Origin of the sequence: Pantoea dispersa (assembly GCF_019890955.1) — a bacterium.
Lineage (GTDB): Bacteria > Pseudomonadota > Gammaproteobacteria > Enterobacterales > Enterobacteriaceae > Pantoea > Pantoea dispersa.
Map to the genome: position 1 here is coordinate 170,407 of NZ_CP082347.1, position 57,671 is coordinate 228,077.

Annotated in this window: 48 protein-coding genes (2 of these 48 only partly in view); 28 read left to right on the top strand and 20 right to left on the bottom strand. The window is 59.6% G+C overall.

The features are described from left to right. The 3 genes in view from K7H94_RS19550 to K7H94_RS19560 are tightly spaced (at most 11 nt apart) and all read left to right on the top strand, a layout consistent with a single transcriptional unit that may run on beyond the window. Window positions 1-245 carry the 3' portion of a DUF1641 domain-containing protein gene (locus K7H94_RS19550; protein ID WP_222952311.1) on the top strand. The gene continues 241 nt to the left of window position 1, outside the view, so 245 of the gene's 486 nt are visible here — the last part of the coding sequence; the start codon falls outside the window, past its left edge; it ends in the stop codon at window positions 243-245. Beyond that, a complete protein-coding gene (locus K7H94_RS19555) occupies window positions 238-1,608 on the top strand; it encodes a cytochrome ubiquinol oxidase subunit I (protein ID WP_222952312.1) in 1,371 nt (456 codons plus the stop codon). Before K7H94_RS19550 ends, K7H94_RS19555 begins: the two co-directional genes overlap by 8 nt. 11 nt (window positions 1,609-1,619) lie before the next feature. Next, window positions 1,620-2,579, top strand: coding sequence for a cytochrome d ubiquinol oxidase subunit II (locus K7H94_RS19560; RefSeq protein ID WP_222952313.1), 960 nt, complete (start codon window positions 1,620-1,622; stop codon window positions 2,577-2,579). Window positions 2,580-2,781: 202 nt separating this feature from the next. Here K7H94_RS19560 and K7H94_RS19565 read toward each other — a convergent pair whose 3' ends face one another. Together K7H94_RS19565 and K7H94_RS19570 are read right to left on the bottom strand one after the other, a co-directional pair. Beyond that, window positions 2,782-3,921, bottom strand: coding sequence for an ABC transporter substrate-binding protein (locus K7H94_RS19565; protein ID WP_411829757.1), 1,140 nt, complete (start codon window positions 3,919-3,921; stop codon window positions 2,782-2,784). Then, window positions 3,911-6,043, bottom strand: a complete 2,133-nt coding sequence (locus K7H94_RS19570; RefSeq protein ID WP_150360209.1) for a TonB-dependent siderophore receptor — start codon at window positions 6,041-6,043, stop codon at window positions 3,911-3,913. Before K7H94_RS19570 ends, K7H94_RS19565 begins: the two co-directional genes overlap by 11 nt. 407 nt (window positions 6,044-6,450) lie before the next feature. On the opposite strand from K7H94_RS19570, the gene K7H94_RS19575 reads away from it, so the two are divergent. The 4 genes from K7H94_RS19575 (at window position 6,451) to K7H94_RS19590 (ending at window position 10,717) form a co-directional block, all read left to right on the top strand. Continuing rightward, window positions 6,451-7,344: a MurR/RpiR family transcriptional regulator gene (locus tag K7H94_RS19575; RefSeq protein ID WP_058770525.1), complete on the top strand. Its 894-nt coding sequence runs from the start codon at window positions 6,451-6,453 to the stop codon at window positions 7,342-7,344. Between the two features lie 208 nt (window positions 7,345-7,552). Continuing rightward, on the top strand, window positions 7,553-8,467 hold the full coding sequence (locus K7H94_RS19580; RefSeq protein ID WP_222952314.1) for an alpha/beta fold hydrolase: 915 nt from the start codon (window positions 7,553-7,555) through the stop codon (window positions 8,465-8,467). A 132-nt stretch (window positions 8,468-8,599) separates the two neighbouring features. Next, window positions 8,600-9,196 (top strand): TetR/AcrR family transcriptional regulator, encoded by a 597-nt coding sequence (locus K7H94_RS19585; RefSeq protein WP_088517674.1) that lies wholly within the window; start codon window positions 8,600-8,602, stop codon window positions 9,194-9,196. 48 nt (window positions 9,197-9,244) lie between these two features. Further along, window positions 9,245-10,717, top strand: coding sequence for an MFS transporter (locus K7H94_RS19590; protein ID WP_245001433.1), 1,473 nt, complete (start codon window positions 9,245-9,247; stop codon window positions 10,715-10,717). Between the two features lie 55 nt (window positions 10,718-10,772). Here the strand turns inward: K7H94_RS19590 and K7H94_RS19595 are convergent, their stop codons facing one another. Beyond that, window positions 10,773-12,953, bottom strand: coding sequence for a TonB-dependent siderophore receptor (locus K7H94_RS19595; protein ID WP_222952315.1), 2,181 nt, complete (start codon window positions 12,951-12,953; stop codon window positions 10,773-10,775). 492 nt (window positions 12,954-13,445) lie between these two features. Between K7H94_RS19595 and K7H94_RS19600 the strand changes: the two genes are divergently transcribed. Genes K7H94_RS19600 through K7H94_RS19615 form a run of 4 tightly spaced genes read left to right on the top strand, consistent with a single transcriptional unit; the run spans window position 13,446 to window position 18,363 of the window. Continuing rightward, a complete protein-coding gene (locus K7H94_RS19600; protein ID WP_021509534.1) occupies window positions 13,446-14,342 on the top strand; it encodes an ABC transporter substrate-binding protein in 897 nt (298 codons plus the stop codon). Beyond that, window positions 14,339-15,262: an amino acid ABC transporter permease gene (locus K7H94_RS19605; RefSeq protein WP_021509533.1), complete on the top strand. Its 924-nt coding sequence runs from the start codon at window positions 14,339-14,341 to the stop codon at window positions 15,260-15,262. The genes K7H94_RS19600 and K7H94_RS19605 overlap by 4 nt, the downstream gene beginning before the upstream one ends. Continuing rightward, on the top strand, window positions 15,255-16,016 hold the full coding sequence (locus K7H94_RS19610) for an amino acid ABC transporter ATP-binding protein (protein WP_058758829.1): 762 nt from the start codon (window positions 15,255-15,257) through the stop codon (window positions 16,014-16,016). Before K7H94_RS19605 ends, K7H94_RS19610 begins: the two co-directional genes overlap by 8 nt. A 34-nt stretch (window positions 16,017-16,050) precedes the next feature. Further along, window positions 16,051-18,363 (top strand): molybdopterin-dependent oxidoreductase, encoded by a 2,313-nt coding sequence (locus tag K7H94_RS19615; protein WP_222952386.1) that lies wholly within the window; start codon window positions 16,051-16,053, stop codon window positions 18,361-18,363. Here K7H94_RS19615 and aptA read toward each other — a convergent pair. Continuing rightward, window positions 18,356-19,687 carry an omega-aminotransferase AptA gene (gene aptA / locus K7H94_RS19620; protein ID WP_150059074.1) on the bottom strand — a complete coding sequence of 444 codons (1,332 nt, stop codon included), beginning with the start codon at window positions 19,685-19,687 and terminating at the stop codon, window positions 18,356-18,358. The genes K7H94_RS19615 and aptA overlap by 8 nt on opposite strands. A 99-nt stretch (window positions 19,688-19,786) precedes the next feature. On the opposite strand from aptA, the gene K7H94_RS19625 reads away from it, so the two are divergent. Then, window positions 19,787-20,704 carry a LysR family transcriptional regulator gene (locus tag K7H94_RS19625; protein ID WP_222952316.1) on the top strand — a complete coding sequence of 306 codons (918 nt, stop codon included), beginning with the start codon at window positions 19,787-19,789 and terminating at the stop codon, window positions 20,702-20,704. 173 nt (window positions 20,705-20,877) lie between these two features. Here the strand turns inward: K7H94_RS19625 and betA are convergent, their stop codons facing one another. Genes betA through betI form a run of 3 tightly spaced genes read right to left on the bottom strand, consistent with a single transcriptional unit; the run spans window position 20,878 to window position 24,665 of the window. After that, window positions 20,878-22,557 (bottom strand): choline dehydrogenase, encoded by a 1,680-nt coding sequence (betA, locus tag K7H94_RS19630; protein ID WP_021509528.1) that lies wholly within the window; start codon window positions 22,555-22,557, stop codon window positions 20,878-20,880. 25 nt (window positions 22,558-22,582) lie between these two features. Then, window positions 22,583-24,055 carry a betaine-aldehyde dehydrogenase gene (gene betB / locus K7H94_RS19635; protein ID WP_127834840.1) on the bottom strand — a complete coding sequence of 491 codons (1,473 nt, stop codon included), beginning with the start codon at window positions 24,053-24,055 and terminating at the stop codon, window positions 22,583-22,585. Between the two features lie 13 nt (window positions 24,056-24,068). Beyond that, window positions 24,069-24,665 carry a transcriptional regulator BetI gene (gene betI, locus K7H94_RS19640; RefSeq protein ID WP_058758824.1) on the bottom strand — a complete coding sequence of 199 codons (597 nt, stop codon included), beginning with the start codon at window positions 24,663-24,665 and terminating at the stop codon, window positions 24,069-24,071. 241 nt (window positions 24,666-24,906) lie between these two features. On the opposite strand from betI, the gene K7H94_RS19645 reads away from it, so the two are divergent. Further along, on the top strand, window positions 24,907-26,937 hold the full coding sequence (locus K7H94_RS19645; protein ID WP_021509525.1) for a choline transporter: 2,031 nt from the start codon (window positions 24,907-24,909) through the stop codon (window positions 26,935-26,937). 105 nt (window positions 26,938-27,042) lie between these two features. Then, entirely contained in the window at window positions 27,043-27,999 is a 957-nt protein-coding gene (locus K7H94_RS19650; protein WP_222952317.1) for an apurinic/apyrimidinic endonuclease family protein, read from the top strand. Between the two features lie 8 nt (window positions 28,000-28,007). Here K7H94_RS19650 and yfiB read toward each other — a convergent pair whose 3' ends face one another. The 5 genes from yfiB to ascF all read right to left on the bottom strand — a co-directional run bounded on the left by yfiB (window position 28,008) and on the right by ascF (window position 33,482). Continuing rightward, window positions 28,008-28,481 (bottom strand): outer membrane lipoprotein YfiB, encoded by a 474-nt coding sequence (gene yfiB / locus K7H94_RS19655; RefSeq protein WP_059011298.1) that lies wholly within the window; start codon window positions 28,479-28,481, stop codon window positions 28,008-28,010. Next, window positions 28,478-29,692: a diguanylate cyclase DgcN/YfiN gene (gene dgcN, locus K7H94_RS19660; RefSeq protein WP_222952318.1), complete on the bottom strand. Its 1,215-nt coding sequence runs from the start codon at window positions 29,690-29,692 to the stop codon at window positions 28,478-28,480. Before dgcN ends, yfiB begins: the two co-directional genes overlap by 4 nt. Before the next feature lies 1 nt (window position 29,693). Continuing rightward, the gene (yfiR, locus tag K7H94_RS19665; protein ID WP_215800949.1) at window positions 29,694-30,257 is read right to left on the bottom strand and encodes a regulatory sequestration protein YfiR; all 564 of its coding nucleotides are present in this window, start codon (window positions 30,255-30,257) and stop codon (window positions 29,694-29,696) included. Between the two features lie 326 nt (window positions 30,258-30,583). Beyond that, window positions 30,584-32,017 (bottom strand): 6-phospho-beta-glucosidase, encoded by a 1,434-nt coding sequence (locus K7H94_RS19670; protein WP_222952319.1) that lies wholly within the window; start codon window positions 32,015-32,017, stop codon window positions 30,584-30,586. A gap of 25 nt (window positions 32,018-32,042) precedes the next feature. Then, on the bottom strand, window positions 32,043-33,482 hold the full coding sequence (gene ascF / locus K7H94_RS19675; protein WP_222952320.1) for a PTS cellobiose/arbutin/salicin transporter subunit IIBC: 1,440 nt from the start codon (window positions 33,480-33,482) through the stop codon (window positions 32,043-32,045). Window positions 33,483-33,745: 263 nt separating this feature from the next. Here ascF and K7H94_RS19680 point away from each other — a divergent pair, with 263 nt between their 5' ends. Next, the gene (locus tag K7H94_RS19680) at window positions 33,746-34,765 is read left to right on the top strand and encodes a LacI family DNA-binding transcriptional regulator (RefSeq protein WP_021509518.1); all 1,020 of its coding nucleotides are present in this window, start codon (window positions 33,746-33,748) and stop codon (window positions 34,763-34,765) included. Between the two features lie 2 nt (window positions 34,766-34,767). Here K7H94_RS19680 and K7H94_RS19685 read toward each other — a convergent pair whose 3' ends face one another. Then, window positions 34,768-35,442, bottom strand: a complete 675-nt coding sequence (locus tag K7H94_RS19685) for a GntR family transcriptional regulator (RefSeq protein ID WP_058770544.1) — start codon at window positions 35,440-35,442, stop codon at window positions 34,768-34,770. A gap of 114 nt (window positions 35,443-35,556) precedes the next feature. Here K7H94_RS19685 and K7H94_RS19690 point away from each other — a divergent pair, with 114 nt between their 5' ends. Genes K7H94_RS19690 through K7H94_RS19705 form a run of 4 tightly spaced genes read left to right on the top strand, consistent with a single transcriptional unit; the run spans window position 35,557 to window position 39,535 of the window. Continuing rightward, on the top strand, window positions 35,557-36,237 hold the full coding sequence (locus K7H94_RS19690; protein ID WP_222952321.1) for a DUF2848 domain-containing protein: 681 nt from the start codon (window positions 35,557-35,559) through the stop codon (window positions 36,235-36,237). 10 nt (window positions 36,238-36,247) lie between these two features. Further along, window positions 36,248-37,591: an amidase gene (locus K7H94_RS19695; protein ID WP_222952322.1), complete on the top strand. Its 1,344-nt coding sequence runs from the start codon at window positions 36,248-36,250 to the stop codon at window positions 37,589-37,591. Between the two features lie 2 nt (window positions 37,592-37,593). Next, on the top strand, window positions 37,594-38,235 hold the full coding sequence (locus tag K7H94_RS19700; RefSeq protein ID WP_222952323.1) for a DUF4286 family protein: 642 nt from the start codon (window positions 37,594-37,596) through the stop codon (window positions 38,233-38,235). Further along, window positions 38,222-39,535: an MFS transporter gene (locus K7H94_RS19705; protein WP_132463711.1), complete on the top strand. Its 1,314-nt coding sequence runs from the start codon at window positions 38,222-38,224 to the stop codon at window positions 39,533-39,535. Before K7H94_RS19700 ends, K7H94_RS19705 begins: the two co-directional genes overlap by 14 nt. A gap of 30 nt (window positions 39,536-39,565) precedes the next feature. Here the strand turns inward: K7H94_RS19705 and K7H94_RS19710 are convergent, their stop codons facing one another. Next, a complete protein-coding gene (locus tag K7H94_RS19710) occupies window positions 39,566-42,160 on the bottom strand; it encodes a bifunctional diguanylate cyclase/phosphodiesterase (RefSeq protein ID WP_276523029.1) in 2,595 nt (864 codons plus the stop codon). A gap of 450 nt (window positions 42,161-42,610) precedes the next feature. On the opposite strand from K7H94_RS19710, the gene K7H94_RS19715 reads away from it, so the two are divergent. After that, window positions 42,611-43,678, top strand: coding sequence for an acyltransferase family protein (locus K7H94_RS19715; RefSeq protein ID WP_150360223.1), 1,068 nt, complete (start codon window positions 42,611-42,613; stop codon window positions 43,676-43,678). Between the two features lie 32 nt (window positions 43,679-43,710). Here the strand turns inward: K7H94_RS19715 and K7H94_RS23155 are convergent, their stop codons facing one another. Further along, a complete protein-coding gene (locus K7H94_RS23155; RefSeq protein ID WP_021509510.1) occupies window positions 43,711-44,997 on the bottom strand; it encodes a methyl-accepting chemotaxis protein in 1,287 nt (428 codons plus the stop codon). Window positions 44,998-45,406: 409 nt separating this feature from the next. Here K7H94_RS23155 and K7H94_RS19725 point away from each other — a divergent pair, with 409 nt between their 5' ends. Further along, window positions 45,407-46,465, top strand: a complete 1,059-nt coding sequence (locus K7H94_RS19725; protein ID WP_222952388.1) for an NAD(P)H-dependent flavin oxidoreductase — start codon at window positions 45,407-45,409, stop codon at window positions 46,463-46,465. 30 nt (window positions 46,466-46,495) lie between these two features. On the opposite strand, the gene K7H94_RS19730 is transcribed toward K7H94_RS19725, so the two are convergent. After that, on the bottom strand, window positions 46,496-46,882 hold the full coding sequence (locus K7H94_RS19730; protein ID WP_021509508.1) for an acyl-CoA thioesterase: 387 nt from the start codon (window positions 46,880-46,882) through the stop codon (window positions 46,496-46,498). A gap of 335 nt (window positions 46,883-47,217) precedes the next feature. On the opposite strand from K7H94_RS19730, the gene K7H94_RS19735 reads away from it, so the two are divergent. Next, the gene (locus K7H94_RS19735; protein ID WP_222952324.1) at window positions 47,218-48,558 is read left to right on the top strand and encodes an MFS transporter; all 1,341 of its coding nucleotides are present in this window, start codon (window positions 47,218-47,220) and stop codon (window positions 48,556-48,558) included. Between the two features lie 123 nt (window positions 48,559-48,681). On the opposite strand, the gene K7H94_RS19740 is transcribed toward K7H94_RS19735, so the two are convergent. Genes K7H94_RS19740 through K7H94_RS19755 form a run of 4 tightly spaced genes read right to left on the bottom strand, consistent with a single transcriptional unit; the run spans window position 48,682 to window position 52,647 of the window. Then, window positions 48,682-50,049: an MFS transporter gene (locus K7H94_RS19740; protein WP_222952325.1), complete on the bottom strand. Its 1,368-nt coding sequence runs from the start codon at window positions 50,047-50,049 to the stop codon at window positions 48,682-48,684. Between the two features lie 38 nt (window positions 50,050-50,087). Continuing rightward, a complete protein-coding gene (locus tag K7H94_RS19745; protein WP_222952326.1) occupies window positions 50,088-51,020 on the bottom strand; it encodes an SMP-30/gluconolactonase/LRE family protein in 933 nt (310 codons plus the stop codon). Further along, window positions 51,017-51,955, bottom strand: coding sequence for a hydroxyacid dehydrogenase (locus K7H94_RS19750; RefSeq protein ID WP_104187238.1), 939 nt, complete (start codon window positions 51,953-51,955; stop codon window positions 51,017-51,019). Before K7H94_RS19750 ends, K7H94_RS19745 begins: the two co-directional genes overlap by 4 nt. Continuing rightward, the gene (locus tag K7H94_RS19755; RefSeq protein ID WP_222952327.1) at window positions 51,955-52,647 is read right to left on the bottom strand and encodes an RraA family protein; all 693 of its coding nucleotides are present in this window, start codon (window positions 52,645-52,647) and stop codon (window positions 51,955-51,957) included. Before K7H94_RS19755 ends, K7H94_RS19750 begins: the two co-directional genes overlap by 1 nt. 170 nt (window positions 52,648-52,817) lie before the next feature. Here K7H94_RS19755 and K7H94_RS19760 point away from each other — a divergent pair, with 170 nt between their 5' ends. The 6 genes from K7H94_RS19760 to K7H94_RS19785 form a co-directional block, all read left to right on the top strand. Beyond that, window positions 52,818-53,531, top strand: a complete 714-nt coding sequence (locus K7H94_RS19760; RefSeq protein WP_021509502.1) for an IclR family transcriptional regulator — start codon at window positions 52,818-52,820, stop codon at window positions 53,529-53,531. A gap of 147 nt (window positions 53,532-53,678) precedes the next feature. Next, the gene (locus K7H94_RS19765) at window positions 53,679-54,104 is read left to right on the top strand and encodes a RidA family protein (protein WP_021509501.1); all 426 of its coding nucleotides are present in this window, start codon (window positions 53,679-53,681) and stop codon (window positions 54,102-54,104) included. A gap of 13 nt (window positions 54,105-54,117) precedes the next feature. Then, a complete protein-coding gene (locus K7H94_RS19770; protein ID WP_222952328.1) occupies window positions 54,118-54,792 on the top strand; it encodes a DUF1028 domain-containing protein in 675 nt (224 codons plus the stop codon). Window positions 54,793-54,807: 15 nt separating this feature from the next. Continuing rightward, complete coding sequence (gene argE, locus K7H94_RS19775; protein WP_222952329.1) at window positions 54,808-55,959, top strand: acetylornithine deacetylase; 1,152 nt, start codon at window positions 54,808-54,810, stop codon at window positions 55,957-55,959. A 38-nt stretch (window positions 55,960-55,997) separates the two neighbouring features. Next, window positions 55,998-57,140, top strand: coding sequence for an ABC transporter ATP-binding protein (locus K7H94_RS19780; RefSeq protein ID WP_021509498.1), 1,143 nt, complete (start codon window positions 55,998-56,000; stop codon window positions 57,138-57,140). Between the two features lie 3 nt (window positions 57,141-57,143). After that, a protein-coding gene (locus K7H94_RS19785; RefSeq protein ID WP_058758802.1) for an NAD(P)H-quinone oxidoreductase crosses the window boundary here: on the top strand, window positions 57,144-57,671 show its 5' portion. It continues 480 nt past the right edge of the window; 528 of the gene's 1,008 nt are visible here — the first part of the coding sequence; the start codon lies at window positions 57,144-57,146; its stop codon lies beyond the right edge, outside the window.

A 57,671-nucleotide genomic window follows, 5' to 3' on the forward strand; every position in this document is an offset into this window, starting at 1 on the left:
AGCGTTTCAACCATTTGCTGCTGGCGCTGCGCGATGCCCTGCTGGCGATGAAGCCGGCCAGCGACACGGCGCAGCAGGAGAAAAGCGCGCCGGGCGTCAGTGGCGTGCTCAAACTGCTGAATGATGAGGCGCTGTGGCAGGGCATCCGGCCACTGCTGGCGGCGCTGGAAACCTTCGCGCGCGCCATGCAGGGTGACGAGGAGAAGCCGATAACCCGCTACAGCGGTAAGCCGAGCCGTGAGTAGCCAGGAGTGGGTGCTGCTGATCGCGCGCGGTCAGTTTGCCCTGACGATGGGCATGCACATTACCCTGGCAGCGCTGACGCTGGGGCTGGCCCCGTTTCTGGTGTGGTTTGAAGCGCGCTGGCTGTGGGGCAGGCGGCCGGAAGCGCATCAGGCGCTGCACTTCTGGATCAAGGTATTCGCGCTCACCGTGGCGATTGGCACGGTTTCCGGCGTGATCATGGAGTTTCAGTTCGGCACCCACTGGTCGGTGTTTGCCAGCAAAGCGGGCGGCATTATCGGTCCGCTGATGCTGTATGAAGTGCTGATCGCTTTTTTCCTTGAGTCGGCGCTGACCGGCGTGATGCTGTTTGGCATTGATCGGGTGAAACCCGGCGTGCATTTCGCCATTACCTGTCTGGTGGCGCTCGGCGCGGTTTTTAGCGCTTTCTGGATCCTCGCCGCTAACTCATGGATGCAAACGCCGCGCGGCTTTACGCTGAATGATGCCGGCCAGTTCACGCCGGATAGCGCCTGGAGTTTGATTTCCGCGCCCTCATTTGGCTGGCGGCTGGCGCACATGCTGCTGGCCTCGTGGATCAGCGTGGCGTTTTTGCTGGGTGGTGTCGCAGCGTGGCGCCTGCTGCGTAATGCTGGCGAGGCCGCCAGCCGGCTGATGCTGCGCAGCGCGCTGACGGTGTCGCTGTGCATCCTGCCGCTGCAGATGGTGGTGGGTGATCTGCATGGCGAAAATACCCGTGATTATCAGCCCGCCAAACTGGCGGCGATCGAGGGCAGCTGGCAGCCGCCTGCGCCAGGGGAGGGCGAGCCGCTGCGGCTGTTTGCGCTGCCCGATCAGGCGCAGCAGCGGAACCACGCCGAGCTGGCAATCCCGGCTATCGGCTCGCTCTACCTGCGCCATAACCTCAGCGGCCACATCAAAAGCCTGGGTGAATTCCCGCGCGACAGCCTGCCGCCGGTGCTGCCGGTGTTTTTTGCCTTTCGCCTGATGGTGGGCCTGGCGCTACTGATGCTGCTGAGCAGCCTGGCGGGCAATGTGCAGCGCTGGCGCGGTCGTCTTGATCAGTCGCGGCGCGTGCTGCGTCTGCTGGCGCTGATGTCACCGGCTGGCTTCATTGCGCTGCTGGCGGGCTGGGTGGTGACGGAGGTCGGCCGGCAGCCGTGGACGGTATACGGCATGCTACGTACCGCCGACAGCCTGGCGCCAATGTCCCTCGGCAGCAGCGTCGCCATTTTCTTGTCGGTGGTGGTGATTTACGCACTGAGTTTTGCCTTTGGTCTGGGTTATCTGCTGCGCCACCTGGCGGCACCGCTGCCGGATCCCCAGGCGACGGCGGTAGCAGAAACCATACAGACGCCAGCCTGAGGAGGGTGAAGATGTTGGTCGAACTTTCTGCGGTGCTCCTGCTGTTTGCCCTGCTGATGTATCTGGCGCTGGATGGCACGGATAGCGGCGTGGGGATGCTGCTGTACAGTTTCGACCAGCCACAAGAACGGCAGTGGATGGTGCACAGCCTGCTGCCTCTGTGGGATGCCAATGAAACCTGGCTGGTGTTGCTGGCAGGCGGCATGCTGGCGCTGTTTCCGCCGCTGTACAGTCTGCTGTTACAAACGCTGAAGGTGCCGCTGTTTCTCTTCCTGCTGGCGCTGTTTTTGCGCGGGCTGGCGCTGGCGTATCGCGGTCAGCCTGGCGAGACCGGGCGACGCTGGCTGGACCGGCTGCTGATGGTCAGCTCGCTGCTGGCAGCGTTTCTGCCAGGCTGGATGAGCGGGTTGATGCTGGTGTCGCGTCCGCCCAGCGGGATTGTGATTGATTTTTCGCTGGTGCCGCTGCTGTGCGGTCTCGGGCTGGTGGCGGTTGATTTGCTGCTGGGCTGCTGCTGGCTGTGCTGGCGCATTGGCGAGCCGGTGGCGGAGCGGGCGCGGGCGCTGGCGATGCTGTGGTGGGTGGTGACGCTGGCCTGCTTTATTGCCGTGCTGCTGCTGGAGCCGGCGCTGTGGCAGCAGAGCTGGCAGCGCTGGCCGGGAAAAGTGTTGCTGAGCCTGTTGCCTGCGCTGTGGCTGCTGCAGCTGCTCACGCTGTGGCGGGAAGCGATGGTGGCGTTATTGATGATCACGTTGGTGCAGACGGGCGTGGTGGTCGCGGCGCTGGCGTGCGGACTTTATCCGTGGTTGCTGCCGTGGCAGCTGGAGATGCACCAGCAGGCCTCCTCGCCGGTGACGCAGGGGTTCGTGGTGACGGGTTTGCTGATTGTGTTGCCGCTGACGCTGCTGTACCACAGTTGGGCGTTCTGGGTGTTTAAGCGCCAGCCGCAGGCAGCACAGCGGTCGCCATAAATGGCGCCCCTACAGGACATAGCTCAATTGCGTATTAGTTTCAGGTATTTCACGGATCCGCCGGTCGCCATAAATGGCGACCCTACAGGGGCCATTCCCGGGGGCCTCAATGCATACCGGCATCGGGTCTGAGGTCATCTGTAGGGGGCGCATTCATGCGCACCGGAATGGCTGCACAGAAATATCAGTGTGAACAGCACGGTTAATCCACCGCCGGAATGCGCATAAACAGCGTGCCGCGATAGGGGATCGGCAGGAAATCACGGAACAGGGTTTCCAGCGTCTGCTGCGGATCGATGTCGGCGAACAGCTGCGGATACAGCGTTTTTGCCATGAACTCGGTCACCGCAATATGCCACGGGCTGAGATAAAAATTCATCCAGATTGCCGCTGCATGGCCGTTGCGAATCGCCTTCAGCTCACGCAATCCATTCTGCTGCGCGGTGAGCTGGCGGAAACTGCTTAGCACCGCGTCGGGCGTGACGTCCGGCCCGAGGCGCAGCAGGCCTGCGCTGGCGTTATCGCCAAAGCCGGTGGCAAAGTAATACTCAGGCTGGGCTGCGATCACCTGCTCCTCACTCAAACGGCCAAACACGCCGTGCTGGGTTTTGCCAGCAATATTGTCGCCGCCGGCGGCGTTGAGCAGCTCGCCCAGACTGCCGTTAATCGCCGTCACGCAGCACTCGTTGCGCCGTCCCAGATGCAACTGCAATAGCACCGTGGGTTTCGGCCCGTGGTAGCGCGCCAGCCGTTCCTTAATCACCTGCAGATGGGCGCTGTAAAAGCGGTTGAACGCCGCCGCGCGCGCCTGCTGATTCAGCACCTCACCAAAAATCTCTACGCTGCGCCGGGTGTTCTTTAACAGATGTACGCGCAGATCGATCTTTACTACCGGAATATGCGCAGCATTTAGAATGCTGACCAGCCTCAGATCGGCATCATCGTAGCGCGCCAGACTGGGCAGAATGACCACATCCGGCCGCAGGGCGAGAATCTGCTCCGGATTGATCGCCTGAGGGCCGCCCGATCCGAGCGTCGGGATGTTCAGCATCTGCGGAAACCGCTGCGCAAAACTGTTCCACGTCTGGCTGTCATACTTTTGCAGATCGCGCGGCCAGCCGACGATGTGGCGGAACGGGTCATCCGGCGCCAGCAGCGCCAGCGCATACAGCATGCGGCTCTCACCCAGTACGATGCGCTGCGGACTATCGGGAATCTCTACCCGATTGCCGTCAATATCGGTGATCACCCTGGCCAGCGCGCTGGTGCTGAACACCAGCAGCAGGAGGGCAGCCAGCCAGGCACGCCACGTCAGCGGCTTTTTCGCTCGATCAGAATTCAACGCTGGCCTCGACCATCAGGTTACGGGTTTCCCCTTCGCGCACGCGCAGGTTGCCGCCGCTGGAGGTGTAGTAGTGCTTATTGAACAGGTTATTCAGGTTAAGCTTCAGCTGGGTTTTCTCGCCAAACAGCTGATTATTCCAGGCGATAAAGCTGTCGGCGACCACATAATCCGGCAGCGTAAAGCTGTTCTCCGGATCGCCGGCGCGTGAGCCAACGTAGCGCGCACCGCCGCCGACGCGGAAGTCACCGGGAATGCCGTTCAGCGTCAGATTATGGCTCAGGTAAAGTGCCCCGGCGTGACGCGGTGCATTCTGCAGGCGGTTGCCCTTGTTCGCCGGATTGACGCCATCGTCGACGATTTCAGCCTTATCGTAGCTGTAGTTGGCGCTCAGATCCCAGCCCGGTAGCACTTCACCATTGAGCTCAAATTCAGCGCCGCTCGAACGCGCTTTATTGATGGCGCGCGTGGTGCCGTTGATATTAAGGGACATATCGCGTTCGTCGATGCGGTACAGCGCTACGCTGGCAAACAGCCGGGGCGAAATCTGCCACTTGCTGCCCACTTCCCATGTGGTGCCCTGTTCCGGCTTGCCAACGTTGCCGTCATCGTCGACGTCAGTCGACGGCGTAAAGGATTTGCTCACGCTGCTGTACAGTGAGACATCCGGCGTCAGTTTGTAAATCAGCCCGGCCTGCGGCAGGAACTTGTTGCCCTCGCTGTCCAGCGTTTGCACCACCGGATCGAAGCCCTTTGACGCGCGCTGTTCATAGTGCTGATAGCGTCCGCCCAGCACCGCAATCCAGTCGTCGGTGAGCGAAATGCTGTCTTTGGCGTATACCGAGCGACTGTGCAGGCGGTTAAGCAGGTTGGCGTTGGCGCTATTTTCACTGCTGCTGTTGGTGATCGGTGCCAGCATATCGTATTGCGGATCGTACAGGTTGAAGCCGGTGTTCGCTTTACCCTGATACTGGTGCGCACGGTAAGTCTGGTTCATTTCATAATCGGTGCCGAACACCACATCGTGCGTCATGCCAAACAGCTGCGGGGAACCGATCACATCCCACGCCACGTATTTGGTTTTATGGTTGAAGCCACGGTTGGCGTCGGCGCGGCGCGTCACCACGCCGGTGGTGGGGTTAATCGCCGTGACCCGCACTTCGTTGTTGTCGTACTGACGCTGGTTCCAGCCAAAAGTCAGGCGCGTGCTCCACGCCTCATTGAACTGCCAGTCGTAGTGCGCGTTCAGGGTTTTATTGTGGCCCCACGCATGGTTAGCTTTATCGTCCAGGCGATCTTTATAGCCAATCGCTACCGGCTTACCGTTAACAAACGCCGTGCCGCGATCGTAGGGAATATCGTACTGATAATCTTCGTAGCTGATGAGGAAGCTGGCCTGCTCGCCATACCACTGTAGCGAGGGGGCAATTAAGGTGTGTTTATCGCTGCCGAAATTGCGCCAGTAATCCTGATTCTGCTTTTCGGCAATCAGGCGGAAAGCAAAACCGTTGCCGAGCGGGCCGGTGACGTCCAGCGTGCCGGCGCCGCCGCCCTCGCTGGCTGCGCGACCGCTGACTTTGGTGTGCCAGGTGTATTGCGGCTTTTTGCTCACAATATTGATCACGCCACCGGGATTCTGGATACCGTACAGCAGCGAAGCCGAGCCCTTCAGTACCTCGACACGTTCGGTGGTGGCGTCGAAATTCAACCCCTGGCTGCTGCGCACGCCATCACGATAGATGGAACCATCCGAGTTGCTGCCAAAGCCGCGGCGTACAAAGCCATCTTCGGTACCTGCCAGCGTATTGCCTTCGCTTACGCCGCTGACAAAGCGCAGCGCGTCGGCGAGGCTGGCGGCCTGATAATCCTCCAGCTGCTGTTGCGTCACCACGCTCACCGATTGGGCTTCATTGAGGCGCGACACCGGCGTTTTACTGGCGACCGAACTGCTGGTGGCGCTATAGCCGTCGTCACTGTTTTGCTGCTGCGCCGTCACGGTGAGGGTGCTGTTTTGTTCAGCGGCAAGGCTGTCAGTACTGCTGAGTGCCGTTACGCCGTAAATAGCGGCAAGGATAGCCGGATGGCACAGTAATTTAACCGCCCGCGGTGAGTTGTTCTGCATCGAATATAAACCTGGTGTAATTGCGGGATTATTTATTCCGCGCAACGAAGCTATCAGTAAAATGCTGCCGGTGACGAACAGGACATTCGCGGCCCGGCATTGTTATGCCATCAGTCAGCAGAAAAAGGCGGCTGAGATGTAATTGAGAATCATTCAAACATGAAAAAATGTAGTAGTAAACGTAAATGATGGTGTGGATACTACAGCAGAACGCGGCAGAAACTTTTGAACCGGGATTATCATTAAACTTATTTTAAATCAGCTTATTATTTATTTTATAGCATTTGAAGCTGGCCGGGTTAAGCCAGGCGAGAAGGGAGTGGACAGCGGTAGCGGCGCAAATTTTCACTACAAGCCGGCCTGCCGACGCGGTTCACAACGATGCGATATTACTAACAGGCAACATAATGGCGGCTAATAACATTAAAAATCGGGTGGATGTATTCGGTGAACGCTACCGTGCGCGCGTCACGACATTATCGGCCAGCCTGCAAACGGTGGCGCGATATATCCACGAACATCGTGAGGCTATATTAGACGCGACTGCATTGGATATCGCCCAGGCCACCCAAACTTCTGACGCCACCGTGGTACGCACCGTGCAGGCGCTGGGCTTTGCCGGTTTGCGCGATCTGAAAACCACGCTGGCCGCGTGGTTTGGCCCGGCGCAAAACTCGGAAGAGAAGATGAGCGCGACCATCAGCGAACTGTCGTGTGACATCAACTCCGGCATCGATTTTGTGCTGGGCGGCCATCAGCGCGCCTGCGAAGTACTGGCAGAACCGGTTAACCGTCAGGCGGTGGCGGCTGCGGTGACACTGTTGCTGGAAGCGCGTCAGGTGGCGCTGTTTGGCATCAACGCTTCCGGCATTCTGGCGGAGTACAGCGCGCGACTGTTCCGGCGCATCGGCCTGCCGGCGGTGACGCTTAACCGTGCCGGGATTGCGCTGGCAGAACAGCTGATTACGCTACAGCGCGGCGATGTACTGATCATGATGGCGCAGAAATCGGCGCACCGTGAGGGCATGACGACGCTGAAAGAGGCGCAGCGGCTGGGTATGCCGGTGATTCTGCTGACCCACGCGCTGGATTCGGCGTTTGCGCAGCAGGCGGATGTAGTAATTAACGTGCCGCGCGGCGGTGAAAATGGTCGCATGCCGCTGCACGGTACGGTGCTGGTGTGCCTCGAAATGCTGATTCTGGCGGTGGCCTCTGCCAGTTCGGCACGCACGGTTAAAACCATGAAACGCATTCAGGATCTCAATCGATCGCTGAAACCCACGTCGAAGAAGGCGGGATAACCGCACATCACTCAGGCGCGGCGGCGGGGCTATTCACTCCGCCGTTCGCTTCCGGATCTATTTCACAGACTCGCTTGCAAGGCGCGCGTGGCTGTCGTTAATATTAAGGAAATAAACATTTCCTTAATGAGTCCGCGTTAACGGCGCGGTAGCGCAGGATCGCATCCAATAAGGAAATAATCTTTACCAAAATAACCGGAGAACGCTTATGTCACTGCCTGCCCTGAACGCCGCGCCGCGCTGGTCACAGCCCGTCGATCACCTGCCGCAGTTTAACCATGCTTACGCCACGGTCGCGGGCGTGCGGCTGCACTACGTCAGCGGCGGCAATGTGCAGGGACCAGTGCTGGTACTGCTGGCGGGCTTTCCGCAGAGCTGGTTTGCCTGGCGTAAGGTGATGGCGCAGCTGGCGGCAGACTACTTTATCATTGCGCCGGATCTGCCCGGCCAGGGCGATTCCGACAAGCCTGCCAGCGGTTATGACACCACCTCGCTGGCGCACAGCGTGCAGGGATTGTTGCAGCAGTTAGGGGTTGAGCGTTACTACCTGGCCGCGCATGACGTGGGTGCCTGGGTTGCCTGGCCGCTGGCGATGCTGCACGGTGATGCCATCAGCAAACTGGCGCTGCTGGATGCCGGCATTCCCGGCGTGACGCTGCCGGATGCGCTGCCTGCGACGCCGGACAAAGCCTGGAAAACCTGGCACTTTGCTTTTCACCTGTTGCCGGATCTGCCGGAAGCGCTGATCGCCGGTCGTGAAGCGCTCTATCTGCAGTGGTTTTTGCAGCGCAAAGCAGCCAGCCCGATGGTGTTTGGTGACGAAGAGATGGCGGAATATGTGCGGCTGCTGCAGCAAAACGGCGCGCTGCGCGCCGGCATGGCGGCGTATCGTGAGGTCAGCACCTCGGCGGAGCAGAATCGTCAGTTGTTGCAAACCCGGGGAAAACTGGCGATCCCGCTGCTGGCGGTGAGCGCCGATCAGGGTTCGATTGCCGATATGGCCCAGCCGCTGCGCACTTTTGCGGCCGACGTCAGCGGGATTCGCCTCGCGCACTGTGGTCACTTTATCCCGGATGAGCAACCGCAGGCGCTGGCCGACGGGTTACGTCAGTTCTTTGTGTGACGCATCACTTAACCCTGATTATCCATGTGTAAGCGGCCGAGCCGTGAAGGGGGGGGCGGCTGACTTGCAATAGCCACTGCATTGCGGCTAAGATAGGAACCAGTTGGTTTATAATTAAAGGGGAGGGCAGTGATGAAGAACCTGACCGTCATCGGTCGCCCGCGCGAGTTTGAGCTGGAAGAGGCCGCCCGCAGCGCCATGCACGTTTTCTGGGATCGCGGCTATGAAGCGGCGTCGCTACCGGATTTGATCGCCGGGACCGGTTTATCGCGCGGCAGTCTCTACAAGGCGTTCGGCGATAAAAAAGGACTGCTGCTGGCCGCGCTGGATATCTACATGACCGAAGGCCTGAAAGCCACCTCGGATATTCTGGCGCAGCCCGGCGCGGTTAAAACGGCGATTCGCGCCTCGCTGCTGCGTTATGCCGCGCTCTCCAGCGGTGAGAAAGGGCGGCGCGGTTGTCTGGTGGTGTCACTCACCACCGAGATGGCCGCGCATGATGAACAGATTGCCGAACGCACGGGGCGCATGTTCCGGCGTTTGCAGCAGCTGTATGCGGCAACACTGGTGCGCGGTCAGCTGAGCGGAGAACTGCCCGAGCGTGATGAGCAGGTGCTGGCCCGCTTACTGGTTTGCCAGATTGAAGGGATGCGCATCCTCGGTAAAACCGGGGCAACGGAAGCAGAAATGAACGCCGTAGTGGACTGCACGATGCGTCTGCTCGACTAATTTTTTTATCCATATTGGAACCAATCGGTTCCTTAGTGAGGTGTTGTGATGTCCGATCCGCACGCGTTAAATCCCGAGCCACGCCGCTGGGCGATGTTTATCGTCCTGCTGACAGGCGCATTTTTACCCCCGCTGGACTTCTTTATTGTCAATGTGGCGCTGCCGTCGATTCAGAGCGACTTGGCCACGTCCGGCTCGGCGGAGCAATTTGTCATCTCGTCCTATGCCGGGTTTTATGCCGTCACGCTGATCACCGGCGGTCGCCTCGGCGATCTGTTTGGCCGCGGGCGCATGTTCTTCGCTGGCCTGACCGGTTTTGCGGCGGCTTCTGCGCTGTGTGGCTTTGCCTGGTCACCGGGTGCGCTGATCGCTGGCCGCGTGCTGCAGGGCATCACTGCAGCGATTATGGCACCGCAGGCGCTGGCCTCGATTCAGGCGATTTTCCCGGAGGCGGAGAAATCGCGCGCGCTGAGCCTGTACGGCGCGGTATTTGGTCTGGCCTCGGTGATCGGTCAGGCGCTGGGCGGCATCCTGATCTCACTCAACCTGTTCAATAGCGGCTGGCGCGCCATTTTCCTGGTCAATCTGCCGGTGGCGCTGCTGGTGGTGTTGTTTGGCATCCCGTTGATTAAAGAGACGCGAGCTCAGCACGCGCGCAAGCTGGATTTTGGCGGAATGGGACTGTCGATGATGACGCTGGGTCTGCTGATCGTGCCGCTGATTGAAGGACGGGAAGCGGGCTGGCCGCTGTGGGCCTGGCTATCGCTGCTGCTGGTGCCGGTGCTGGGCACTCTGTTCTGGCGCTATGAAAGCCGGCTGGCAAAGCAGGGCGGCGATCCGCTGATCGACCCGGCGATTTTCAGCGTGCCGGGGCTGGGGCTGTCCCTGCTGCTGGCGCTGCTGTTCTACTCGATTGGCGTATTCTTCCTGCTGTTCTCGATCTATTTACAGGGCGCGCTGCATCAGGGCGTACTGAGCGCCGGGCTGATCTTTCTGCCCTTTGGTGCGGGTTTTCTGCTGGGACCGTTATCCACGCCCTCTGCGCGACGGCTGATTGGGCCTTACGTTAACGCCACTGGGATGGTGCTGGAAGTGGTCGGCCTGCTGGGCCTGGCGTGGCTGATGGCCAGCACGCCGGTTGGGATGTCACCAGCGGCGCTGCCGCTGGCTCTGGGACTGTTTGTGGTGGGGTTTGGCCAGGGGCTGGCGCTGCCGACGCTGATGCACATCGTCACCGGACGCGTGGCACCCGCCTGGGCCGGGATGATTGCCGGTATCGCCAGCTCCACCTTGCAACTGAGCACGGCGCTGAGCGTGGCCATTATCGGCGGGATCTTTTATGCCGTGCTGGGCACGGGCAAGGGGCCAGGAGAGATTACCCATGCCTTCATCGTGGCGATAGTGTGTATGTCGATTTGTCTGGCGGCCGGCGCGCTGCTGAGCATCCGGCTAGCGCGCAGGCCTGCCGCACAGACGGCGGTGCTTAAAACACGCGGGAGTTCCAACGCGTTGCGGGACTGATGGCTGAAGACTGGGGGTGATCACCCCCAGCACCTTACCTGATGGCGTCCATTCCTCAGAACGACATCGTGACACCGGCGTACCAGGCGCGGCCCGGTTCGTTATAGGTCGATGCCCCGGCATTTTCGCGATAAACGCGCTTGTCAAACAGGTTGTTGATACCGGCGTTGGCGCTCAGGTTTTTAGTGATGTCGTAGTTGAGGTTCAGTCCGACAATGGAATACGGGCTGATTTCACGCTGCGACAGTCCACGGCTGGCCTCGAGGCTGGTTTCCGCATACTGACGTGGCTTCTGCCGCCCGTATTGCGTCCAGTTGATGTTGGCGCTGAGCGCCTCGGTCGCCTGCCATTCCAGCTGCGAATTGATGGTGAATTCCGGAATTACCGTCAGCGGGTTGCCGGTTTTTTTGCTCTCCGAGCGGAACATATAGGTGGCATTGGTGCGCCACTCCAGCGTGTCGGCGATCAGCGGGATGCTCAGATTGCCTTCCAGCCCTTCGACGATCGCTTTGCCGCCGTTTTCCCAGCGCAGCAGGTTATACGAGCCGGTTGAAGCCACCGGCGTGGTGCCGGAGATGATTTTGTTTTTGTAATCATTGCGGAACCAGGTGATGCCCGCGACATAGCCCTGATTACTGAACTCAATGCCCACTTCTTTATTCACACTGATCTCGGGATCAAGGTCTTTGCTGCCCAGCAGGTAACAGCGTGACAGGCCAATCGGACAACCGTTGCCGCGCGTCGACAGAATATAGCCCTCAGTGGACTGATACAGGTTTGGCGCTTTAAAGGCGCGCGCAATACCGGCTTTCAGCGTGAAGTAATCACCGAGGCCCTGCGACAGGTTGAGGCTCGGGCTCCAGTTAGCGCCAAACTGATTGTGATAGTCAAAGCGCAGGCCGGGAATCACTTCGGTGGAGTCGGTGGCGGCGATGTTGTCTTCGAAATAGAGCGAGCTGATGGTGGCGCTGTTTTTACTGTCACGCTGCGAACCGTCGCTGGAAACGCCGCCGAAATCGACGCCCGGTGCGCTGGTAGCCTGTACCGAGGCCGGATCGTTAAGCTCATCGCGATTCCACTCAGCACCCAGCGTAACCGTTTGATCGACCAGCAGCTGCAGCGGGAAATTGATCTCGCCGCCGGCGCGATAGCTCTCCAGCCGGCTGGTAGCGTACGTATCGCTGTTGATCATCCCTTCGGTGCTGCCGCCGGAGCCTTCTTTCAGGCGGGTGTTGTTGGTTTTCTCATAGCTAAAGTTAAGCTTAGAGGTGCCCCAGTCCCAGATGCCGTTGTGCACCACTCCGTAGTTCTGGCGATACAGGCGGTTGGTTTCGCTGCCGTACAGCGCTTCAACCAGTCCGCTGGCGCTGGCATTGCTGTTGCTGTTTTGCGTGTCGCCGGCATAAATATTGCCCTGGCGACTGTAGCCATAGCTGAAATCGACAATCTGCGTCGGGGTGATTTTCCACGACAGCACGCCGTTGATGTCTTTGTTACGCACCCCTTCGCGTCCGGCGGCATAAGCGCCATTTTGCGCGGTATTGATGTCGAAGGCGTCGGCATCCGTTTTGTTCAGGTTGCCGTACAGCCGCATGGTGAGCGCCTCTCCGGCCAGCGGACCGCTGAGGTTGAAGTTCGCGCGGCGGGTGGCGCCTTCCTTGTCATCTTCTGGCTGGTTAGTGAACAGCGACAGCGAACCGTGCCAGTCATTGGTCGGGCGTTTGGTAATAATGTTGACCACACCGCCGGCGGCACCGGAGCCATAACGGGCAGCGGCCGGACCGCGTATCACCTCAATGCGTTCCACCATTTCCGGCGGTACCCAGTTGGTATCCCCGCGTGAGTCGCGCTCACCGCGCCAGCTGTAACGCACCGAGTTACGGGAGGTGACCGGCACGCCATCGATCAGCACCAAAGTGTTTTCCGGGCCCATGCCGCGAATGTCGATCTGACGGTTGTTACCGCGGCTGCCGCTGGCGCCGTTACCGGTGAGGTTAACGCCGGGCATTTTGCGGATGATGTCCGCGAGGTCGTTAACGGGCGGACTTTTTTTGATGTCTTCAGCGGTAATGGTGGAGACTCCCGGCTGCTGCTTCAGCTCCTGCTCTGCCGTCACAATCATCGACTCATCGTCGGCCAGCTTCTCCGTGGGTTCAGCGGCAAACACCGGTGAGGTTAACAGGCCCGCCAGGCACAGTGCGACCGGACGCTTTTTGCCACATACAGTTACATTCACTTATATCATCTCCCTGATGCGTTAACATTTGTAAGCAAATGCGCATGATAATGAGAATGGTTTGCATTGTATATTGGTGTGCAACTTCTTTACATTCCTGCGTAAATCGCCTCACCGTGCCGTTTTTTTGTCAGTTTTTGTCAAGAGGGCAACATAGTGGCTTAGACAGGAACGTTATGGCTAATAAGCAAATCATCCAGCGTGGCAGGATAAGCAGGTGCCTGATTTGCGGTAACAATCTGATTTTTGCGCGACTACAGGGCCGCGTTCAGGCCAGCAAAGAACCCTATTGCCGGATTTCGGCAATAGATATCTGTTTTTCGCATTTGTGATCGCTGCCTATCTTCCAGAGAATGGCTACGGGACGTTTAGAGGATGACAATCCTTTGCGCCGCGCGGCTTTACGCGACATGGGCAAAGGGAAAAATACATCGCTACCTCGACGCCTTTTCCCTGCCGGGAAACATTTTAAATATCAGGAGAAAGGTTCCAGTGAAATTCGCAAAAGGTATCACCCTTTTCGCACTCGCTCTCAGTGCGCACACCGCGTTTGCCGCCGAACAATCCGTCCCAACCGACAGCTCACTGCATGTTCAGGCTGATGCCGCGCTGAAAAGCCTGGTGCCCGCCGACGTGGCGAAGCGCGGCTATATTGTGGCAGGAACCAACCCCAACACGCCGCCCACCACCTTCTATAAAGAAGACAATAAAACGCTGGCCGGCCGTGAAATTGACATCATGAACGCGGTCGGTGAGCGTCTCGGCATTCAGGTGCAGTGGCGTGACACCGGCGGCTTCGACAACATCATTCCGGGACTGAAAACCGGCCGCTACGATGTGGCCTTGTCCAACATCAACGCCACGCCGGCGCGCGCCAAAATTATCGACTTCGTGAGTTACTACGACGCCAGCCGTCTCGGCATTATTTCGCGGAAAGACGCCAACGTCGCGCCGTTCAAAACCCTCGACGAGGTGTGCGGTAAAGAAGTCGGCGCCGGTTCCGGCACCACTCAGGTGACCCGTCTGGAAGAGGCCAGCAAAGCCTGTGAAGCGGCCGGGAAAAAACCGATTAAAGTGTCAGTGTTCCCGGATCGCCCGGCGGGTGTTCAGGCCGTGGTCAGCGGGCGTGTGCCGATGTTCCTCGGTCCGTACGAAGGCCTGTTGTGGCAGGTGAAAGTGATCAAACCGCTGACCATGAGCGGCGAAATCACCGTGCATGATGCGCCGGTATCGGTCGCCTTCCCGAAAGATTCCGCGCTTGAACCTGCCGTACAGGCAGCGCTGAACTCGCTGATTAAAGATGGCAGCTACCAGAAGATCCTGGATAACTGGGGCATCGGCTTTGGCGCGGTTAAAGAGTCAAAACGTAATCAGGATATCTTTCAATGAGTGACTTTCACGACCACACCGACGATCTGAAAATCGTCGGTAAACGCTACTACGGACGCTGGCTCAGTGCGCTGGTGGTGCTGTTGTGCGTGGTGGCGATGGCGCATTCGATGATCAACAATCCGCGCTTCGAATGGGGCGTGATTGCGGAAAACTTCACCGGCGAGTCAATCCTGCAGGGCGTGCTGATGACGCTGCAGCTGACAGCGATTTCGGTGGTGCTGGGCTTCGCCTTTGGCACGGTGCTGGCGCTGATGCGCCTGTCATCCAACCCGGTGCTGGTCGGCGTCAGCTGGTTCTATACCTGGTTTTTCCGCGGCGTGCCGATGCTGGTACAGCTGTTCCTGTGGTACAACATCGCGGCGCTGTACCCGACCATTTCGCTGTCGCTGCCGGGTCTGGGTGAGATCTGGAGTACCCAGTCTAATGCGCTGGTCAGCCCGTTCAGCGCGGCGGTGATCGCGCTGGTAATGCATCAGTCTGCCTATGCGGCGGAGATCGTGCGCGCCGGGATTCAGAGCGTTGGCAACGGCCAGCTGGAAGCCGCCCGTGCACTGGGTTACCGTCCGGCGCAGATTTTCCGTCATACCGTACTGCCGCAGGCGATGCGCGCCATCATGCCGCCGGCGGGTAACGAAATCATCGGCCAGCTGAAAACCACGGCGGTGGTATCGGTGATCTCCCTGCAGGATGTGCTGTTTTCGGCGCAGATCATCTATCAGCGCACCTATGAAGTGATCCCGCTGCTGCTGGTGGCAACGCTGTGGTATCTGCTGATGACCTCGGTACTGTCGGTTGGTCAGTTCTATGTCGAGCGCTACTTTGGCCGTGGCGTCACGCGCCGCGAAAAGCGCAGTTTACTCAAGTCGCTGCCCGGTTTCTCCGCGCCTAAAGCCGAAAGGAGCGTAAGCAATGGCTGAAGCGATCGCCTTACGTAAGGTGACCAAACGTTTTTCCGGCGTCACCATTCTGGATGAAGTTAATCTTGATATCCCGGCTGGCTCGGTGACGGTGATCCTCGGACCGTCCGGCTCAGGCAAATCGACGCTGCTGCGCTGCATCAACCATCTGGAAAAACTGGATGGTGGCACGATTCGTATCGGTGGCGAGATCATTGGTTACAAGCAGAAAGGCCAGGCGCTGCACGAGCTGAGCAGCAGCGAGATTGCGCGTCAGCGCGCCGAAATCGGCATGGTGTTTCAGCAGTTCAACCTGTTCCCGCACCGCACCGTACTGCAAAACATTGTCGATGCGCCGATGCGGGTGAAAAAACAGAGCCGCCAGCAGGCGACCAGCAAAGCGCTGTCGCTGCTAAAGCAGGTGGGGCTGGCCGGGCGCGAAGAAGAGTGGCCGCAGAATCTCTCCGGTGGTCAGCAGCAGCGCGTGGCGATCGCCCGTGCGCTGGCGATGGATCCCGGCGTGATGCTGTTTGATGAGCCCACGTCTGCGCTCGATCCGGAACTGGTGGGTGAAGTGCTGCAGGTGATTAAACAACTGGCGCACTCCGGCATCACCATGGTGATCGTGACACACGAGATCGGTTTTGCGCGCGAGGTGGCCGATAACATCGTGTTTATGGAAGGCGGGCGGATTGTGGCGGCGGGGCCGACGCAGCAGGTGCTCGACGATCCGGAAAACGGACGGGTAAGAAACTTTATTGCAACGGTGCTGTAAGCACCGTTTTTCATTTTTGACTCCAGGAAGCATGATGACGCAAAAACCGGTGATGCACAGCGCCCACTGGGGTGCTTTTACTGCCCGCCTGCAGGGCGATCGACTGACTATCGAACCATTTCACGGCGATCCGGATCCCAGCCCGCTGCTGCAAAACTTTCATAATGTCCTGCATCACCCGGCGCGCGTGGCGCAACCGATGGTGCGCCGTGGCTGGCTGGAAAATGGGCCCGGCGCGGATCCACGTCGCGGTAATGACGACTATGTGGCGGTGAGCTGGGAGCAGGCTTACACGCTGGTGGCGCGCGAACTGCAGCGCGTCGGTGACGCTTATGGGCCGGAAGGTATTTTTGGTGGCTCATATGGCTGGTCAAGTGCCGGCCGCTTTCACCACGCGCAGAGCCAGGTGCACCGCTTTCTTAACACGGTGATGGGTGGCTATGTGCGCTCGGTGAACAGCTACAGTTCCGGCTCGGCTTCGGTGCTGTTACCGCATATCGTCGGCGACATGAATGAGATCGCCCGCCGCGGCGTCAGCTGGGAAGAGATCGCCCGGCATAGCGAGATCGTGCTGGCGTTCGGCGGCCTGGCGCTGAAAAACTCGCAGGTGGCAAGCGGTGGTCTGAGCGAACACACCGAACGCGGCTTTATGCAGCAGGCGGCAGAGCGCGGCGCACGCTTTATTTCGGTGAGCCCGTTGCAGAGCGATCTGCCCGATGAGGCGCAGGGAGAGTGGCTGGCGCTGCGTCCTGGTACCGATGCGGCCTTCATTCTCGGTCTGCTGTCGGTGCTGATTGACGAGCAGCGCACCGATGAAGCTTTCCTCGCGCGTTACACCGTCGGCTGGCCGCAAATGGTCGCCTATATTCGCGGCGAAGAGGACGGTACGCGGCGCGACGCACAGTGGGCGGCTGAGATTTGTGGCGTCAGCGCGGCAACAATCACCGATTTTGCCCGCCAGCTGCACGGCAAGCGCGTGCTGGTTACCGTGGCGCACGCGTTGCAGCGCGCGGAACACGGTGAGCAACCGGTATGGCTGGGGCTGGTGCTGGCGGCCGCGCTGGGCCAGCCGGGGCTGCCGGGCGGAGGATACACCTATGCGCTCGGCGCACTCGGCCATTACGGTAAGCATCATAACCTGGTGAGTTTCCCGGCGCTGCCGCAGGGCAGGAACGGTATTGACCGGCTGATCCCGGTGGCGCGCATCGCCGATATGCTGCTGCATCCCGGCACGCAGTTTGATTACAACGGCCGGCGTCTGACCTATCCGCACATCCGTCTGGCCTACTGGGCGGGCGGCAATCCGTTCCATCATCATCAGGATCTGGCGCGGCTGCGGCAGGCGTTTTGCCAGCTGGATACGCTGATTGTGCACGAGACCGCGTGGACCGCCAGCGCGCGCCATGCGGATATCGTGCTGCCTGCCACCATGACGCTGGAGCGTGAAGATATCGGCGGTGCGCCGACCGATCGTCATCTGTTTGCCATGCAGCCGGTGGCGCAACCTTACGCGCAGGCGCAGGATGACTACACCATTTTTGCTGAACTGGCGCGTCGTTTAGGCCGTGAAGAGGCGTTCACCGAAGGACGCGACGCCCGCGGCTGGCTGCGCCATCACTATGCGCAGCTGCAGGAAAAACTGGCCGCGCATCAGGTGACGATTCCTGACTTCGACCAGTTCTGGCTGCAGGGCGTGATTGAACTGCCGCAGCTGAAAGATGGCGGGCGGATGATCAATGCGTTTCGGGCCGATCCGGCGGCGGCACCGCTATCGACACCGAGCGGCAAAATCGAAATCTTTTCCGCCACCATCGCCAGCTTTGGCTATGAAAATTGCCCCGGCCATCCGGTGTGGCGCGCGCCGCAGCAGCAGCCGGATGCGGAGCATCCGCTGTGGTTGATCGCTAATCAGCCGGCCACGCGTCTGCACAGCCAGCTGGATTTTGGTGACTACAGCCTGAGCGGCAAACGCGAAGGACGTGAGGTGTGCAGCCTGCATCCGCACGATGCCGCCGCGCGCGGCATTACCGACGGCGACATTATCGAGTTGTACAATCAGCGCGGTCACGTGCTGGCCAGCGCTCGCGTCACCGAAAGCATTATGCCGGGTGTGGTGCAGCTGCCGACCGGCGCCTGGTACGATCCGGTCGATCCCACCGCGCTGCGACCGCTGTGTCGCCACGGCAATCCGAATGTGCTGACGCTGGATATCGGCACTTCATCGCTGGCGCAGGGCTGTAGCGGACAAATCACCGTGGTGCAGCTGCGCAAATACCGCGGCGAACTGACGCCGGTGCAGGCATTTATTCCGCCGCAGCCGGTCAGCTACAGCACTGAGATTATCTGAGGCCGTGCAGGGCTTCGCCTACCGCATCAAATAGCCGGTCCAGTTCGGCCGGCTGGGTATCAAACATCGGGCCGAACTGCAGCGTATCGCCGCCAAAGCGGACGTAAAAGCCGGCTTTCCACAGCGCCATGCCCGCTTCAAACGGCCGCACGGTCGCGTCACCTTCACGGGGTGCCAGTTGAATGGCACCGACCAGCCCGCAGTTGCGGATATCCACCACCTGCGGACAATCGCGCAGCCCGTGCAGCGCGCGTTCAAAATGCGGTGCCAGTTCAGCTGACTGGCTAATCAGCGCCTCGTTTTCCAGCACGTCCAGCGTCGCCAGCGCGGCCGCGCAGGCCACCGGATGCGCCGAATAGGTGTAGCCGTGCGCAAACTCAACCGCGTGCTGCGGCAGCGGCTGAGACATAAAGGTGTGATAGATTTCACTGCTGGCCACCACGCCGCCCAGCGGAATGGCACCGTTGGTAATCTGTTTGGCGAAGTTGAGCAGATCCGGTGTGACGCCAAAATACTCCGCGCCGCTCCAGCGTCCCATGCGGCCAAAGCCGGTGATCACCTCGTCAAAAATCAGCAAAATATCGTGCTGCGTACAGATCTCACGCAGGCGCTGCAGGTAGCCGTGCGGCGGAATAATCGCGCCGGCGGAACCGGACAGCGGTTCAACAATCAGCGCGGCAATAGTCGAAGCATCATGCAGTTCAATCAGCTTCAGCATCTCATCCGCCAGCGCCTCGCCGCCCGTGGCGGGCTGGCCGGGGGTGAACGCCAGATCTGGCTGCAGCGTATGCGGCAAGTGATCAACCTCCAGCAGCTGACCAAAGGCCTTACGGTTGCCGCCGATTCCTCCAAGGCTGGTGCCGCCAATGTTCACGCCGTGATAGCCGCGCGCGCGACCAATCAGCCGGGTTTTATTGGGCTGGCCTTTGGCCCGCCACCAGGCGCGCGCCATTTTCACCGCAGTATCCGCCGACTCCGACCCCGAACCGGTAAAGAACACATGGTTGAGATGGCCGGGCATCAGGCTGGCGATGCGCTCGGCCAGCTGAAACGACAGCGGATGGCCGTACTGAAAGCCCGGCGAGTAATCCAGCGTACCGAGTTGCTGCGCGACTGCCTGCTGGATTTCACGGCGCGTGTGGCCCGCGCCGCAGGTCCATAAACCGGACAGACTATCGAAAATCTGGCGGCCGTCGCCATCGGTCAGCCAGTGGCCGTGCGCGGCGACAATAAAACGGGGATCCTGCTGAAAATAGCGGTTAGCAGTAAACGGCATCCAGTGCGCCTGTAAATTCAGGTCGGCGGTATTGATCGGCTGTGACATCGGGTTTTCTCCGGCATGTGTTAAGCAGAGTTTGCAATCCGCCGCCGGGTAAGTTAAATGCTAATTAACTTGTCTTCACTTATGGATTTACTCACCTGAATGAAAAAGAAAGCGCTGGCCCAGGTGACCGACTTTGACCTCAAACTGCTGCGCGTTTTCAAAACCGTCAGCGAGTGCGGCAGCTTTTCCGCTGCCGAAAGCCTGCTCGGTATTACGCGCTCGGCCATCAGCCTGCACATGAGCGATCTGGAAAAACGGCTGGGCATGCGCCTGTGCCAGCGCGGCCGTGCCGGGTTTGCGCTCACTGAGGAAGGGCGTGAAATTTTACGACACAGCGAGACCATGATGGCGGCGGTGGAAGATTTTCGCCAGCAGGTGAACCAGATGCATCAGCAGCTGCGCGGAGAGTTCAACATCGGCATCATCAATAATCTGGTGACGCAGCCGCGCATGCGTCTCACCCATGCACTGGCGGCGCTGCGGGAGAGCGGGGCAGGGATTCGTATCAACATCAGTATGTTAACCGCGGCGGATATCGAGCGAGGTCTGCTGGAAGGACGCCTGCACGTGGGCGCGCTGCCGATGGCGGCGCCGGTCTCCGGGCTGGCGTACGCACAGCTGTATGATGAACATGCGCAGCTCTATTGTAGCCACGCGCACCCGCTGTTTAACCAGGCGGAGCGGCCGGAACACCACGCGCTGGCGGCCTGCGATGCGATAGCGCCGCTGTTTCGCATGCCGGCGGAGGCGATTGCGCTGCATCAGCAGCTGAACTGCAGCGCCACCGCTTCCGATCGCGAAGGGATCGCATTTCTCATTCTCACCGGGCGCTATATCGGTTTCCTGCCGGACCACTACGCCGCGCAGTGGGTGGAGAAAAAGCAAATGCGCGCCCTCGCGCCGCAGCAGTTCCATTACCACAGTCAAATCGCGCTCGTCACCCGCCAGGGCCCGCGTCACAACGCCATCCTGCAACGCTTTTTGCAGGCGCTGGCGCTGGACGAGCACGGCGCTTAGCGGAGGCGTTTAGGTTATCTAGTTACAACATACAGTTAGTGTGCTACATCAATCCGGACGCCAGCACCGTGCGGCGCAAAGTCTGACAGACCTTAGTGGCAGGCAGGGTGGCGAGAGAGAAGAGGGCGAAAAAAAGGGGAGAACCGTACGTTCTCCCCTGAGATATTACTGCTTTATGCGCGCAGCGGCTCGCCGCGCACCGGGCGATCGCCCGCCACGAAGTAGTCCGCTTCGCTGCGCGGCAGCGGCTGGCGGCCACGAATGTTGTCGGCGATCTTCTCGCCAATCATGATGGTGGTGGCATTCAGGTTACCGGTGATGATCAGCGGCATAATTGAGGCGTCGACCACGCGCAGCCCCTGCAGGCCGTGTACGCGACCTTCGCCATCCACAACCGCCATCTCATCGCTGCCCATTTTACAGGTGCCGCACGGATGGTAAGCGGTCTCAGCATGGTTGCGCACAAACTCATCCAGCTGCTCGTCGCTCTGGCACTCCAGCCCCGGACTGATCTCTTTGCCGCGATACTTATCCAGCGCCGGCTGGTTGATGATTTGCCGCGTGATGCGGATGGCATCGCGGAACTCATGCCAGTCCTGCTCGTGCGCCATGTAGTTAAACAGAATCGCCGGATGCCGGCGCGGATCGCGCGACTTAATGCGCACGTGACCGCGGCTTGGCGAACGCATCGAACCGACGTGACACTGGAAACCGTGCGCTTCTACCGCATTCGAGCCGTTGTAGTTAATCGCCACCGGCAGGAAGTGGTACTGAATGTTGGGCCAGGCAAACTCTTCCCGGCTGCGGATAAAGCCACCGCCTTCAAACTGGTTGCTGGCGCCGATACCGGTGCCTTTGAATAGCCACTCGGCACCAATTTTCGGCTGATTCCACCACTTCAGGGCCGGATAGAGCGATACCGGCTCTTTGCACTCGTACTGCAGGTACATCTCCAGATGATCCTGCAGGTTTTCACCGACGCCCGGCAGATCATGCACCAGCGGGATATCGTGCTGCTTCAGCAATGCCGCCGCGCCAACGCCGGAGCGCTGCAGAATCTGCGGCGAGGCGATAGCACCGGCGCACAGCAGCACTTCACGCCGCGCATGCACGGTGTGCGACGTATCGCTGGCGCCGTGCAGATACTGCACGCCGACCGCGCGTTTGCCCTCGAACAGAATACGATCGGTGGTGGCGTGGGTGATGATTTTCAGGTTCGGACGCTGTTTTGCCGTATCCAGATAACCGCGCGCGGTGCTGGAGCGGCGGCCCTGCGGCGTCACGAAACGGTCCATCGGACCAAATCCTTCCTGCTGATAACCGTTGAGATCGTCGGTACGCGGATAGCCTGCCTGCACGCCGGCTTCAATCATCGCGGCGAACAGCGGGTTGTTGCCAGGCTTACAGGTGGTGATGCTCACCGGGCCTTCGCCACCGTGATAATCATTAGCACCGATATCGCGCGTTTCCGACTTGCGGTAGTAGGGCAGGCAGTCGCGGTAAGTCCAGTTTTCCAGTCCCGGCTGCTGCGCCCAGTTGTCGAGATCCATGGCGTTACCGCGGATGTAGCACATGCCGTTGATCAGCGACGAACCGCCCAGCCCTTTACCGCGTCCGCACTCCATGCGGCGGTTATTCATGTGTGGCTCAGGCTCGGTTTCGTACGCCCAGTTGTAGCGTTTGCCCTGTAACGGCCAGGCCAGCGCCGCCGGCATTTGCGTGCGGAAATCAAAGCGGTAATCGGGACCGCCGGCCTCCAGCAGCAGGACGTTCACGCTACTGTCTTCGGTCAGTCTTGTTGCCAAAACGTTCCCTGCGGATCCGGCTCCGATAATGATGTAATCAAATTCCATTAGTCGCTCCTCAGGTTAAGCTTGATTAAAATACCGACTGAAAACGGGTCAGTTCGACCTGCACAGACTTCACCTGGGTGTAGCTCTGCAGCGTCATCAGGCCGTTCTCGCGGCCAATGCCGGAGTGCTTGTAACCGCCCACCGGCATTTCAGCGGCGGATTCACCCCAGGTGTTGATCCAGCAAATGCCCGCTTCAATCTGGTGAATGACGCGGTGCGCGCGATTCAGATCCCGGGTGACCAGACCTGCCGCCAGGCCGTATTCGGTGGCATTGGCGCGGCGCACCACTTCTTCCTCGGTGTCGTAGGTCAGGATCGACATCACCGGTCCGAAAATCTCTTCGCGTACGATGGTCATCTCATCACGGCAATCGGTGAACACGGTCGGTTCTACCCAGGCACCGTTATCAAACGCCGCGCCGCTCAGACGTTTACCGCCGCACAGCAGGCGCGCGCCTTCGCTGATGCCGGATTCGATATAGCGCAACACATTGTCTCGATGCGGGAAGCTGACCAGCGGGCCGAAGTTGGTGGCCGGATCGTTGACATCGCCAGCTTTGATGCGCGCCACGCGTTCAGCGATTTTGGCCTCAAACGCCTGCTGCAACGCCGTCGGAACAAATACGCGCGTGCCGTTGGTGCACACCTGGCCGGAGCTGTAGAAGTTCGCCATCATGGCGATGTCGGCGGCGAGATCGAGGTCGGCATCGTCAAACACGATCAGCGGCGATTTGCCGCCCAGCTCCATGGTCACCTCTTTCAGCGTGGAGCCGGCCGCGTTGGCCATCACTTTTTTGCCGCTGGCCACGCCGCCGGTGAAGGAGATTTTGTCGATGCCCGGATGGTCGGTCAGCAGCTGACCGGTCACCGCGCCGCGCCCGTTCAGCACGTTGAACACGCCATCCGGTACGCCGGCTTCGCTGTAGATTTCTGCCAGCTTCAGCGCGCTCAGCGGCGTCACTTCGCTGGGTTTAAAGATCATCGCGTTACCAGCCGCCAGCGCCGGTGCAGATTTCCACAGCGCGATCTGAATCGGATAGTTCCATGCGCCAATCCCGGCGACCACGCCAAGCGGTTCGCGGCGCGTATAGACGAAGGAGGTATCACGCAGCGGGATCTGCTGGCCTTCCAGCGCCGGAATCAGTCCGGCGTAGTACTCCAGCACATCGGCACCGGTAACAATGTCCACCGCCTGGGTTTCACTCAGCGGTTTACCGGTGTCGAGGGTTTCCAGCGCCGCCAGCTCATCGTTACGCTCGCGCAGGATATCCACCGCACGGCGCAGGATGCGTGAGCGCTCCATCGCCGTCATGGCCGCCCAGATTTTCTGGCCTTTTTGCGCGGCGGCGACCGCGCGATCGACATCCGCCTGCGCGGCTTCATGGACCTCGGCCAGCACTTCGCCATTGGCCGGGTTGATAGTCTGGAATGTATCGCCCGCTGCTGCGGCAACGTATTGACCATCAATGTATAAATGCTGCTCGGTGAATCGGGACATGGTTGCTCCTTCCTCAGTGATTCGCGGCGCCAGCCAGCTGCTGGCGAATGAATTGGGTGGTGAGCGTTCTGGCAATCGCCAGATCAAACGGTTTGCCGCTCAGCGCGGCGCGCAGCCACAGGCCATCAATCAGCGAGGCCAGACCGTGCGCGGCCAGCCGCGCCTGCTCACGCGGCAGCTCGCGGCGAAACTCGGCAGCGAGCGTGGAAAACAGGCGACGGCTGCTGACGCGTTCCAGGCGACCCAGCTGCGGCTGATGCATGCTGCTGGCCCAGAAGTCCAGCCACGCTTTCATCGCCGCGCTGTGCACCTGGGTGTCGTCGAAGTTACCTTCAACAATCGCCAGCAGGCGCGCTTCGGTGCCGGCTCCCGCCAGCGGTTTCAGTCGTGCCGCCACCGCATCACGCAGCTGACGCGTCACGTCGCGCATGGTGGCTTCCAGCAAACCGTTTTTGTCTTTGAAGTAGTGGCTGATGATGCCGGTCGAGACGCCGGCGCGCCGCGCAATCTGCGCAATGGTCGCGTCATTGATCCCGACTTCGTTAATGGTACTCAGGGTCGCATCAATCAGTTGCCGACGACGTATCGGCTGCATTCCCACCTTTGGCATGACTCCAGCTCCACCGCAATGTAAGACCCCTATTAAAACTTTTTTTGATTGCACGTTCAATATAAAAAAGAAACTTGTTAGGATACTGTGTTTCGGTTGTTATAAAAGCGCAACGGGATGGTGAATGCTGAACCGTGCCGAACAATCAGGAGGGAAAACAGGAGAACGATACCGATAAGGCCGATCGCTACGGCCCTGCTACTTCATTGAATAATTACAGGAAATTAACCAGAGGTAACCGATGATTAATCCACCTGCCAGTGAAAAAGACAGAATCAATCCCGTGGTGTTTTACACCTCTGCCGGACTGATTCTGACATTTTCACTTGTCACCATTTTGTACAGCGATCTCGCTGCCGGCTGGATTCAAAGCGCCGTCAACTGGGTATCGTCCACCTTTGGCTGGTACTACATGCTGGCCGCTACGCTGTATATCGTCTTCGTCATCTATATGGCCTGTTCACGCTACGGCGCCATCAAGCTGGGCCCGGAGCAGTCCAAACCCGAATTCAGTCTGCTGAGCTGGTCGGCAATGCTGTTTGCCGCCGGCATCGGCATCGATTTGATGTTCTTCTCGGTGGCGGAACCGGTCACGCAGTATATGCAGCCGCCGGAAGGCGCCGGGCAGACTCTGGAAGCGGCGCGTCAGGCGATGGTGTGGACGCTGTTCCACTACGGTCTGACCGGCTGGTCGATGTATGCGCTGATGGGCATCGCGCTCGGCTACTTCAGCTACCGCTATAATCTGCCGCTCACCATTCGCTCGGCGCTCTATCCGATCTTCGGCAAGCGCATTAACGGCCCGATTGGCCACACGGTGGATATCGCGGCGGTGATCGGTACCATTTTTGGTATCGCCACCACGCTGGGTATCGGCGTGGTACAGCTCAACTACGGGCTGAAAGTGTTATTTGATGTGCCGGAAGGGCTGACGGCGCAGATGGCGCTGATTGTACTGTCGGTGGTGATCGCCACCATTTCGGTGACCTCGGGCGTGGATAAAGGCATCCGCATCCTGTCGGAGCTGAATGTCGCGCTGGCGCTTGGTCTGATTCTGTTTGTGCTGTTTATGGGCAAGACGGATTTCCTGCTCAACGCGCTGGTGCTGAACGTCGGTGATTACATCAACCGCTTTATGGGCATGACGCTCAACACCTTTGCGTTTGATCGTCCGACGCAGTGGATGAACAGCTGGACGCTGTTTTTCTGGGCGTGGTGGGTGGCGTGGTCGCCGTTTGTCGGCCTGTTCCTCGCCCGTATTTCCCGCGGCCGTACCATCCGCGAGTTTGTACTCGGCACGCTGATCATCCCGTTCACCTTCACGCTGCTGTGGCTGTCGGTGTTCGGTAACGCGGCGCTGTACGAGATCATCCACGGCGATGCCGGTTTTGCCCAGGAAGTGATGGCGCATGCCGAGCGCGGTTTCTACAGCCTGCTGGCGCAGTACCCGGCGTTTAAGTTCAGCGCCTCGGTCGCTACGATTACCGGCATGCTGTTTTATGTTACCTCGGCGGATTCCGGCTCGCTGGTGCTGGGAAACTTCACCTCGAAGCTGAAGGATATCAACAGCGATGCGCCAAACTGGCTGCGCATTTTCTGGTCGGTGGCGATTGGCGTGCTGACCATGGGCATGCTGATGACCAACGGCATCTCTGCGCTGCAAAACACCACGGTGATCATGGGCCTGCCGTTCAGCTTCGTGATCTTCTTTGTGATGGCCGGGCTGTATAAATCACTCAAAGTGGAAGATCACCGCCGCGCCAGCGCCAGCCGTGATACCGCGCCCTATATTCCGGCGAGCAATGACCGTCTGAGCTGGAAAAAGCGGCTGTCGCGCCTGATGAACTACCCGGGCACGCGCTATACCCAGCAGATGATGGAAACCGTGATCTATCCGGCGATGCAGGATGTCGCCAAAGAGCTGGAGCTGCGCGGCGGTCGCGTATCGCTGGAGAGCGTTGCGCCGGAAGAGGGCCAGCCGCTGGGCTACCTTGATCTGCGCGTGCACCTCGGCGAGGAGCAGGATTTCGTCTATCAGGTGTGGCCGCAGCAGTACTCGGTACCGGGCTTTACCTATCGCGCCCGCAGCGGTAAGTCGCACTATTACCGGCTGGAAACCTTCCTGCTGGAGGGCAGCCAGGGTAACGATCTGATGGACTACAACAAGGAGCAGGTGATCATCGACATTCTCGATCAGTACGAGCGTCACCTGAACTTTATCCATCTGCATCGTGAAGCGCCGGGCAGCAATATCACTTACCCGAGCGTGTAACAGTGCGGGCAGCCGTGCAAGGCGGCTGCCCGTTTAATCACGTGGCGTTCCTCGCATAATTGCCAGCGGCAGCTAGACTCACTAGCTGACCTGAAGGGGAACATAATGAAATTGGGTTTTGCGTGTAAGTACTTTGATTCTGAGGCTAAACAGCCATTTCCATTTAAAACCACCACCCGCACACGCTTTCTCGCTATGGAGCGTAACGCGGCGGCCACGCTGCTAATGACACTGGCACAAAATAACCTGCAGAACCTCTCTCTGACGCTGGAACAGCTGGCGCAGCAGCCGGATGCGTTGCGCATGATGCGCATCGGCAGCGATCTGCTGCCGCTGTACACCGTGCCGCTGGCCACTGAACTGTATGGCGATATTCTGCCCGAGCTGCAGCCGCTGTTTAGCCGCTGCGGCGAATTGGCCCGCGCGCACAACATTCGCCTGTCGTTCCATCCCGGCCAGTATACGGTGCTGGCTTCGGATAATGATGACGTGGTGGATCGGGCGCTGGAGGATGTCGAGTACCATACGCTGTGCGCGGTGCTGATGGGCTACGGCAGGCAGTTTCAGGATTTCAAAATCAACATCCACATGAACGGCAAACGCGGTATTGAGGGCTTTCGCGCGGCGTTTATGCGCCTCAGTCCGGAAGCCCGCAATATGCTGACGGTGGAAAATGACGAAATTTCCTGCTCGCTGGATGACGTCTTGCAGGCGCGTGCGCTGTGTCCGGTGGTACTGGATATTCACCATCACTGGGTGAAAGAGAATCAGTTTATTCAGGCCAGCGATGCGCGCGTGGCACTGATTCTGGAGTCGTGGCGCGGCGTGCGGCCGGTGCTGCACTATTCGATCGCCCAGGAAGGGTTGATCCCGGAGAGCGGCTTTCCCGATCAGGAGCTACTCGCCGCCTCAAAGCCGAAGCTGCGCGCCCATTCTGACTACTATTTCAACCAGACGCTGAATGACTGGGCGCTGTCGTTTGATCGCTTCGACATCATGTGCGAAGTCAAAATGAAGAACCTCGCGCGCGATCGCCTGTATGACTATGCGCAGACGCGCTGATTAACCGCTTACGGCGCCGTGATCACAATGGCGACGCGGCGATTTTGCGCCCGGCCCTGCGCAGTGTTATTGCTGGCGACCGGCGCGCTCATGCCCAGCCCGCGCGTCACGATGTTTTGCCGTGGAATCGCCGCGCCGGTGGCCCACTGATCGGCCACCGCGTTGGCGCGTTTCAGCGACAGCTGCTGGTTGTAATCCGCTTTGCCGTAGTTATCGGTGTGGCCGTCAACGCGCAGATGTTCAATGCCGGTGGCGGCCAGGCTTTTCGCCATCTGCGCAATGCTGGCTTTGCTGGCGGGCGTCAGGTCAGATTCATTGATGCCAAACAGGATTTTATCGGACAGGCCCAGTCCCCAGCCTTCGGCGTTTTCGCTGAAGCCGGCGTCGCGCATCGCTTTAATCTGCGCGTCGCTAAAACGCCCGGTTGACTGACAGCCGACACAGGCCAGCACCATAACCAGCAAACATGATTTCAGTTTCATACGCGTACCTTACTCATTCCTTTGTTTTTATACATATGCATATCGGCGCGCTCCAGAATCGACGCCACCGAATCGCCATGCTGCGACCAGGCGTAGCCGATGGTCACCGATGTGGTGATCTGCGTGCCTTCCGAAATCACAATCGATTGCGCGATTGCGGTACGAATATCTTCCGTCAGCTGCTGCAGATCGGCTTCTGAGGTGCGGCTGGTGATCAGCATGGCAAACTCGTCACCGCCCAGCCGCGCTACCAGATCGTCCTGATACGCCAGCGCGCTGAGGCGCGCCGCGATAGCCTTCAATACTTCATCACCGGCGGCATGGCCCCAGTTGTCGTTAATGCTCTTGAAGCGGTCGCCGTCGAGAAACAGCAGCACAAAATTCTCATGCGCCAGCTGCTGATCCAGCAACTGCGACAGGCGGCCAACAAACGCCGAGCGGTTGGCCAGTCCGGTTAACGGATCCTCCAGCGCTTTGGCCGCCAGTGAACGGTTATCGCGCAGCAGCGAGGCTTTTAGCGTCTGCATTTCACTCAGCAGCGAGTTGAGATCTTCGGAAAACAGCTGAAACTCTTTGGTCGGATTTTGCGGTACGCGCGTCGAGAAATCGCCAGAGCGAATCACGTAATGGATGGCGCTGGTGATATTGCGCAGCGAGCGCAGAATACCACGATGCAGAAATTCACTCAGCAGGCAGGAAATCACCAGCACGCACACCATACCGATGGATAAAATCATCACCGAATAGCGAATAAAATCAGCCGCACCGCTGACGGTGCCAGCCAGCATTAAATGGCCGACCTGGGTTTCGGCGTGATTAATTTCCACCGCCAGCGGCTGCTGATAAATCCAGCGACGCAGTAGCGTTTCATACCAGCCGCTCTCTTGCTGGCGATCGTGCCAGTCCACCAGTACGGTATTGCCCGCCGTGACCAGCTTCGCGGAGGCAAACATCCCTTCATTGCCGAGCAGGGCTATTTTGTTGCGGGCATCATAGCTGTCTTCAAATACCGTCGCGGCGGTCAGGCTGGTGCTGAGTGTGGCGGCAATGAGTTCGAGGTTTCTTTTCTCATAGCGTTTAATAAACAGTAAAGACGTCGATGTCAGCAGCAGCCAGCACAGCAGTAATATCACGGCGGCATTGACGGTGCTGATACGACGCAACTTATTGCGAATCGATGATTTATCTTTTTTTATGCTATCAAACTTCATCTTATTTGCTTCCTTTGCGGGACAGCAACAACACGTCCGGGCTCACTCTGACACCGCTGCGCGCCAGCGAGTCAAGGTTGACGGAAAATGCGGTGTGATCGCGGTTAAAGATCAGACAAAAGGCCGCGCCAACCGCACAGTCCGGGTTGTTTTCCGCGATGGACAGGACGGCTTTACCCTGTAGCATCGCCAGCAGTTCAGTTTGCTGCGGCGGCGTCTGATCGCCGAAGTAAATGGCATCGCAGCGCTGGCGGCTGAGTTCGCTGGTCTGGTTAATCCACACCACGCTGAACGGCGTCGGGCCCTGAGGCTGCGCAAGGTGCTGTGCTGAAGCGAATACGCACAGCTGTGGCGGCTGTGTTAACTGTGGCCAGTGGCTAAAACTGATGATGCCGCTGACGATGCGGTTAGCCTGATCGTCACGCTGAACCGCACTGTTTGCCGCCTGAGCAGCAGGAAAACAGAGGAGATAAATGAGAGAAAATACGGGAAGAAATGCGCGTAAGCCCTGCAATAAATAGAGCAGCTGGCTGTCGCCCTTCACCTTTAATTGTAGTTGTAACATAGCGCTATCTCTGAACAGCAACCGGGAAATAGTACCATCGCGCTGTACAAAAGAGTACCGCCGTACAGGCGCTGATACCGCGATCAGGCAGGGTAGAATAAATTCGTCAGGACCGGATTTAAATAGAGAGTTAAAAGAGGAATGAATAAAAAATCAGCAGGATAAGCGTATTAAGGCTGACTTCTGCCGGATATTCCCGCAGCAAAATTAGCGCAGCGGCGCGATTTTTCGCAAAAAGATTTGCCCGGCGACGCCGGATATTCCCTTTGTGGCGCAATGGCCCTGAATTGAACAATCATTCAGCGCCATTCACCGCATATTTTTAATTAAAAATCCAAATCCCGGCCGTTGCTGGCAATGACCCGCTGATACCACCAGAAGGATTTTTTGCGCAGCCGGTTGAGCGTGCCGTTACCGTGGTCGTCGCGATCGACATAGACAAATCCGTAGCGTTTACTCATTTCACCGGTCGACGCCGCGACCAGATCGATGCAACCCCAGGTGGTGTAGCCCATCACCGGCACGCCGTCAGCAATCGCTTCACCCATGGCGCGAATGTGCTGTTGCAGGTAGCTGATGCGGTAATCGTCTGCAATTTCCCCGCTGGCATTGATTTCATCGTGCGCGCCGAGACCGTTTTCCACCAGAAACAGCGGCTTCTGATAGCGGTCGTACATCATATTCATGGTGATGCGCAGGCCAAGGGGATCAATGCCCCAGCCCCAGGCGCTGCGCGCCAGATGCGGATTGGTCAGCGACTTCACCACGTTGGCGGCGCTGCTGTTCTGTTCATTCATCTCTGCCGACGCGCAGCGCGAGGCGTAATAGCTGAAGGAGATGAAATCGACGGTATGGCGCAGCAGTTCGCTATCGCCTTCCGCCATGACAATCTCCACGCCTTTCTCGCGGAATACCCGGGCGGCATAAGCGGGATAAGCGCCGCGCGCCTGGACGTCGATAAAGAATAAGTTCTCGCGATCTTTCTGTAACGCGGCCCACACATCTTCCGGCTTGCAGGACCACGGATAAAAGTTGCCGCCGGCCAGCATGCAGCCAATCTGATTCTGCGGATTGATCTCATGGGCGATTTTGGTTACCAGCGCGCTGGCGACCAGTTCATGATGCGCTGCCTGATATTTCACCTGTTCGTGATGTTCATCCGGCGCGAACACCAGACCGGCACCGGAGAACGGGCTGTGCAGCAGGATATTGATCTCGTTAAAGGTCAGCCAGTACTTCACCAGCCCATCAAACGCTTCGAAGCAGGTGCGGGCGTAGCGGGCGAAGAAATCGATCATTTTACGGTTGCGCCACGAGCCGTATTCGGTGACCAGATGCATCGGCACATCGAAGTGACACAGCGTGACCAGCGGTTCGATGCCGTATTTGCGGCACTCCTCAAAAACGCTGCGATAGAAGGCGATACCTTCCGCGTTCGGCGTCAGCTCATCGCCGTTAGGATAAATGCGGCTCCAGGCGATGGAGGTGCGAAACACCGTGAAGCCCATCTCCGCCATCAGGGCGATATCTTCTTTATAGCGGTGATAAAAATCGATGGCGTCGTGGCTCGGATAGAACTCATCGTCGCGCAGCGTAAAGCGCGGCTCCAGCCCCAGCTTAACCGCCATACGGTGCTCGCCGTGGGGAATCATGTCCACCGTGGTTAAGCCTTTACCGCCGGCGCGATAACTCCCCTCTGACTGGTTGGCGGCTAATGCGCCGCCCCATAAAAATCCCGCAGGAAATGTCACTTCAGACATCACTCACCTCAATCACAGTCCATTATTAGTTTGCGCTGACCGGCTTTGCCGCTTCCGACTTACCGGGGCGCGGCGCGGTCTCTGTCACCGGAATATCTTCAAAGCCAAGAATCAGCGTCAGAATGAACGACAGCACCACTGACAGCACCATCACGCCAGCCACCCAGACGATGCTCATCGGGTTGGTGGGATCGAAAAACTGGACGCTGGTAAACAGGCCCGGTGAGGCCATCGAGTGGCTGGCGAGGCCGCCAATGCCGGCCACCGCACCACAGATAAAGCCGCTGATCAGGCTGGCAATCAGCGGGCGCTTCAGGCGCACCGCCACGCCGTACAGCGCCGGTTCGGAAATGCCAGCGACGATGGCGGAAGCTGCCGCCGCGAACGCCGTCTGCCGCAGTTCCGGATTTTTGGTTTTGAACGCCACCGCCAGCGATGAGCCGCCCAGTGACAGGTTGGCACCAATTTCCGACGGCATTACCATGCCTTCTTTGCCGGTCTCAGCGATGGTCTGAATAATGGTCGGGGTAAACACGCGATGCATGCCGGTCATCACCAGCAGCGGCCACAGCGCGCCCATGATCGCCACCGACAGCCAGCCGAGATAACCGTGAATGGTGTACACCAGCGCCGAAATGCCGCTACCGATCCAGATACCGAGCGGGCCAATAAAGACGATGGCGATGGGGGCTGCAATCAGCACAATCAGCATCGGTTTAAGGAAGTTTTTGGTCACCGCCGGGGTAAAGCGATCGACCCAGTATTCGATGTGCGACAGAATCCACGTCATCACCAGCGCGGGGATCACCGTGTAGGTGTATTTCACCGCGGTGACCGGCACTGAGGCGAATTCCACCACCTGACCCTGCGCCGCTTTGGCCATCAGGTCGATAAAATTGGGATGCACCAGCACGCCGGCAATGGCAATCGCCAGCGACATATTGGTTTTAAATTTAAGCGCCGCCGAAGCCGCCACCATCACCGGCAGGAAGAAGAAGGCGCCGTCACCAATCACATTCAGGATGATCAGCGTCGACGAGCCTTTGGGCAGCACGCCGCTCATCTCCAGCATCATCGCCAGCAGTTTCACCATCGATCCGCCAATGATCGCCGGGATCAGCGGTGACATGGTGCCGACCAGCGCATCGAGAATGCCCGCGCCGATACTGCGCAGCGTGATTTTCCGTTTCACCGGCGCGCTGCCGCTGTTGCCCGGCGTGCCGAGTTTCATCACTTCCTGAAAGGCGAGATTGACGTTGTTGCCGATGATCACCTGACACTGGCTGTCGGTGTGCACCACGCCCATTACGCCGGGAATGGCTTTCAGCGTAGCATTGTCGACGCGCGCGCTGTCTTTCACCACGAAGCGCAGGCGTGTCATGCAGTGGGTAACGGCTTCAATATTCTCTAATCCGCCGAGCGAGGCCACAATGGCTCGTGCGGCGTCAGCGTAGTTGGTCGCCATGAATGTTTGTCTCTGATTGTAGGGTAGAGGAAACGTCGGTTTCGTCTGGCTGTTATGTGTTCATGAGAAACCGGTTTCACAAAATCATGAACAGGCGCATTCATTCAGACAAGAAAAATCGCTATTCTCGTTTTAATTTTGTGATGTTGATCGGCTGACGTGCGGCGGGTTCTTCACCCGCAGGTGCAGGGCGACAAGAAAATTCCCCGTCTTATTCATCGCTTAGGTACACTGAGGCGATGAGCAGCGAAGCAGAGTGAAGCATGGCAACCATACTTGAGGTGGCAAAAAAGGCCGGCGTGTCAAAAGCGACGGTGTCGCGCGTGTTGTCCGGCAACGGCTACGTGAGCCAGGAGAAGCGCGATCGGGTGTACCAGGCGATTGCTGAGACCGGCTTCCGGCCGAATTTGCTGGCGCGCAATCTGGCGACTAAATCCAGCCAGACCATCGGCCTGGTGATCACCAACACGCTGTATACCGGCAGCTATTTCAGCGAAATGATGCAGCATTCGGCGCGTATTCTTGAGCAGCAGGGCCGTCAGCTACTGCTGGTGGACGGCAAACACAGCGCCGAAGAGGAGCGCGCGGCGATTCAGTTTCTGCTCGATCTGCGCTGCGATGGCGTGATCATCTATCCGCGTTTTCTCACCATTGATGAGATGGACAGCATCATTGCCCAGCACCGCCATCCAATTCTGGTGATCAACCGGCGACTGCGTCAGCACGACAGTTACTGCATCTACTCCGATCAGCAGCGCACCAGCGCCGAGGCGGTGGCGCAGTTGATTGCACTCGGCCATCGCGATATTGCTTTTATCACCGGATCGCTTGACTCGCCGACCGGGCGCGAGCGCCTGGCCGGTTATCACGCGGCACTGGCGCAGCATCAGCTGGTGGCGGATGACGCACTGGTAGTGGAAGGCAAATGGCAGGCGCAGCACGGGGCAGCGGCAGTGGAAACGCTGCTGGCGCGCGGTAAACCGTTCAGCGCGCTGGTCGCTAGTAACGATGAGATGGCGGTGGGCGCGCTGAAAGCGCTGGCGGCGCATAACATCCGCGTGCCGCAGCAGGTGGCGGTGCTGGGTTTCGACGATATACCGCTGGCGCCCTATACCATTCCGGCGCTGGCCAGCGTGCGCATGCCGGTGACTGGCATGATCGAGGAGACCATTGAACGCCTGGTATCGATGCTTGACGGCGGCGAAATGCGTAACCGCAAAACCTTTGCCGGCGAGCTGATTCTGCGTGAATCCGTCGGTCCCGGCCCGTTTTACCCTGGCTGAAATCAGGCATTCAGCAGCGCCTGCTTAAACGAATAGATGTGCACGCGCGCGGCGTCTTCTGCCCGTGTTACGTCACCCTGCGCCAGCGCCGCAATGATTGCGTCATGCTCGGCAATCACCTCCTGCATGTGCTGTGCGCTCGACAGCGTGGTTGCCCAGAAGCGCTGCGCCTGGGCATGGATGATGCTGAGAATATCTGACAGACGCCCGTTGCCGGCGATGTCAGCCAGCACCTGATGAAACTCGCGGTCCAGCAGCATCATCTGCTCACGATCGCGCGCCACGCTGGCGGCGGCGATGCGCTGATTCAGCGCCTGTAGCTGGGCAATCTGCGCCGGATTCACGCGCTGCGTCGCCAGCCGCAGACACAGCGCTTCATTTACCAGCCGTACTTCAATCAGCTCCAGCGCATCGTCAATCGACAGCGGTGCCACCATCACCCCTTTACGCGGGATAATCTGCAGTAACCCTTCGGTCGCCAGCCGGTGTACCGCCTGGTTAACCGGCGTGCGGCCCATAGCCAGATCCTCCATCACCTGCGCGGTATTAAGATATTCACCTGGCTTATAGCGCAGCGTAATCAGGCGATGCCTGAACGCCAGATAGGCCTGTTCATTCAATGAAACGCTTTTTTGTCCGGCCTGTGACTTCACATTTTCAGCAACTGAATCACTCATCACGCAGATCCTTATTGGGGTACTGAGACATCTTACACAAAAACCTGGCATGAAAATGGCTATCTTGAAATTGCAGTGAAATTTCACACGCATTTTTCATCAGGAGATCATCGCATGCATTTACGCTTTACAACCGACTCACAAGCCGCCCCGGTGCTGGATGTCGACATTAAGCAGCTGGTCATTGCCGGGTGGGTAGGCCGCGACCAGGCGGCGGTGCTGCACCATATCAGGGAGCTGGAGGCGCTGGGCGTGCCCGCACCTGGTGCAGTCCCGCTGTTTTATCGCGTAGCCACCCAGCAGCTGGCGCAGCACAGCCCGCTGGAAGTGGTGGGCGAGCAAACCTCCGGCGAAGCCGAGCCGTTTGTGTTTTTCCATCGCGGCGAATACTGGGTGTCGCTGATTTCCGATCACACCGACCGTCACCTGGAAACCTTCAGCGTGGCACTGTCGAAGCAGGCCTGCGTTAAGCCGGTCGCCGATCATGCGTGGCGTATGGCAGAGGTTGAGCCGCACTGGGACAGGCTGGAGCTGCGCGCGTGGATCAAAGTCAACGGCGACTGGGTGACTTATCAGCAGGGCACGCTCGACTCTCTGCTCACGCCGATGGATCTGCTGGCGCGCTACTTTGGCGATCGCCCGGTCAGCGAAGGCTTTGCGATGTCATGCGGCACGTTGAGCGCGATTGGTGGCATCCGTCCGGCCAGCGAGTTCCGCATGGCGCTGCACGATCCGCTGCTGAATCGCACGCTGGAACACCACTATGTCACCGGCGCACTGCCGGTGATTGCCTGAGGAGACGCGTATGACCACCTTATGGCAGGCGAGCCAGCAACTGCGCGCCGGAGATCTCACCGCAAGCGCCGAGACGCAACAGGCACTACGCGCCGCCGAGCAGCCATCGGGCGAAGGCGCACGCGTGTTTACGCGGACCTGCGCCGACCGCGCCGTTCAGCAGGCGCAGCAGGCTGATGCGCGCTGGCAACAGCAGCAGCCGCGCAGCCCGATTGACGGACTGCCAGTCAGCATCAAAGACCTGTTTGATGTGGCGGACGAACCCACCTGCGCCGGCTCGCGCGTGCTGGCGGATGCGCCGCCCGCCGCGCGCGACGCGCATATCGTGCAGCAGCTGAAACAGGCCGGTGCCGCTATCGTCGGCAAAACCAACATGACCGAGTTCGCTTTTTCCGGGCTCGGTATCAATCCGCACTACGGCACGCCGGCTAACCCATGGCAGCGCGGCGAAAAACGCATTCCCGGCGGTTCTTCATCCGGCGCGGCGGTGGCGGTGGCCGACGGCATGTGCCTCGCGGCGGTCGGCACGGACACCGGCGGCTCGGTGCGGATACCGGCGGCGCTGTGCGGGCTGACCGGCTTCAAACCCAGCGCCAGCCACATTAATCAGGCCGGCACGCTACCGTTATCGGCGGCACTCGACAGTATTGGCGTAATTGCCCATGACGTGCGCAGCTGCTGGCTGCTCGACAGCGTCATCGCCGATCGGCCTTTGCCGCTGACAGAGCGTGATATCAAGCGGGCGCACTTTGCGATTCCACAGACCCGGGTGCTGGACGGGCTGGATCTCGCGGTCAGCCAGGCGTGGCACCACGCGCTGGCACAGCTGCGCGCGCAAGGTGCCACGCTCACCGAGCTGCCGCTGTCTGAACTGGCAGAACTGGAAACCATGAACGCCCGGGGCGGCATCACCGCCTGGGAAGCCTGGCAGTGGCATCAGTCGCTGCTGCAGTCGCACGCGACGGGTTATGACCCGCAGGTACGGATGCGCATTGAGCGCGGCGCGTTGCTGAACGAGGCCGACGCACAACTGTTGTATCAGCAGCGCGCCGACTGGCGGCAGCGGGTGGAGCAGGCGGTGGCACCGTTCGATGGCCTGCTGCTGCCCACCGTGCCGCTGATTGCGCCGACCATCGCCGAACTCGACGACCCGGAGCGCTATCGCCAGGTCAACCTGCTGATGCTGCGCAACACCAGCGTGATCAACATGCTGGACGGCTGCGCCATCTCCCTGCCTTGTCATCAGCCCGGCAGTGCGCCGGTGGGTCTGATGCTGGCCGCCACCCATGGCCACGATGCCGCGCTGCTCAGCTGGGCGCTGGCGCTTGAATCCATCCTGCAACGAGGTCTCTGAAAATGACACATCCTCACGGCATGCTGTTCGTCGCCACCAACGTCGCCGCTGAAAACGAAGCTGATTTCAATCAATGGTATGACCATGAACATGTCGCCGAGCGCGTCGCCATTGACGGCTTTCTCAGCGGCACGCGCTATCAGGCGCTGGATGCTGAACGCAAGTACCTCGGACTGTATGAAACCCGCTCGCTGGAAACCTTCACCAGCGCCGATTACTACGCCGCCTTCACGCGCCAGACGCCGTGGTCGGTAAAAAACCTGGAGCGGATGATCAAACCGATGCGCCGCGTGTGTGCCATCACTCAGCAGCACGGTCAGGGCAGCGGCAGCCACCTTGCGGTGCTGACGCTACAGGCTGGCATTGAAACTGCAACGCTCAACGCCTGGCAGCAGCAGGTTGCCACGGTGCCGGGCTATATCGCCTCGCGCTTACTCACGCCGGACACCACGCTGAGCACGCCGCTGCCACAGGAAGATCGGGCGCAGCGCGCCATGCAGCCGATGCTGCTGCTCAGCTGTTCGTGCGCCGATGCCTGCCAGACACTGGCGGCCGCCGCGGCACAGGCGCTCAATGCCCGCGCTGAATTTTATGCGCTCAGCTGGCAGCTCACTAAACAGGAGATGGCTCATGGCGAATACTGATTCTACTCTGCCGCACGCCGCGCGTGCCGCAGCAGGGAAAACCCACACCGGCCGTCTTGCCGCGGCCAGCTCCATCGGCACCGCGCTGGAGTGGTACGACTTTACCGTTTACAACATCATGGCGGCGCTGGTATTTAACCATGTGTTTTTCCCCAGCTTCGATCCGCTGGTCGGCACCATTCTGGCGTTTTCAACTTACGCGGTGGGTTATGTGTCGCGTCCGGTGGGCGGTTTTATCTTTGGCCATCTCGGGGATGTCGCCGGGCGCAAGGCGGTCTTGATCACCACGCTGGTGATCATGGGCGTGACTACGGCGCTGATGGGCATGCTGCCCGGTTATGCGCTGTGGGGCATCTGGAGCCCGATTCTGCTGGTGGCGCTGCGCTTTGTGCAAGGCATCGCGCTGGGCGGCGAATGGGCCGGCGCGGTGTTGCTCTCCATGGAGCACGGCGAAGCCAGTAAGCGCGGGCGTAACGCCTCGTTCGCCCAGGTCGGGCCTTCCTGCGGCACGTTAATTGGCACCGGCTTTATCACTTTAGTGACGTTGTCACTCAGCGGCGAGCAGTTTCAGGAGTGGGGCTGGCGCATCCCGTTCCTGCTCAGTCTGCTGCTGGTGATGTTTGGCCTGTGGCTGCGGCGCGGCGTGGAAGAAACCCCGACTTTCGTGGCGATGCAGCAGGCGGAGAAAACCAGCCACACGCCGCTGAAAGAGGTGTTCCTGCGCTATCCACGTGAACTGCTGATCGCCGGCGGCTCGCGCATCGGCTCCGACGTGCTATACGCGCTGGTAGTGGTGTTCACCCTGACATACGTCACCACCGTGCTACAGCTGCCGCGTCCGCTGGCGCTGATGGCGACGATGGTCGGCGCGATTGGCAACGCGTTGACGGTGCCGCTGTTTGGTGCGCTGTCCGACCGCCTTGGCCGCCGTCCGGTGTACATTGCCGGTGCGCTGCTGGCTATCGTCTGGTCGTTTGTGTTTTTTGTCCTGCTCGACAGCACCCAGCCGTGGCTGATTGTGCTGGCGGTGGTGATTGGCCTGCTGATTCACGCCGTGATGTACGGTCCGCAGGCGGCGTTTGTCACCGAGCAGTTCCCGAGCCACGTGCGCTATGCCGGTTCGTCACTGGCCTATACGCTGGCCGGCATCATCGGCGGCGGTTTTGCCCCGCTGATCATTACCTCGCTGTACAAAGAGCTGGGCAGCACGCTGTGGGTGTCACTGTATGTGACGCTGGCGCTGGCGATTACTTTGTTTGCCTTATGGAAAGCCAAAGAAACCGCGCACCAGTCGCTGTAATCACCTCTGGCGAGGGATCGCCACCTTTTATTAAATATTCATGTGCAGCGCCGGTTCACTCTGCGGCGGCTCGGTCGAGATTTGCGGCAGCGGCAGCGGTCGTCCGATGTAGTAACCCTGAATGGCATCGCACGCCAGCTCCTGCAGCTGCGACATCTGCACCGGCGTTTCCACGCCTTCCGCGGTTACCGACAGGGAATAGGCTTTGCCGAGTCCGATCATGTTTTCCACCACCTGGCGCGCCTGGGGCGAATCGGCCAGCGGAAAAATAAAGGATTTATCGATTTTGATGCCGTCGAACGGGAAGGCGCGCAGGTAGCACAGCGACGCATAGCCGGTACCAAAATCATCAATCAGAAATCTCACCCCCAGCGCTTTCACCGCCTGCATCACCGCCAGGGTTTTATCCGGATCGCTCAGCAGCGCGTTTTCCGTGACTTCAATTTCCAGCCGCTGGCTCGGCAGACCGCTGAGCTGCAGCACCCGGGTGATGCGTTCGGCTAAGGCGCTATCCTGCAACTCGCTGGCGGAAATATTCACTGAAACCGCCATTTCCGGCCGGTAGCGGGCGATGTCCTCGCAGGCATTGAGCAGCACCCAGTCGCTCAGCGCGCTGATCAGGCCGGTCTCTTCTGCCAGCGGAATAAACTGATCGGGCATCAGTAAGCCCAGCCGCGGATGCTGCCAGCGTACCAGCGCCTCGACCGCGCTGATGCGCTGCGCGATCAGGTCATAGCGCGTCTGATACACCAGCCGCAGCTGGTTCTCCTGCAGCGCTGCGCGCAGCTCATGCTCCATTTCGCGCCGCTGCACAATTTTCTCTTCCATGTCACGGTCGAAAAATATCCACTGGTTGCGGCCGCTGTTTTTCGCTTTATACAGCGCGATGTCGGCAAAGCGCAGCAGATCGCTGGCGTTGTCGGCATCCTGTGGTGCCAGCGCGATGCCGAGACTGCCGCCGATGTGGATGTCGTTGTCGTACACCGGAAACGGCAGATTGAGCTGGGCGATGAGCTGCTGACACAGCGCGTCGACCTGCTCGCGGCTGCCCGCCTCCGGCAGAATCACCACAAACTCATCGCCGCCGAGCCGTGCCACCAGGCCATTGCCGTTGAGCGTGCGCCGGATACGATCTGATACCGCATGCAGCACCTGATCGCCCGCTGCATGACCGTAGAGATCATTGACCGGTTTGAATTTATCCAGGTCGATCATGATCATCGCCAGCAGCGGCTGCGCCGGCAGTGGCAGGCTCAGCTGCCCCGTGAGGAATTCGCGCATCTGCACGCGGTTGGCCAGTCCGGTCAGTTCATCGAAGTGCGACAGATAGTGCGCGCGTGCCTGCGCTTCAACTTCCAGCGTTACGTCGCTGGCGCTGCCGCGAAAGCCGCTGACGCCGTGCGCCAGGCTGACGCGCTTGAGGGTCAGATTGCAGTAGCGCGGCTGATGCTGGGCGGAGAGATAGCGGCAGCCGTTCAGCGTGAGCTGACCGCCCGAGTCTGCCAGCTGCAAAAGCCGGGCGCGCTGGTGCTCATCGCACAGCAGGAAATCCAGTAGCGTGCGCTGCAGCCACTCCTCGCTGGTAAACCCGGTCACTACCGGGAAACGGCCGGAAACCCAGCTGAAGCGCAGCTGGTCGTCCATCTCCCAAATCCAGTCGGTGGTAATTTCGGCGATATCACGGAAGCGGCGTTCGCTGGCGCTGAGCGCCCGCTGGCTTTGCGCCAGCAGCAGCGTATTTTCATCATTGAGCTGCGCTTTACGCAGCGCGTTGCGCATCAGCATGATGGCACCATACAGGGTGATCAGCATGGCGATCACCAGCAGCGGCAGCAGGGCGGTCAGCAATTTACCGCCGGGGTTGCTGCTGGTCCAGCGCAGCGTGGCGTCATGGCCGTCGGCGGCGAGGCGCAGGCTTTCCGCCACTGGCGCGCGGGGTACAGCGAATTCCACCCGCAGCGCGTTGATGCCGTACTCGTGCCCCAGCTGCTGTAATTTTTGCGGCGTCAGGCGATCGGCAAAGATCATCAGCGATGGCGCACCGGGCACCTGCGGCACGCTGTTATCGCCACCGGTGGTGATCCATGCCGCGCACAGCAGCACTAACTGCTGATTTACCACCACAAAGCGCGACAGCGCCTTACCGTCATTGTGCTGTAACTGCTGACGCAGCGCGGGCAGTTGCTGGCGACCGAGCCAGCCGGTGAAATCGCGTTGCTGCAGCTGACCGTCGATCACGCTGTAAACCGTGTCGCCGCGCGGCGCGATGACAAACACGCCCTCATAAGCAAAGGTCTGGAACAGTGACTCACCCAGATTCTGCCGCGTCCACGCCCAGTCAGTATTCAACGTGCGGTGCAGGTTTTGGTAGGCTTCGCCCCATTCTGCATTATCGGAGAGGTGAAACTGCATCACTTCCTGACGCGTCTGCAACGCCTTCTCCAGCAGCAGGCGGTTTTGCCGCGCCTCCTGCTGGTTGAGATCGCTGGCGATAAAGCACAGCGTCACCAGCGCCACCATAAAGGAGAGAAAAATCAGCAGCACCATCAGCAGCATCGGCTGGCGCATCAGTCCGCGCATCCGACCATCGGTCGGGAAATCCATCAGTGAACGTTTCGCCATCATAGACTTATCACAAACCAGTAAAATGATATTTCATAAGTACGTTATGAGTATCGGCATGACTGCGCCGAACCTGGGCGAAAAAGTAAAAAAAGCGTGAGCGGAGCGGCAAAAACAGATCGCATATTCGGCCAGAAGCCCGACGATGCCGTGGTGTAATCAGATCTGCATAAGGTCTGTTAATAACAGGCCCTGCCGCTGCGTTTCCGCCAGTACAATACGGCGAATGCCGGTAAACTTTTCCCGTTGCGCTAATAGCTTAGTGTTTATTTCATGCTGATGACGATTAATATATTACAGCCATAATTTATCAGAGCGTGATTTAACATTCTGGACCTGAAGAATTTCCTGCTTAAATGATGATGCGTTATCCAGGACTATTCTTGTTGAGTGTAAATCTTTGTCAGTGCTAATTTGCTGAAACCCATCTGCTCCTCTTTCCAGAGACCACTTATGCAACCACGTATCACGCATCTTGATGGCATGCGCGGATTAGCGATCCTGCTGGTGATTGCTTATCACGCCTATGCCCGCTGGCCCGAACTGTTGCCGTATGCCGCCACTACCCAGCATATTCCGCTGCTGGCATTTGGCTGGGTCGGCGTGCAGTTGTTTTTTATGATCTCCGGCTTTGTCATATTTATGACGCTGGATAAATCATCCGGCTACCTCAGCTTTCTCAAAAAACGCTGGCTGCGCCTGTTTCCGGCGATGCTGATAGCCAGTCTGCTGCTGTACGTTGCCGGCGGCTTTTTTCCGGAGTGGTCGCTGATGACACCGGAAAGCCGCAACCTGCTGCCCGGTCTGATATTTATTAATCCTGAGACGCTGACGCAGCTCACCGGCATTGAATTCCGCTCCATGGCCGGATCGTTCTGGTCTCTCTATGTTGAAGCGCTGTTTTATCTGATTATTGGCGCGGTTTATTTCACCCTCGGACGTAAATATTGTCTGCCGGCGCTGATTGTGCCGATGTTATTACTTTCCGCCTCGTCGGTATTGAAATCACTCGGCCATCCGTTATTAATCGATGTCATTTCAAAATTCGGTTTTATTCACTACGCCTGGTTTATGGTCGGCTGTCTGGTTTATGAACGTCTGCACGGGCGCGATAAACGTTATCACTACGCACTGACCGCGCTGGCTTTGCTGATTAATTTCAGCTACTACGTTAAAAACAGCGGCGTGGTCGCCGTGATACCGCTGCTACTGGTAATGCTGTTTTTTATCGCCAGCTTTTATTCCAGACAGATTGAGCGCTGGCTTTCCCTGCGCTTTTTCACCGCCATCGGATTTGTCAGTTACGCACTGTATCTGATTCATGAAAATTTAATGATCGCGATATTGATTAAGCTTAATGGCTATATCAAAAATGAGGCGGTGATGACGATGCTGCCGGTGGTGGTGGCCAGCGTACTGTATTACGTTGCCTGGCTGATCAGTAAATATGCCGAACCGGCGCTGCGTAATGCGCTGAAGTGGAAGCGGCAGCCCGCGCCGCAGGCGGGCAGTGGGCTGTAAACGCGCGGGAGCCAGCGCTCCCGCGTACGCTGTCACACATCCAGCCGGTGAATGACGTTCACAAACTCGTGTACGCCACTGTTGATTTCCCGCAGGCTGCGCGACAGCACGCTGATCTTCTCCTGTTCGGTCACCACAAATTGCCTGACCTCATCCAGCTGCTGATACATCTGCTGGATCAGGTCGGCATTTTGCTCCACGACCACGGAAATCTGTTTGGTGGCGCTGGCGGTCGAGGCCGCCAGGCGGCGTACTTCACCTGCCACCACGCTGAAGCCACGTCCGGCCTCGCCGGCACGCGCGGATTCGATGGCGGCATTCAGTGCCAGAATGTTGGTCTGCGAGGCAATCAGGTTGATGGTTTCCACCACGTCGCTGATGCTCCTGGCTGAGGCGGTGAGCTGCGCGCCAATTTCGGCGGCGGCATTCACCTGCTGCGCCACCAGCCCGGAGTTACGCACCGTTTCATCCAGCACTTCATTGGCGTTATCGGTAATTTGTGAGGTCTGCTCAGAGGTGGTCAGCGCGATATCCGCCACGCGCTTCGCCGCCTCGACGCGCGCGGTGATATCTGAGGCGATCTTAATCACTTTGTAGACCTTACCATCGCCGTCAAACACCGGGTTGTAGCTCGCCTCCAGCCAGATGCGCTCGCCGCTGGCGGTCTTACGCTCAAAGCGACCGACAAAATGCTGACCGTTACCGATTTTGCGCCAGAAGTCCGGATTCTCGCGGTAAAAATTGTCGAAGCAGAACAGGCGATGATGCTGGCCGGCGATGGCTGGCAGGGTATAGCCCATGTGGGTGAGGAAGTTGGCGTTGGCGGTAATGATGTGACCGTCCGGCGTGAATTCAATCACCGCCATCGAACGGTCCAGTGCCGTTATCACCGCCTCTTTATGCTCCAGTTCCTGATGGCGCGCGGTGATGTCGCTCGCGACCTTGATCACTTTGTACACTTTGCCGCGCTCATCGCTCACCGGAAAATAGGTCGCGCTGAGCCAGAAGCGCTGATGCTGCTTGTTGAAACGCTCAAAAATGCCGTTCACCGATTCGCCGGCGGCCAGCGTTTGCCAGAAGGCGTAATAGTCGGAAGACTGGCTGTAAGCAGGGCTGCAGAAAATCCGGTGATGCTGTCCCTGAATTTCATGCAGCTGATAGCCGGTGACCTGTAAAAATTGTGCATTGGCGCTGAGGATTTCACCGGCCGGTGAAAACTCAATCCAGGCAACATGCTGCTTTATCGCTTCAATATCCTTAGCAATGTCGCCACTTTTGGCAAATGGCAGAGAAAGGCTCGATTTTTTCACCCCGAACATGAGAGACCTCAGGCGCTTGGTATGCTGTTGAACGAAATGCAGGCGCAGATGCGCGCGTGCTAACGCATTCGGCGCGTCCAGTGGACGGCACCGCATGATTTCCCCGGTTGTCCATTACAGCCGTGCCACAGGCACAGGCTGCTGTCTCGCTGCGCACCGATGTGCGCAGGTGGGGTGTGTAATGGTGTTACCTGCCTGATGTTGTTACAGCGCAAGCTGTAAGCTGATTTTGCTATGCAACTTTGATTATCGACCGTGGCGTTAAAAATGTGAGAAAAAAGTGATCAACACCGCGCGTGCGGGTAAGAAAAGTGCCTAGCGGACTTGTTAAAAGATGCATGTTAAATGTATGTTAATGCCCGAGACGTGACGCAATCAACGCCCGATGACGGCCTGGAGAAAAACCACCATGACGACCGCGCTGTGCCAGCTGTTAAAACTGCAGTATCCGCTGATTCAGGCACCGATGGCCGGTGTCGCCACGCCGCAGCTGGCCGCAGCGGTATCCAATGCCGGGGCGCTGGGATCGATTAGCGTTGGCGCGGTGACACCGCAGCAGGCGGCAGAAATGATTGCCCACACCCAGGCGCTGACGCGTGGCCCGATCAACGTCAACGTATTTTGTCACGCGCCGGCAAGGCGGGATGCCGCGCACGAGGCGGCGTGGATCAGCCGGTTCAGCCCGCAGTTTGCGCAGTACCAGACGGCGCTGCCGCCAGCGCTAACGGAGATCTATCAGAGCTTTTTGCACAATGAGGCGATGCTGAGGGTGCTGGAGCAGGCGCGGCCGGCGGCGGTCAGTTTCCATTTCGGCATTCCCGATGCCACGGCCATCACCCGGCTAAAGCAACGTGACATTGTCACGCTGGCGACCGCCACCAGTCCGCAGGAAGCACGGGCAATTGCCCGCAGCGGTATCGATATCATTGTGGCGCAGGGTTATGAAGCCGGTGGTCATCGCGGCCATTTTGATCCGGGCGCGCCAGACCAGCAGCTTTCGACCGTTGCGCTGGTGCAGGCGATTCGTCAGCACACCACGCTGCCGGTGGTGGCAGCGGGCGGCGTGATGGACGGTGCAGGCATCGCGACGATGATGAAACTGGGTGCCAGCGGTGTACAGCTCGGTACGGCGTTTGTGCTGTGTCCGGAATCGGCGGCCAGTGCGGCCTATCGTCGCGCGCTGCTGGCAGCTGGCGAGCGTGGCACGGTAATGACGGCGGCGATCTCCGGGCGTCAGGCGCGCTGCGTGCGCAACGCATTTTGTGAATTGTGCCATGACGTAACGCCGGAGGAGATTCCCGACTATCCGCTGACCTATGCGCTGGGAAAAGCCCTGGCGGCAGCGGCGGCTGCGCACGGCGAGGACGGCTTCGGTGCGCAGTGGGCCGGTCAGGGCGTGGCGCGGGTGCGCGCGCTGCCAGCGGCACAGCTGGTGGAGACGCTGATTGCAGAGTGGCAGCGGGCGTAAAAGCAGGCTGCTGCCACATACTTTGTAACGTTACAGACCGAGCGCGCGCGTTACCGCTTCCGGCATTGACGGGCGCCCATTGGCGAGGCAGGTGGCGACAAACGTGGCCTCGGCATACACCACGCCGTCGACCTTGATTTGCTGCACGAAGTTCACGCGATTGCGCTTCTCATTCTGCTCCAGCGCGCAGGTGACTTCCACCTTATCGCCTTTCACCAGGCTCTTGCGGAAGCGCAGCGTGTACTCCAGCACCATGTAAATCTTGCCCTGACTGAACTCTTCTTCAATGTCGATACCCAGCGCCTCGCGCATGTAAGCGTGGCGCGTCCACTCCATGTAAAACGGGTAGTAAAGCCCGTCGACCACGCCCTGAAAATCGATATGGCTTTCATCTACGTCATAGTGCTTTACGAACATTTTTGCATCCTGATAAGCGCGTTACGCGGTGAGGCAATGGGTATACCGCAGAATGACGCCGCGGGTAAACGGCAAGATGTTGCAAAGTAATTCCACTGTCGCCTGACGGAATGAATGCTGGTATTTTCCCGTGCTGCAGCAGAAACTGACAGCTGCATCACATATCCATAATCAACTGGCTACCTTTTTGTGACAAATCACGCAGCCCGGACACATTTTTCTGCGCAGGGTCGCGCGGCCAAACATAATGGTTTTACTATGTACACATATGTTGTACAGAGTAAAACAACAACTCTGGCCGATTTGCGTTAAGCCATGACTCTGTGAGGAACTCTATGTCTGACAAGATAACCCGCGCGGCCGCTGTGCCCGATATTGAGCAGCAGACCGTAAAACGCGTCATCTGGCGCATTCTGCCGTTCCTGATCGTCTGCTATCTGATCGCCATTATCGATCGCGGCAACATCGGCATGGCGTCCCTGCAAATGAATGAAGATCTCGGGCTGAGCAAAGCGGTGTTTGGCCTGGCAAGCAGCCTGTTTTTTGTTGGCTATTTTCTGTTTGAGGTGCCAAGCAACCTCGCGATGCAGAAGATTGGCGCCAAAATCTGGATTTCGCGCATCATGGTGACCTGGGACATTGTCTCGGTGTGCACCGCGTTCGTCAGCAGTGCGGAAATGCTGTACGTGCTGCGCTTTCTATTGGGCGCCGCCGAAGCCGGCTTCTTTCCCGGCGTGATCCTTTATCTGACTTACTGGATTCCGGCGAAATATCGCGCGCGCGTAATTGCGACCTTTATGGTGGCGATCCCGGCAGCCAACTTTATTGGCTCGCCGATTTCGGGCGCAATCCTGACGATGGACGGCTGGTTCGGCCTGCGCGGCTGGCACTGGCTGTTTATCATCGAAGGATTCCCGGCGATTGTGCTGGGGGTGCTGGCTTTCTTCCTGCTCAGCAACCGTCCGGAAAATGCCCACTGGCTGACCAGTGAACAGCGCAACTGGCTGAGCGGCAAACTGGCTGAAGAGAATGCCCAGCGCAAAGCGATTGGTCATATCACCCTTTGGCAGCTGCTGCGCCACAAGCATATCTGGGTGATGGCGCTGATTTACGCCGGCGCGTCGGCAGCGGGTTCGACGCTGAGCGTCTGGTCACCGCAGCTGCTGAAATCATTTGGCCTGGATAACTTCACCACCGGTTTGATGAATGCGATCCCGTACGGTCTGGCATCGATTCTGATGATCGTCTGGGGCCGCAGCTCTGACCGCAGCGGTGAGCGTCGCTGGCACACCGCGCTGACACTGTTCCTGATTGCCGGTGGACTGCTGGCGGCGTTCCTGACCGATACACTGGCGGGCAGCGTGGTGATTCTGTCACTGGTGCTGATTGGTGCTTACTCGATGAAAGGGCCGTTCTGGGCACTGGCCTCGGGCTGGATGTCCTCAACCACCGCAGCGGCCGGTCTGGCTGCTATCGGCGCGATGGCCAACCTGATTGGTGGCGGGCTGATGGTGAACGTTTACGGCATCATTAATGAGAAAACCGGCAGCCATGCGATGGCGATGATTCCTCTGGCGCTGCTGTGCGCGGCGGGCGGCATTGCGGTATTGCTGATGGGACGCAGCAAAAAGCTGCACGTTGAAGCGGAACAGCCGGTGGCCAGCACCGGGAAATAATCTCATGAGCCTGTGCCAGGGAGGGCACGCATCTGGCTCATCACGTCTGCCGTTATCCTGCTTTCATCCTTTAAAACATCCGTTTCCCGATGCGCCACAGGCACACCGGGAAACGCGGCGTTATTATCTGTGCTCAGCGCTGCGCTGGCGCCACGGATCTTTCACCATGGCGACCGCCAGTGCGCCAATCATCAGGACTGCCGCCACCGCCAGCAGCGCCCACATAAAGCCGCCGGTAGACTGACGCACATAGCCGATCAGCGACGGGCCGAAGAAGCCGCCGAGATTACCAATCGAGACAATCATGGCTAAGCCGCCTGCCGCGGCATTGCCGGTCAAAAAGCCGGAAGGCAGCGCCCAGAACGAGGCCTGAAACGCCAGAATACCGCTGACGGTGCAGCACAGTGCCAGCATTTTGATCACCGGCGCATCGCTCAGCGCGCTGCACATCAGGGCTAAGGCGGCGATCACCAGCGCGCCGCTGATCCAGCGAATACGGTGCGCTGATGCATTAGCGCGGCGCGCCCACAACAGCATGCTCACGGCACCGCAGACATAGGGCAGCGCGGCAAGAAAGCCGGTTGCCGTATGGCTCACACCGAGCTGTTTGATGATCTGCGGCATCCACAGTCCCACGCCGATCGAACCCACAATGCCGCAAAAGTTAATAAACGCCAGCAGATACAGCAGCGGATTGCGCAGCGCGTCGCGCATCTGGGAACCGTGCGTTGCCGCGATTTGCTGCTGCTCATCGGCCAGCCGGCGGCTCAGCAACTGCTGTTCACGCGGTGCCAGCCAGCGCGCTTTCTCCGGCCGGTCGCTCAGCACAAATAGGCACATGACGCCGAGGATCACCGCCGGTAAGCCTTCAATCAACAGCAGCCACTGCCAGTTACGGATATGCTCATGGCCGGTGATCTGCATCAGCGCGCCGGAAATCGGTGAGCCGATGATATTGGCCACCGGAATGCCGACCAGGAACGCGGCGGTGATTTTGGCGCGCCAGCTGCCAGGGAACCAGTAGGTAAAGAACAGATAGATGCCGGGGGTAAAGCCGGCCTCTGCTACACCGAGACAGAAGCGCGCAATGGCAAAGCTGACGGGGCCGCTGATGAACGCGGTCGCCATCGAAATCAACCCCCACGAAATCATGATGCGCGCGATCCAGATGCGCGCGCCCACTTTTTGCATGATCAGGTTGCTGGGAATTTCAAACAGGAAATAGCCGATAAAAAACATGCCCGCGCCAAAGCCAAACTGTTCGGCGGTGATGCCGAGATCGGCGTTCATGCCCAGCGCGGCAAAGCTGACGTTGGTGCGGTCAAGGTAGCTGACCACATAACAGATAAAGATAAACGGCAGAATGCGACGAAAGGCTTTGGCGGCCGCCTGCTCACTGTCCTGGAAATCCTGTTCGCTGAGCGTTTCATGGCGGGGTGGCACCGCAGCCGGCTGAGCCGGCGCAGGGCTGGATGTTGAGTGCAGGGTCATAGTAATCTCCGGTGCGTTCGGATGACGCAGAGTTGTAGTCAGAGAAACGAGGTATCGATGGCCGGCAACGTGCGGCCTGGCGTGTTCTGGGTGCAGGTCAGGATGCTGCCGCTGACCGATTCGGTGATAAACAGCTGATTAAGGTCGGCCCCGCCGAAGCACAGGTTGGTGGTGGAACGCCCCAGCGGACTGAGCAGAATCTCTTCCGGTTCAGCCAGATCGTTAAGACGCCAGACGCGCCCCAGGCCGGGATTGGCGATCAGCAGTTCGCCGCGCTGATTGATGGTCAGCCCGTCCGGCCCGCTGGGTCCGTGCGAGGTAAAGAACAGTCCAACTTTGCTCACCGAACCATCCGCCAGCAGCGGCACGCGCCACACGCAGTTGCCGCGCGTCATCGCCACGTAGAGGATTTTCTCATCCGGCGACAGCACCAGGCCGTTCGGGCTCGGGCAGTTATCCAGCAGCAGATCCAGCCGGCCATCCGGACTGAGCCGATAGACGCGTCCGCTGGCATCGTGCAGCCCGGTCTGGCCCTGATCGGTAAAATAGAGATTGCCGCGACTGTCAGGCGTTAAATCGTTGACGCCGCGAAAGCTTTCGCTATTACGCCGCGTCAGCCACGGCGTGATAGTGGCGCTGCTGATTGACAGCTTCATCAGGCCGTTACGGTAATCGGTGATGATCAGCGTGTCCGGATCGGTCAGCTTCATGCCGTTGGGCTCACCGTCATACTGCACCACCAGCTCCCAGTTGCCGCTCATATCAACGCGAAAGATGCGGCCATAGGGAATGTCGGTGACATACAGACAGCCGGAGGGATGCCACACCGGGCCTTCGAGAAAGGAGTCGGTAAGCTGGCCGCCGCGATTGGCGGCAGCCCAGACATTGCCGGCGTCCGGCCGGCGAAACGCTTCAGGCAGGCGCGAAAACAGCGTTAACCCGCGCACCTCCGGTACGGTGAGCACGGTCATGATACCGCCTCCTGCTCCTGCAGAACCTGCAACGCGTTGCGCGCGGCACCGGTGCCCATGCGCACGTAAGCATTGTCGCTCACGCCACCAATGTGCGGCGTAATAATCACATTGTTGAGCGACTGCCACAGATGCGGTGCAGTCAGCGGCTCGCTGGTGAAGCTGTCCAGTCCGGCGGCACGCAGCGTGCCGTTTTGCAGCGCGGTCGCCACCGCCTGATCGTCAATCAGTCCGCCGCGTGCGGTGTTGACCAGAATCGCGCCAGGCTTGAAACGGGCGAGGGCGGCCGCGTTGATCATCTGGTGATTGCTGTCCGTCAGCGGACAGTGCAGCGACACCACATCGGCACGGCTGTACAGTTCATCCAGTGATTCAACCGCTTCACAGCCAGCCGGCAAGGTTTGCGCATAAGGATCGTAGGCCAGCACCTGCATACCGAAGGCCTGGCCGATGCGCGCTACGCGGCTGCCGATGGCACCCAGACCGACCAGGCCGAGCGTGCGTCCTTCCAGCTCCAGCGATTTATGCTGCGCTTTATCCCAGTGCCCGTCGCGCATCCGGCGGTCCAGCTGCGGCACGGATTTAGCACAGGCGAGAATCAGCGCCCACGCATGCTCCGACACGGCGGCGGCATTGGCGCCCACTGCCGCGCGGACCGCAATCTGGCGTTCCGCCGCTGCCTGCTGATCGATAACGTCAATACCGCTGCCGTGCTTGGAGATCACGCGCAGCGCCGGCGCGGCGTCCATGATGCGCCCGTTGATTTTGCCATAGCGCACAATGATCGCCTGAGGATTATGGCGCTCGCATAGCGCGATCAAATCGGCTTCCTGCGGCTGGCGTCCGGCATAAATCAGCTGATAGTCCTGCAGCAGCTCGACGGCTTCAGCAGCCAGGTCGCTGCCGGTGATGAGGATAGTTTTTACGTTGCTCATTACAGCGATTCTCCTTCTGCTAACATACCCGCCGCGCGCAGGGCACCTTCCAGCCAGCCCGGACGTAAATCGCCCTGCTTAATACCCGTGATGCGGCGCGTTTCGGCGTCCAGCTTCTTCGCCGCCAGGGCAATGATGCGTTCCACATCCTGTTTAGCGATCACCACCACGCCATCGGCATCGCCGACCACCAGGTCGCCCGGCTCAATCGACGCACCGGCCACCGACACCGGATGGTTCACGCGTCCGGGAATACTTTTGGTGGGGCCGCTCGGGTTGAGGCCGGCCGCAAACACCGGATAGCTGCCCTGCGCGAGGGCGTCAGCATCACGCACCGCGCCATCAATGATGATGCCGGCGATGCCGGACGCTTCGGCCTGGGTTGCCATGATTTCACCCAGCAGCGCGCAACTGATGTCGCCTTTGCCGTCCACCACCAGCACATCACCCGGCTGGGCGATAGCCAGCGCCGCGTGAATCGCCAGGTTATCGCCCGGACGCACTTCCACTGTGATGGCCGGCCCGGCGACTTTCATCTGCGGCGACAGCGGTTTAACGCGGCCATGCAGGGTGCCGCGACGACCGGCGACATCGGCCAGAATCGCCGCCTGGAATGCGGCGGCCTGGCTGACGGACAGGGCGCTGACGCGCTCGATGTTGCGGTTGATCAGGTTATTTGCAGACGCAGACATAATTCACCTCGTGGTTTGTTTTACCTGGTACAACAATGTTGTACAATATAAAACAACTATATCGACGATCTGACGCCGCATGCCAGTGTTACGAAGGTGTTTGTGATGTAAACACGATGTGACTCACAGTTTTCAGGTACACTCAGGACGGCACAAATCAGGAGGAAAAAATGGGAAATGAAGGCGTTAATGCGGTGGAGAAGGCGTTGTCGCTGCTGGATTGTTTTAAGCCGGGCGAAGAGAGCCTGTCGCTGACTGCACTGTCGCAGCTTTCCGGCTATCACAAAACCACTGTCTATCGTCTGATGAACTCGCTGGAAAGGATGGGCTATGTGGTGCGCAGTGACAGCGGGGTCTACACGCTCGGCCCGCGTCTGTTATACCTCGGCAAGCTTTATGAGCAATCATTCCATCTGGCCAGCGTGGTGCAGCCGGAATTGCAGGCGCTGGCAACGGCGACCAACGAGAGCGCCAGCTGGTACGTACTGGATAACGGCCAGCGTCTGTGCCTGTTTCGTGCTGAATCGTCTGATGGCCTGCGTCATACGCGCCTGCCGGGGACAATTTTTCCGCTCGATAACTCAGCCATCAGTAAGGTGCTGCGTTTCTGGGGCATGAATGAAAATCTCTTCGATGCGCTGCCGTCGCTGCCAATATTCAGCTCAGGCGCGCGCGATCCGCACATCGCGGCCTTTGCCGTACCGGTATTCGCCGAAAATGACCGGCTGACCGCTGCGCTGGCGCTGACCGGCCCGGTTTCGCGTCTGACGCTGAATCGCAAAGATGAAGAGTTAGGCGTGTTGATGCGCGAAGCGGCTGCACGCCTGTCAGCCAAACTGGGCGCGCGCAAAGCATTTTGTGATGCGGTTTATGCGGCCAAATAAGGCTGCGCATTAATCACTCATCGGCGGGCCAGCAGGCCTGCCGCACTCCTTCGGATTTTTCAAAGCAACACCTCAGTTAATGCTGTTTTCCCTGCTGCGCTAAGCCCGGTATACCTTGCGGAAACCAATTAAACGCTGGCAGGCATCATGAGCACCCATACCCGCATCCGCAAATTCAACACCAAAGATACCTATCCTAATCAGTCGCTGGACAACGACCTGTGTCAGGCCGTGCGCGCCGGCAACACCGTTTACGTGCGTGGCCAGATTGGCACCGACTTCGAAGGCAACCTGGTGGGGCTGGGCGATCCGGCAGCGCAGGCCGAGCAGGCGATGAAAAACGTGAAGCAACTGCTCGAAGAAGCGGGCAGCGACCTGTCGCACATCGTGAAAACCACCACCTACATCATCGACCCGCGCTATCGCGAGCCGGTGTATCAGGTGGTGGGCAAGTGGCTGAAAGGCGTGTTTCCCATCTCCACCGGTCTGGTGATCTCGGGACTGGGCCAGCCGCAGTGGCTGATGGAGATCGACGTGATTGCGGTGATCCCCGACGACTGGCAGCCGCAATAAGGAGCGCCGCATCATGACGTTATCGATTGTTGGACGCTGTGCGCAAACCGGCCAGCTGGGCATTGCGGTCAGCTCGTCGAGTATTGCGGTCGGCGCACGCTGTCCGTGGCTGCGCGCCGGCGTCGGCGCGGTCTCCACGCAGAACATCACGCTGCCGGCGCTGGGCCCGCGCATCCTTGATCGGCTGAGTCAGGGCGAGACGGCGCAGCAGGCGCTGCAGAGCGGCCTTGCCAGCGATGACTTTTTTGATTATCGCCAGCTTACGGTGCTGGCGGCCGACGGCAGCAGTGCCTGCTTCAGTGGAACGCACACGCTGGGGGTGAATCACGCGCTGCGCGGCAGCGACTGCGTAGCGGCCGGTAATTTGCTGGCGAATCCCGAGGTGATTGCGGCGATGGTCAGCGCGTTTACGCAGCAGCCGGGCGAACTGGCCGCACGGTTAATCGCGGCCATGCAGGCCGGGATGGCCGCCGGAGGTGAAGCCGGGCCGGTTCATTCGGCGGCGCTGGCAGTGGTGGGCGAACCGTCGTGGCCGCTGGTTGATCTGCGCGTTGACTGGACGGAGGGCGATCCCATCGCAGAACTTCATCAGCTGTGGCTGGCCTATCAGCCGCAGATGCAGGATTACCTGACGCGCGCGCTCAATCCCACGCTGGCACCCCGTTACGGCGTGCCGGGTGATGAATAAGCGTGAGGAGACGCGATGCTGACCAGCCGTAACCTGCTCGAACATCTGGTGGCTTTCGACACCACCAGCCGCGAATCCAATCTCGCGCTGATCGATTTCTGCTGGCGCTACCTCAGCGGGCTGGGCGTGACCTGTGAACTGATGCACAACGCAGAACGCAGCAAGGCCAATCTCTATGCGCGGCTCGGGCCAGCCGGCAGCGGCGGGGTGATGCTATCGGGTCACAGCGATGTGGTGCCGGTTGATGGCCAGACGTGGACGGTGCCGCCGTTTGCGCTCACCGAACGTGACGGCAAGCTGTACGGACGCGGCACGGCAGACATGAAAGGCTTTCTCGCCTGCATGCTGGCTGCTGTGCCGCATTTTCTCGCCCAGCCGCTGCGTCAGCCGCTGCATCTGGCTATCTCCTATGACGAAGAGGTGGGTTGCCTCGGCGTGCGCTCGCTGGTGAAGGCGCTGGCGCAGCGCAGCGATCGACCGGCGATCTGCCTGATTGGCGAGCCGACAGAACTGCGTCCGGTGCTGGGCCACAAAGGCAAGCTGGCAATGCGCTGCGAAGTGCAGGGCGCGGCCTGCCACTCGGCTTACGCGCCGCAGGGCGTCAATGCGATTGAATACGCCGCGAAGCTGATCCAGCGCTTAACCGTCATCGGTGAACGTCTGGCGGCGCCGGAACGACAGGATGCGCGCTTCGATCCGCCATTTAGCACCGTGCAAACCGGGGTGATCCACGGCGGACGCGCGCTGAATATCGTGCCTGACGCCTGCAGTTTTGATTTCGAAGTGCGCACGCTGCCGCAGGAGGATGCGCAGCAGGTGGCAGAGGAGCTGGTGACGTATGCACAGCAGACGCTGGAGCCGCAGATGCGCGCGGTGCAGCCCGCCAGCGCCATCCGCTTCTCGCCGCTCAGCGCCTATCCAGGGCTGGATACCGCCGCGCACAGTGCCGCGGCACAGCTGATTGCCCGGTTGAGCGGCAGCGACAGCTTCGGCACCGTGGCGTTTGGCACTGAAGGCGGACTGTTTGCCGCCGCCGGCATCCCCTGTGTGGTGTGCGGTCCCGGCAGTATGGAGCAGGGCCATAAGCCCGACGAATTTATCACCCTCGCACAGCTGGACGCCTGTGACAGCCTGTTACGCCGGCTGGCGACCTGGATGTGCGAATGAACCCGCGACGAGCCACCCCGTCCGAATCCGGAGATTGTATGGTCAGTGCAGAAGTAACCCCGTTTCCGCAGCCGCTGTCATCGGCGCCGCATAAGGCCAACGTGGCGGTGCAGCTGGATGGCGTCCTGAAGCGCTTTGGTGATGCCATCGCGCTGCATAAAATTTCTCTCACCATCCACGAAGGTGAGTTCATTACGCTGCTCGGCCCGTCCGGCTGCGGCAAAACCACGCTGCTGAACCTGATGGCCGGCTTTGCCGAAGCCGACGGCGGTGAGATTTTTATCGATGGCGAACTGGTAACGGAAATCCCGCCCTATCAGCGCGAGATCGGCATCGTGTTTCAGAACTACGCGCTGTTTCCGCACATGACGGTGGAGAAAAACGTCGGCTACGGCTTGCGTATGCGCGGCGTGCCGAAAGCGGAGATCGCCGAGCGGGTCGGGCAGGCGCTGGCGCTGGTGAAGCTGGCGGGTTATGGCCAGCGCAAGCCGCGTGAACTGTCCGGCGGGCAGCAGCAGCGCGTGGCGCTGGCGCGTGCGCTGGTGATTCGCCCGAAAGTGTTGCTGCTGGATGAGCCATTCTCCGCGCTGGATAAAAATCTGCGGTTATCCATGCAGGTCGAGCTGAAAGCGATTCAGCGCAAACTCGGCGTGACTACGGTCTTTGTTACCCACGATCAGGGCGAAGCGCTGAGCATGAGCGACCGCGTGGTAGTGATGTCGGCCGGACACGTGCGCCAGATTGGGCCGCCGGATGAGATCTATCGCCGCCCGCAGGATCCGTTTGTCGCCAGCTTCGTCGGTGACGTGAATATTCTGCCGGGCCGCTACGCCGGCCGCGACACCAGCGCGCTGCTGGAGCTGGGCGGTAACACGCTGCGCCTGCCGGCCAAACGGGTGCAGGCCAGCGTCGGCGACCGGCTCGATGTGTATGTGCGTCCGGAAAATGTGCAGCTGGCGCCGCTCGGTCCGCAGGCGCTGCTCAGCGCCACGGTGCTGACGCATGTGTTTCAGGGCGATCACGTTGACGTGCACCTCGACATTCCGGCGCTCGGCAGTGCCTCACTGTTTGCCCGGCAGTCCGGACTGGAGGCGCTGACGCGCTGGCCGGTCGGCAGCGTGGTAGGGCTGACGTTTGATGACGAGGGCGTTTGCGCCTTCGCCAGCGACGCACAAGGTTAGCGCATGGCAACGGAAACCATGACGGCGATCATCGCCGCGCAGCCGGGTGGTGCAGAAGTGCTGACTGCGGTGCAGCGCCCGGTGCCGCAGCCGGGACCGGGCGAAGTGCTGCTGCGCGTGGTCAGCGCTGGGGTTAACCGGCCCGATATTCTGCAGCGCAACGGCATGCCACCGCCGCCAGGCTGCAGCGATATTCTCGGGCTGGAAGCGGCGGGCGTCATCGTTGCGCTCGGCGCAGGCGTCAGCGAACTGCAGCCGGGCATGGCGGTGATGGCGCTGCTGAGCGGCGGCGGTTATGCACAATACTGCGTGGCGCGCGCCGACCTGTGCCTGCCGGTGCCGGACACGTTGCCTCTCAGCCACGCGGCGGGTTTTCCCGAAGCCGCGTTTACCGTCTGGCACAACCTGTTTGAGCTGGGCCGTCTGATGCCGGGCGACAGCGTGCTGATTCACGGCGCGGCCAGCGGCGTGGGCACGCTGGCGATCCAGTGCGCCCAGGCTTGTGGCGCGCGGGTGATTGCCACCGCCGGC

Bases quoted from the DNA above. Each gene is read 5' to 3' on its own strand.
- K7H94_RS19570 (WP_150360209.1), bottom strand. From the start codon at position 6,043: ATGCAGAACAACTCACCGCGGGCGGTTAAATTACTGTGCCATCCGGCT.
- K7H94_RS19700 (WP_222952323.1), top strand. From the start codon at position 37,594: ATGACACATCCTCACGGCATGCTGTTCGTCGCCACCAACGTCGCCGCT.
- K7H94_RS19780 (WP_021509498.1), top strand. From the start codon at position 55,998: ATGGTCAGTGCAGAAGTAACCCCGTTTCCGCAGCCGCTGTCATCGGCG.
- K7H94_RS19670 (WP_222952319.1), bottom strand. From the start codon at position 32,017: ATGTCTGAAGTGACATTTCCTGCGGGATTTTTATGGGGCGGCGCATTA.
- K7H94_RS19590 (WP_245001433.1), top strand. From the start codon at position 9,245: ATGTCCGATCCGCACGCGTTAAATCCCGAGCCACGCCGCTGGGCGATG.
- K7H94_RS19680 (WP_021509518.1), top strand. From the start codon at position 33,746: ATGGCAACCATACTTGAGGTGGCAAAAAAGGCCGGCGTGTCAAAAGCG.
- argE (WP_222952329.1), top strand. From the start codon at position 54,808: ATGCTGACCAGCCGTAACCTGCTCGAACATCTGGTGGCTTTCGACACC.
- K7H94_RS19625 (WP_222952316.1), top strand. From the start codon at position 19,787: ATGAAAAAGAAAGCGCTGGCCCAGGTGACCGACTTTGACCTCAAACTG.
- yfiB (WP_059011298.1), bottom strand. From the start codon at position 28,481: ATGAAACTGAAATCATGTTTGCTGGTTATGGTGCTGGCCTGTGTCGGC.
- K7H94_RS19725 (WP_222952388.1), top strand. From the start codon at position 45,407: ATGACGACCGCGCTGTGCCAGCTGTTAAAACTGCAGTATCCGCTGATT.
- K7H94_RS19730 (WP_021509508.1), bottom strand. From the start codon at position 46,882: ATGTTCGTAAAGCACTATGACGTAGATGAAAGCCATATCGATTTTCAG.
- K7H94_RS23155 (WP_021509510.1), bottom strand. From the start codon at position 44,997: ATGTTCGGGGTGAAAAAATCGAGCCTTTCTCTGCCATTTGCCAAAAGT.
- dgcN (WP_222952318.1), bottom strand. From the start codon at position 29,692: ATGAAGTTTGATAGCATAAAAAAAGATAAATCATCGATTCGCAATAAG.
- betA (WP_021509528.1), bottom strand. From the start codon at position 22,557: ATGGAATTTGATTACATCATTATCGGAGCCGGATCCGCAGGGAACGTT.
- betI (WP_058758824.1), bottom strand. From the start codon at position 24,665: ATGCCAAAGGTGGGAATGCAGCCGATACGTCGTCGGCAACTGATTGAT.
- betB (WP_127834840.1), bottom strand. From the start codon at position 24,055: ATGTCCCGATTCACCGAGCAGCATTTATACATTGATGGTCAATACGTT.
- yfiR (WP_215800949.1), bottom strand. From the start codon at position 30,257: ATGTTACAACTACAATTAAAGGTGAAGGGCGACAGCCAGCTGCTCTAT.
- K7H94_RS19765 (WP_021509501.1), top strand. From the start codon at position 53,679: ATGAGCACCCATACCCGCATCCGCAAATTCAACACCAAAGATACCTAT.
- K7H94_RS19760 (WP_021509502.1), top strand. From the start codon at position 52,818: ATGGGAAATGAAGGCGTTAATGCGGTGGAGAAGGCGTTGTCGCTGCTG.
- K7H94_RS19575 (WP_058770525.1), top strand. From the start codon at position 6,451: ATGGCGGCTAATAACATTAAAAATCGGGTGGATGTATTCGGTGAACGC.
- K7H94_RS19755 (WP_222952327.1), bottom strand. From the start codon at position 52,647: ATGTCTGCGTCTGCAAATAACCTGATCAACCGCAACATCGAGCGCGTC.
- aptA (WP_150059074.1), bottom strand. From the start codon at position 19,687: ATGTCACAGCCGATCAATACCGCCGACCTGAATTTACAGGCGCACTGG.
- ascF (WP_222952320.1), bottom strand. From the start codon at position 33,482: ATGGCGACCAACTACGCTGACGCCGCACGAGCCATTGTGGCCTCGCTC.
- K7H94_RS19745 (WP_222952326.1), bottom strand. From the start codon at position 51,020: ATGACCGTGCTCACCGTACCGGAGGTGCGCGGGTTAACGCTGTTTTCG.
- K7H94_RS19650 (WP_222952317.1), top strand. From the start codon at position 27,043: ATGAAATTGGGTTTTGCGTGTAAGTACTTTGATTCTGAGGCTAAACAG.
- K7H94_RS19690 (WP_222952321.1), top strand. From the start codon at position 35,557: ATGCATTTACGCTTTACAACCGACTCACAAGCCGCCCCGGTGCTGGAT.
- K7H94_RS19710 (WP_276523029.1), bottom strand. From the start codon at position 42,160: ATGATGGCGAAACGTTCACTGATGGATTTCCCGACCGATGGTCGGATG.
- K7H94_RS19750 (WP_104187238.1), bottom strand. From the start codon at position 51,955: ATGAGCAACGTAAAAACTATCCTCATCACCGGCAGCGACCTGGCTGCT.
- K7H94_RS19615 (WP_222952386.1), top strand. From the start codon at position 16,051: ATGACGCAAAAACCGGTGATGCACAGCGCCCACTGGGGTGCTTTTACT.
- K7H94_RS19770 (WP_222952328.1), top strand. From the start codon at position 54,118: ATGACGTTATCGATTGTTGGACGCTGTGCGCAAACCGGCCAGCTGGGC.
- K7H94_RS19735 (WP_222952324.1), top strand. From the start codon at position 47,218: ATGTCTGACAAGATAACCCGCGCGGCCGCTGTGCCCGATATTGAGCAG.
- K7H94_RS19605 (WP_021509533.1), top strand. From the start codon at position 14,339: ATGAGTGACTTTCACGACCACACCGACGATCTGAAAATCGTCGGTAAA.
- K7H94_RS19610 (WP_058758829.1), top strand. From the start codon at position 15,255: ATGGCTGAAGCGATCGCCTTACGTAAGGTGACCAAACGTTTTTCCGGC.
- K7H94_RS19585 (WP_088517674.1), top strand. From the start codon at position 8,600: ATGAAGAACCTGACCGTCATCGGTCGCCCGCGCGAGTTTGAGCTGGAA.
- K7H94_RS19645 (WP_021509525.1), top strand. From the start codon at position 24,907: ATGATTAATCCACCTGCCAGTGAAAAAGACAGAATCAATCCCGTGGTG.
- K7H94_RS19580 (WP_222952314.1), top strand. From the start codon at position 7,553: ATGTCACTGCCTGCCCTGAACGCCGCGCCGCGCTGGTCACAGCCCGTC.
- K7H94_RS19695 (WP_222952322.1), top strand. From the start codon at position 36,248: ATGACCACCTTATGGCAGGCGAGCCAGCAACTGCGCGCCGGAGATCTC.
- K7H94_RS19740 (WP_222952325.1), bottom strand. From the start codon at position 50,049: ATGACCCTGCACTCAACATCCAGCCCTGCGCCGGCTCAGCCGGCTGCG.
- K7H94_RS19560 (WP_222952313.1), top strand. From the start codon at position 1,620: ATGTTGGTCGAACTTTCTGCGGTGCTCCTGCTGTTTGCCCTGCTGATG.
- K7H94_RS19705 (WP_132463711.1), top strand. From the start codon at position 38,222: ATGGCGAATACTGATTCTACTCTGCCGCACGCCGCGCGTGCCGCAGCA.
- K7H94_RS19715 (WP_150360223.1), top strand. From the start codon at position 42,611: ATGCAACCACGTATCACGCATCTTGATGGCATGCGCGGATTAGCGATC.
- K7H94_RS19685 (WP_058770544.1), bottom strand. From the start codon at position 35,442: ATGAGTGATTCAGTTGCTGAAAATGTGAAGTCACAGGCCGGACAAAAA.